This window comes from Streptomyces litchfieldiae (assembly GCF_031845365.1).
In the GTDB taxonomy this organism is placed as follows: domain Bacteria; phylum Actinomycetota; class Actinomycetes; order Streptomycetales; family Streptomycetaceae; genus Streptomyces; species Streptomyces litchfieldiae.
Window position 1 is genome coordinate 1 of sequence record NZ_JAVREL010000005.1, and the last position, 54,368, is coordinate 54,368.

At 71.6% G+C, this 54,368-nt stretch carries 59 protein-coding genes, 1 tRNA gene and 4 pseudogenes (1 of these 64 running past the window's edge); 27 read left to right on the forward strand and 37 right to left on the reverse strand.

Going from position 1 to position 54,368, the window contains the following annotated elements; genetic code table 11:
• Nucleotides 1-64: 64 nt before the first annotated feature.
• From RM590_RS10535 to RM590_RS10555, 5 genes are all read right to left on the reverse strand, one after another.
• The gene (locus tag RM590_RS10535) at nt 65-274 is read right to left on the reverse strand and encodes an FxLD family lanthipeptide (protein ID WP_311704195.1); all 210 of its coding nucleotides are present in this window, start codon (nt 272-274) and stop codon (nt 65-67) included.
• An 18-nt stretch (nt 275-292) separates the two neighbouring features.
• The gene (gene fxlM, locus RM590_RS10540) at nt 293-1,561 is read right to left on the reverse strand and encodes a methyltransferase, FxLD system (RefSeq protein ID WP_311704196.1); all 1,269 of its coding nucleotides are present in this window, start codon (nt 1,559-1,561) and stop codon (nt 293-295) included.
• A gap of 397 nt (nt 1,562-1,958) precedes the next feature.
• On the reverse strand, nt 1,959-2,123 hold the full coding sequence (locus RM590_RS10545) for a hypothetical protein (RefSeq protein ID WP_311704197.1): 165 nt from the start codon (nt 2,121-2,123) through the stop codon (nt 1,959-1,961).
• A gap of 95 nt (nt 2,124-2,218) precedes the next feature.
• Complete coding sequence (locus RM590_RS10550) at nt 2,219-2,380, reverse strand: hypothetical protein (protein WP_311704198.1); 162 nt, start codon at nt 2,378-2,380, stop codon at nt 2,219-2,221.
• A gap of 51 nt (nt 2,381-2,431) precedes the next feature.
• Nucleotides 2,432-2,590, reverse strand: a complete 159-nt coding sequence (locus tag RM590_RS10555) for a hypothetical protein (RefSeq protein ID WP_311704199.1) — start codon at nt 2,588-2,590, stop codon at nt 2,432-2,434.
• Between the two features lie 159 nt (nt 2,591-2,749).
• Between RM590_RS10555 and RM590_RS10560 the strand changes: the two genes are divergently transcribed.
• The 3 genes and pseudogenes from RM590_RS10560 to RM590_RS36225 form a co-directional block, all read left to right on the forward strand.
• The gene (locus tag RM590_RS10560) at nt 2,750-3,574 is read left to right on the forward strand and encodes a helix-turn-helix domain-containing protein (RefSeq protein WP_311704200.1); all 825 of its coding nucleotides are present in this window, start codon (nt 2,750-2,752) and stop codon (nt 3,572-3,574) included.
• On the forward strand, nt 3,571-3,795 hold the full coding sequence (locus RM590_RS10565) for a DUF397 domain-containing protein (RefSeq protein WP_311704201.1): 225 nt from the start codon (nt 3,571-3,573) through the stop codon (nt 3,793-3,795). Before RM590_RS10560 ends, RM590_RS10565 begins: the two co-directional genes overlap by 4 nt.
• Nucleotides 3,796-3,971: 176 nt before the next feature.
• Nucleotides 3,972-4,145: pseudogene (locus tag RM590_RS36225) on the forward strand (helix-turn-helix domain-containing protein); the annotation flags it as partial.
• 11 nt (nt 4,146-4,156) lie between these two features.
• On the opposite strand, the pseudogene RM590_RS10575 reads toward RM590_RS36225, so the two are convergent.
• Nucleotides 4,157-5,353: pseudogene (locus tag RM590_RS10575) on the reverse strand (APC family permease); the annotation flags it as partial.
• Nucleotides 5,354-5,424: 71 nt separating this feature from the next.
• Between RM590_RS10575 and RM590_RS10580 the strand changes: the two are divergent.
• The 4 genes from RM590_RS10580 to RM590_RS10595 all read left to right on the forward strand — a co-directional run bounded on the left by RM590_RS10580 (nt 5,425) and on the right by RM590_RS10595 (nt 10,267).
• On the forward strand, nt 5,425-6,408 hold the full coding sequence (locus RM590_RS10580) for a GlxA family transcriptional regulator (protein WP_311704204.1): 984 nt from the start codon (nt 5,425-5,427) through the stop codon (nt 6,406-6,408).
• Nucleotides 6,409-6,495: 87 nt separating this feature from the next.
• Entirely contained in the window at nt 6,496-8,493 is a 1,998-nt protein-coding gene (locus tag RM590_RS10585) for a PEP/pyruvate-binding domain-containing protein (RefSeq protein WP_311704205.1), read from the forward strand.
• Nucleotides 8,494-8,497: 4 nt separating this feature from the next.
• Nucleotides 8,498-9,415: a hypothetical protein gene (locus RM590_RS10590; protein WP_311704206.1), complete on the forward strand. Its 918-nt coding sequence runs from the start codon at nt 8,498-8,500 to the stop codon at nt 9,413-9,415.
• 204 nt (nt 9,416-9,619) lie between these two features.
• Nucleotides 9,620-10,267, forward strand: a complete 648-nt coding sequence (locus RM590_RS10595) for a fused DSP-PTPase phosphatase/NAD kinase-like protein (protein WP_311704207.1) — start codon at nt 9,620-9,622, stop codon at nt 10,265-10,267.
• A gap of 18 nt (nt 10,268-10,285) precedes the next feature.
• On the opposite strand, the gene RM590_RS10600 is transcribed toward RM590_RS10595, so the two are convergent.
• Nucleotides 10,286-10,696, reverse strand: a complete 411-nt coding sequence (locus RM590_RS10600; protein ID WP_311704208.1) for an organic hydroperoxide resistance protein — start codon at nt 10,694-10,696, stop codon at nt 10,286-10,288.
• A gap of 110 nt (nt 10,697-10,806) precedes the next feature.
• Here RM590_RS10600 and RM590_RS10605 point away from each other — a divergent pair, with 110 nt between their 5' ends.
• Complete coding sequence (locus RM590_RS10605; RefSeq protein WP_311704209.1) at nt 10,807-11,250, forward strand: MarR family winged helix-turn-helix transcriptional regulator; 444 nt, start codon at nt 10,807-10,809, stop codon at nt 11,248-11,250.
• A gap of 205 nt (nt 11,251-11,455) precedes the next feature.
• Nucleotides 11,456-11,881: a hypothetical protein gene (locus RM590_RS10610; protein WP_311704210.1), complete on the forward strand. Its 426-nt coding sequence runs from the start codon at nt 11,456-11,458 to the stop codon at nt 11,879-11,881.
• Between the two features lie 44 nt (nt 11,882-11,925).
• Here the strand turns inward: RM590_RS10610 and RM590_RS10615 are convergent, their stop codons facing one another.
• Together RM590_RS10615 and RM590_RS10620 are read right to left on the reverse strand one after the other, a co-directional pair.
• A complete protein-coding gene (locus RM590_RS10615; RefSeq protein ID WP_311704211.1) occupies nt 11,926-12,756 on the reverse strand; it encodes an NAD(P)-dependent oxidoreductase in 831 nt (276 codons plus the stop codon).
• A complete protein-coding gene (locus RM590_RS10620; RefSeq protein ID WP_311704212.1) occupies nt 12,753-14,090 on the reverse strand; it encodes a hypothetical protein in 1,338 nt (445 codons plus the stop codon). The genes RM590_RS10615 and RM590_RS10620 overlap by 4 nt, the downstream gene beginning before the upstream one ends.
• Nucleotides 14,091-14,468: 378 nt before the next feature.
• Between RM590_RS10620 and RM590_RS10625 the strand changes: the two genes are divergently transcribed.
• Genes RM590_RS10625 through RM590_RS10635 form a run of 3 tightly spaced genes read left to right on the forward strand, consistent with a single transcriptional unit; the run spans nt 14,469 to nt 15,296 of the window.
• Entirely contained in the window at nt 14,469-14,744 is a 276-nt protein-coding gene (locus RM590_RS10625) for a hypothetical protein (protein WP_311704213.1), read from the forward strand.
• Complete coding sequence (locus tag RM590_RS10630; RefSeq protein ID WP_311704214.1) at nt 14,737-15,015, forward strand: hypothetical protein; 279 nt, start codon at nt 14,737-14,739, stop codon at nt 15,013-15,015. Before RM590_RS10625 ends, RM590_RS10630 begins: the two co-directional genes overlap by 8 nt.
• A gap of 17 nt (nt 15,016-15,032) precedes the next feature.
• Nucleotides 15,033-15,296, forward strand: a complete 264-nt coding sequence (locus tag RM590_RS10635) for a hypothetical protein (RefSeq protein ID WP_311704215.1) — start codon at nt 15,033-15,035, stop codon at nt 15,294-15,296.
• A 10-nt stretch (nt 15,297-15,306) separates the two neighbouring features.
• On the opposite strand, the gene RM590_RS10640 is transcribed toward RM590_RS10635, so the two are convergent.
• Both RM590_RS10640 and RM590_RS10645 read right to left on the reverse strand, forming a co-directional pair.
• Nucleotides 15,307-16,572 (reverse strand): MFS transporter, encoded by a 1,266-nt coding sequence (locus RM590_RS10640; protein WP_311704216.1) that lies wholly within the window; start codon nt 16,570-16,572, stop codon nt 15,307-15,309.
• A 19-nt stretch (nt 16,573-16,591) separates the two neighbouring features.
• A complete protein-coding gene (locus RM590_RS10645; RefSeq protein ID WP_311704217.1) occupies nt 16,592-18,169 on the reverse strand; it encodes an MFS transporter in 1,578 nt (525 codons plus the stop codon).
• A gap of 138 nt (nt 18,170-18,307) precedes the next feature.
• Between RM590_RS10645 and RM590_RS10650 the strand changes: the two genes are divergently transcribed.
• Complete coding sequence (locus RM590_RS10650; RefSeq protein WP_311704218.1) at nt 18,308-19,243, forward strand: lysylphosphatidylglycerol synthase transmembrane domain-containing protein; 936 nt, start codon at nt 18,308-18,310, stop codon at nt 19,241-19,243.
• Between the two features lie 241 nt (nt 19,244-19,484).
• Here RM590_RS10650 and RM590_RS10655 read toward each other — a convergent pair whose 3' ends face one another.
• The 3 genes from RM590_RS10655 to RM590_RS10665 all read right to left on the reverse strand — a co-directional run bounded on the left by RM590_RS10655 (nt 19,485) and on the right by RM590_RS10665 (nt 21,735).
• Nucleotides 19,485-21,050, reverse strand: coding sequence for an alkaline phosphatase D family protein (locus RM590_RS10655; protein WP_311704219.1), 1,566 nt, complete (start codon nt 21,048-21,050; stop codon nt 19,485-19,487).
• A gap of 216 nt (nt 21,051-21,266) precedes the next feature.
• A complete protein-coding gene (locus tag RM590_RS10660) occupies nt 21,267-21,395 on the reverse strand; it encodes an LPFR motif small protein (protein ID WP_311704220.1) in 129 nt (42 codons plus the stop codon).
• A 76-nt stretch (nt 21,396-21,471) separates the two neighbouring features.
• On the reverse strand, nt 21,472-21,735 hold the full coding sequence (locus RM590_RS10665; RefSeq protein WP_311704221.1) for a GlsB/YeaQ/YmgE family stress response membrane protein: 264 nt from the start codon (nt 21,733-21,735) through the stop codon (nt 21,472-21,474).
• A gap of 312 nt (nt 21,736-22,047) precedes the next feature.
• On the opposite strand from RM590_RS10665, the gene RM590_RS10670 reads away from it, so the two are divergent.
• The 7 genes from RM590_RS10670 to RM590_RS10700 all read left to right on the forward strand — a co-directional run bounded on the left by RM590_RS10670 (nt 22,048) and on the right by RM590_RS10700 (nt 27,783).
• Entirely contained in the window at nt 22,048-22,920 is an 873-nt protein-coding gene (locus tag RM590_RS10670; RefSeq protein WP_311704222.1) for a lysozyme, read from the forward strand.
• A 116-nt stretch (nt 22,921-23,036) separates the two neighbouring features.
• Entirely contained in the window at nt 23,037-23,660 is a 624-nt protein-coding gene (locus RM590_RS10675; protein WP_311704567.1) for a peptidoglycan recognition protein family protein, read from the forward strand.
• A gap of 55 nt (nt 23,661-23,715) precedes the next feature.
• Nucleotides 23,716-23,994 carry a CopG family transcriptional regulator gene (locus tag RM590_RS10680; protein ID WP_311704223.1) on the forward strand — a complete coding sequence of 93 codons (279 nt, stop codon included), beginning with the start codon at nt 23,716-23,718 and terminating at the stop codon, nt 23,992-23,994.
• Nucleotides 23,991-24,143 carry a hypothetical protein gene (locus RM590_RS10685; protein WP_311704224.1) on the forward strand — a complete coding sequence of 51 codons (153 nt, stop codon included), beginning with the start codon at nt 23,991-23,993 and terminating at the stop codon, nt 24,141-24,143. Before RM590_RS10680 ends, RM590_RS10685 begins: the two co-directional genes overlap by 4 nt.
• A 391-nt stretch (nt 24,144-24,534) precedes the next feature.
• A complete protein-coding gene (locus RM590_RS10690; protein WP_311704225.1) occupies nt 24,535-25,716 on the forward strand; it encodes a DUF262 domain-containing protein in 1,182 nt (393 codons plus the stop codon).
• The gene (locus tag RM590_RS10695) at nt 25,713-26,825 is read left to right on the forward strand and encodes an AAA family ATPase (protein ID WP_311704226.1); all 1,113 of its coding nucleotides are present in this window, start codon (nt 25,713-25,715) and stop codon (nt 26,823-26,825) included. The genes RM590_RS10690 and RM590_RS10695 overlap by 4 nt, the downstream gene beginning before the upstream one ends.
• Nucleotides 26,803-27,783, forward strand: coding sequence for a hypothetical protein (locus RM590_RS10700; RefSeq protein ID WP_311704227.1), 981 nt, complete (start codon nt 26,803-26,805; stop codon nt 27,781-27,783). Before RM590_RS10695 ends, RM590_RS10700 begins: the two co-directional genes overlap by 23 nt.
• 189 nt (nt 27,784-27,972) lie before the next feature.
• On the opposite strand, the gene RM590_RS10705 is transcribed toward RM590_RS10700, so the two are convergent.
• From RM590_RS10705 to RM590_RS10755, 11 genes and pseudogenes are all read right to left on the reverse strand, one after another.
• Nucleotides 27,973-28,632 (reverse strand): DDE-type integrase/transposase/recombinase, encoded by a 660-nt coding sequence (locus RM590_RS10705; protein WP_311704228.1) that lies wholly within the window; start codon nt 28,630-28,632, stop codon nt 27,973-27,975.
• A 55-nt stretch (nt 28,633-28,687) separates the two neighbouring features.
• Entirely contained in the window at nt 28,688-28,957 is a 270-nt protein-coding gene (locus RM590_RS10710; RefSeq protein WP_311704229.1) for a hypothetical protein, read from the reverse strand.
• A gap of 4 nt (nt 28,958-28,961) precedes the next feature.
• Complete coding sequence (locus RM590_RS10715) at nt 28,962-29,381, reverse strand: hypothetical protein (RefSeq protein ID WP_311704230.1); 420 nt, start codon at nt 29,379-29,381, stop codon at nt 28,962-28,964.
• Nucleotides 29,382-29,521: 140 nt separating this feature from the next.
• Nucleotides 29,522-30,685, reverse strand: a complete 1,164-nt coding sequence (gene tgmC / locus RM590_RS10720; RefSeq protein WP_311704231.1) for an ATP-grasp peptide maturase system methyltransferase — start codon at nt 30,683-30,685, stop codon at nt 29,522-29,524.
• Nucleotides 30,682-31,641 carry an ATP-grasp ribosomal peptide maturase gene (tgmB, locus tag RM590_RS10725; RefSeq protein WP_311704232.1) on the reverse strand — a complete coding sequence of 320 codons (960 nt, stop codon included), beginning with the start codon at nt 31,639-31,641 and terminating at the stop codon, nt 30,682-30,684. The genes tgmC and tgmB overlap by 4 nt, the downstream gene beginning before the upstream one ends.
• A 4-nt stretch (nt 31,642-31,645) precedes the next feature.
• A pseudogene (gene tgmA / locus RM590_RS10730) lies at nt 31,646-31,929 on the reverse strand (putative ATP-grasp-modified RiPP).
• 215 nt (nt 31,930-32,144) lie between these two features.
• Nucleotides 32,145-32,993: a helix-turn-helix domain-containing protein gene (locus tag RM590_RS10735; RefSeq protein ID WP_311704233.1), complete on the reverse strand. Its 849-nt coding sequence runs from the start codon at nt 32,991-32,993 to the stop codon at nt 32,145-32,147.
• Nucleotides 32,994-33,011: 18 nt separating this feature from the next.
• Nucleotides 33,012-33,545, reverse strand: a complete 534-nt coding sequence (locus RM590_RS10740) for a DUF6879 family protein (RefSeq protein WP_311704234.1) — start codon at nt 33,543-33,545, stop codon at nt 33,012-33,014.
• Nucleotides 33,514-33,780: a hypothetical protein gene (locus tag RM590_RS10745; protein ID WP_311704568.1), complete on the reverse strand. Its 267-nt coding sequence runs from the start codon at nt 33,778-33,780 to the stop codon at nt 33,514-33,516. The genes RM590_RS10740 and RM590_RS10745 overlap by 32 nt, the downstream gene beginning before the upstream one ends.
• Nucleotides 33,781-34,134: 354 nt before the next feature.
• Entirely contained in the window at nt 34,135-34,326 is a 192-nt protein-coding gene (locus tag RM590_RS10750) for a hypothetical protein (RefSeq protein WP_311704235.1), read from the reverse strand.
• Nucleotides 34,327-34,336: 10 nt separating this feature from the next.
• Entirely contained in the window at nt 34,337-35,185 is an 849-nt protein-coding gene (locus tag RM590_RS10755; RefSeq protein ID WP_311704236.1) for a helix-turn-helix domain-containing protein, read from the reverse strand.
• Nucleotides 35,186-35,435: 250 nt separating this feature from the next.
• On the opposite strand from RM590_RS10755, the gene RM590_RS10760 reads away from it, so the two are divergent.
• Nucleotides 35,436-35,855, forward strand: coding sequence for an ATP-binding protein (locus RM590_RS10760; protein WP_311704237.1), 420 nt, complete (start codon nt 35,436-35,438; stop codon nt 35,853-35,855).
• Between the two features lie 22 nt (nt 35,856-35,877).
• On the opposite strand, the pseudogene RM590_RS10765 reads toward RM590_RS10760, so the two are convergent.
• The 12 genes and pseudogenes from RM590_RS10765 to RM590_RS10820 all read right to left on the reverse strand — a co-directional run.
• Nucleotides 35,878-36,096, reverse strand: a pseudogene (locus RM590_RS10765) (hypothetical protein); the annotation flags it as partial.
• 129 nt (nt 36,097-36,225) lie between these two features.
• A tRNA-Arg gene (locus tag RM590_RS10770) sits at nt 36,226-36,298 on the reverse strand.
• Nucleotides 36,299-36,325: 27 nt separating this feature from the next.
• Nucleotides 36,326-36,982 carry a hypothetical protein gene (locus RM590_RS10775; RefSeq protein WP_311704238.1) on the reverse strand — a complete coding sequence of 219 codons (657 nt, stop codon included), beginning with the start codon at nt 36,980-36,982 and terminating at the stop codon, nt 36,326-36,328.
• A 9-nt stretch (nt 36,983-36,991) separates the two neighbouring features.
• Nucleotides 36,992-37,756 carry a hypothetical protein gene (locus RM590_RS10780; protein WP_311704239.1) on the reverse strand — a complete coding sequence of 255 codons (765 nt, stop codon included), beginning with the start codon at nt 37,754-37,756 and terminating at the stop codon, nt 36,992-36,994.
• 40 nt (nt 37,757-37,796) lie between these two features.
• The gene (locus RM590_RS10785) at nt 37,797-39,014 is read right to left on the reverse strand and encodes a coiled-coil domain-containing protein (protein ID WP_311704240.1); all 1,218 of its coding nucleotides are present in this window, start codon (nt 39,012-39,014) and stop codon (nt 37,797-37,799) included.
• A gap of 26 nt (nt 39,015-39,040) precedes the next feature.
• On the reverse strand, nt 39,041-39,349 hold the full coding sequence (locus tag RM590_RS10790) for a hypothetical protein (protein WP_311704241.1): 309 nt from the start codon (nt 39,347-39,349) through the stop codon (nt 39,041-39,043).
• Between the two features lie 122 nt (nt 39,350-39,471).
• Nucleotides 39,472-40,440 (reverse strand): L-histidine N(alpha)-methyltransferase, encoded by a 969-nt coding sequence (egtD, locus tag RM590_RS10795; protein ID WP_311704242.1) that lies wholly within the window; start codon nt 40,438-40,440, stop codon nt 39,472-39,474.
• A gap of 23 nt (nt 40,441-40,463) precedes the next feature.
• Nucleotides 40,464-41,186, reverse strand: a complete 723-nt coding sequence (egtC, locus tag RM590_RS10800; RefSeq protein ID WP_311704243.1) for an ergothioneine biosynthesis protein EgtC — start codon at nt 41,184-41,186, stop codon at nt 40,464-40,466.
• Nucleotides 41,186-42,502: an ergothioneine biosynthesis protein EgtB gene (gene egtB / locus RM590_RS10805; RefSeq protein ID WP_311704244.1), complete on the reverse strand. Its 1,317-nt coding sequence runs from the start codon at nt 42,500-42,502 to the stop codon at nt 41,186-41,188. The genes egtC and egtB overlap by 1 nt, the downstream gene beginning before the upstream one ends.
• Nucleotides 42,499-43,743, reverse strand: coding sequence for an ergothioneine biosynthesis glutamate--cysteine ligase EgtA (gene egtA, locus RM590_RS10810; RefSeq protein ID WP_311704245.1), 1,245 nt, complete (start codon nt 43,741-43,743; stop codon nt 42,499-42,501). Before egtA ends, egtB begins: the two co-directional genes overlap by 4 nt.
• A gap of 94 nt (nt 43,744-43,837) precedes the next feature.
• The gene (locus RM590_RS10815) at nt 43,838-45,025 is read right to left on the reverse strand and encodes a M20 metallopeptidase family protein (protein ID WP_311704246.1); all 1,188 of its coding nucleotides are present in this window, start codon (nt 45,023-45,025) and stop codon (nt 43,838-43,840) included.
• A 45-nt stretch (nt 45,026-45,070) separates the two neighbouring features.
• The gene (locus RM590_RS10820; RefSeq protein ID WP_311704247.1) at nt 45,071-46,519 is read right to left on the reverse strand and encodes an FtsW/RodA/SpoVE family cell cycle protein; all 1,449 of its coding nucleotides are present in this window, start codon (nt 46,517-46,519) and stop codon (nt 45,071-45,073) included.
• A gap of 431 nt (nt 46,520-46,950) precedes the next feature.
• Here RM590_RS10820 and RM590_RS10825 point away from each other — a divergent pair, with 431 nt between their 5' ends.
• From RM590_RS10825 to RM590_RS10850, 6 genes are all read left to right on the forward strand, one after another.
• Nucleotides 46,951-47,964, forward strand: a complete 1,014-nt coding sequence (locus RM590_RS10825; protein WP_311704248.1) for a sigma-70 family RNA polymerase sigma factor — start codon at nt 46,951-46,953, stop codon at nt 47,962-47,964.
• Between the two features lie 267 nt (nt 47,965-48,231).
• Nucleotides 48,232-48,879 (forward strand): TetR/AcrR family transcriptional regulator, encoded by a 648-nt coding sequence (locus RM590_RS10830; protein WP_311704249.1) that lies wholly within the window; start codon nt 48,232-48,234, stop codon nt 48,877-48,879.
• 111 nt (nt 48,880-48,990) lie between these two features.
• Complete coding sequence (locus RM590_RS10835; RefSeq protein ID WP_311704250.1) at nt 48,991-50,511, forward strand: MFS transporter; 1,521 nt, start codon at nt 48,991-48,993, stop codon at nt 50,509-50,511.
• Between the two features lie 177 nt (nt 50,512-50,688).
• On the forward strand, nt 50,689-51,450 hold the full coding sequence (locus RM590_RS10840) for a DeoR/GlpR family DNA-binding transcription regulator (protein ID WP_311704251.1): 762 nt from the start codon (nt 50,689-50,691) through the stop codon (nt 51,448-51,450).
• Nucleotides 51,447-52,397, forward strand: a complete 951-nt coding sequence (pfkB, locus tag RM590_RS10845) for a 1-phosphofructokinase (RefSeq protein ID WP_311704252.1) — start codon at nt 51,447-51,449, stop codon at nt 52,395-52,397. Before RM590_RS10840 ends, pfkB begins: the two co-directional genes overlap by 4 nt.
• Nucleotides 52,397-54,368 carry the 5' portion of a PTS fructose transporter subunit IIABC gene (locus RM590_RS10850; protein WP_311704253.1) on the forward strand. The gene runs 44 nt beyond the window's last position, so only the first 1,972 of its 2,016 coding nucleotides appear in the window; the start codon lies at nt 52,397-52,399; the stop codon falls past the right edge of the window. Before pfkB ends, RM590_RS10850 begins: the two co-directional genes overlap by 1 nt.

The window sequence follows — 54,368 nt, forward strand, 5'->3', positions numbered from 1 at the left end:
TTGCGGGGGGCGGGGTGGTGTGGCGGGGGGGCCGCCCGCCACACCACCAGCGGGAGTCATCCGGTCAGGCCGGGTCCTCGGTGTAGGAGTTGCAGGCGCTGGAGTTCTGGCAGGTGGATCCGCAGTTGTCGTCCGTGTTGCACTGGAGCTTGCCGTTGGGGTGGGCCGCTACGACGACCCGCACATCCAGCGTGTATTCGTCGTCGAAAAAGCCGTCGGTCTCCGGGGGTTCGGCCAGCGCGGTCGCGCTGCCCAGGAGGCGGATGTCCGGCATCTCGATCACTCTCCATACCTACTCGGTGGGGTGGTGCAGGACGACCTGGTCCTCGGCGGCTGTAGCGGCCGTGGGCCAGGAGAATGTGACCCGGCAGTGAATCTTGGAGATCACCCGCTCGCCGGGCAGCTGATCATCCGGGGTGTCGGCCGGGTAGACGGCGATCCGCGGCCCGGGCCCGCCGCGCTGTTCCCGGTCCCAGGCACGTACATGGCTGGCCACCGTCTCGGCGAACGCGGGGCCGTCGGGTCCGAAGGCGTGGACCCCGAATTCAACGGACTTGTCGTCGGGCGTCCGGCGCGTGGCGACATAGGCGAAATTGGCCCCGCCGACGGCGGCCATGGAGAAGTACTTGTTGCTCGGGGCGACCAGGCCGGTGTCGAGTTCGGGATCGACGGCCATGATGCAGAACCCGTTCAGCATTGTGGCCAGATACAGTTGGAGCAATTCGAACGACTCCCAGCGCCCGACCGTCACCCCCGTCCAAGTCTCCGCCCGCGGTGTACGCGCCGCGTTGTCCAGCAGGCTCGGTTCAGAGGGCAGCCCGTCATCGAACCGCAGGCCGATCTCATCGGTGCCGTTGACCAGCAGCAGATCCTCCCGGTGAGCACCGCTGCCCTGCATGGGCACGAAGCCGCAGACCTCGGAATCGCGGGAGATCAGATGCCCGCTCTCGCGCTGGAAGGCGATCGAGCGCGTCAGGCCCCGCATCCTCAGCGGCACCACCAGCCGCCCGTCGTCGGCGAGCTGTTCCACCCAGGCCGGCGGGATATCCCACGCGCCGACGGTGACCAGGATTCTGTCGAACGGGGCGTGCTCGGGGATTCCGTTCTCCGCATCGGCGAGCACCACCCGCACCTGCGAATAGCCGTTCCCGGTGAGCAGCCGCTCGGCACGCGCCGTGACGTCCGGATCGATATCGACCGTCACCACCTCGCCTGAGACACCGACCAGCTCCGCGAGATACGCAGCGTTCAGCCCTCCGGAGCCGATCTCCAACACCCGCATCCCCGGCTGGACGTCGGCCTGTTCCAGCATGAACGTCTGGATACGTGCCGCACTCACCGAGCTGATCGCGACCCCGTGCTCATCCCGCTTGGTCACCAGGGAGCGTTCGGCGGCGTAGGCGTCCTCGGCCGTCTCCTCAGGCACAAAGAGGTGCCGGGGAACAGCACGGACGGCCCGTTCGACCGCTTCGGTACGGAGCGCCTTGAGCTCGTGCAGCTTGCCGATCAACTGCTCTCGTAGCTCATCGACATGGTCCGACTCGATGGTCACTTCGGCCATAGGGGCGATTCCCTTCCTACTGCGCCTAAAGCTGGATCACTGCACGGGTGCGCGTCGCGCTCGCCGGTCCGTAGGGCGCGGAGCCACGTGGCCAAGGGGCTGCCATAGCCGCGAGCGTCCGGGGATGGGATGTCTCCGGTCCCGGTCTGCTCGCTGGCCTCGTGCCGGTAATGGCCACGTTGGCCAACTCCTTGCCGCTCTCGTCGTGGCAGAGCAGTCTCGTGCGCCAAACGAGCACTCACCGGGCGAAGTGTAGTCATTCGGTAACGTCCTGCAACGATTTCTGGCCGCCTTCGCCGTCGCCTCCGTGGCCGCTGCCGAGGGGAGGGGAGCGCTTAAAAGCGCACGGTGGGTGCCCGTCTGCTGGTGCGGCGCCAGCGCTCCAGGCCGGTGCTGGTCACCTGAACCTCCGGCGCGACAGCCGGGGATCGAACCGGCGGGCGGCCCACAGGACGGTCGTGGGCCGCATGGTGAATGTCTCGCCGGAGGCGAAGGCCAGTCGCTTGGCACCCCCGGCCAGGGTCGTCATGTCCAGAACGGTGAACGGCTGGCCGCCAATCATGACTTGGTCACCGCGTCTGACCGTCCCGGAATCAACCTCTATCGCAACGAGAACGCCCGGCCTCACCATGCGGCCACCGCTTCGGTCGTGCGACGTCATTCCTCGCCCTCCCCCTCGTCAGCGTCGGTCAGTTGCTCAAGGCAGACATGGGTGGGGACATGCACGATCCGCTCACAGCTCTCGCAGCGCTGCATCTCCGACACCGGCACCCGGATGTGAATCGGCGTCCCCCGCGGCCACTTGATCGGCTCAGGCACGGCGGCTCACCTTGCCGGCGGCGAGTGCGGGCCATGGCTGGATCACGTATGTCATGCCTGTCGCTCACCCAGGTGTTCGCGCACCGCCGCGGCGAGTTGCTCGGCCTGCTGGAGCAGGTGGGCGGTGATCCCGGTCTCGGGTGTCGTCTCAGTCGTGTCGGTCGCCGTGGCGCGCGGGTCCGCGACGGCGGAGTGGGGCGGTGTGCTCATGGATGTCACCTGTCGCTCAGCGGGTCTGCTCGGGACGCACTCGCACTGTGACGGGATCAGCACGCGACGTGTAGGGTGGAGTGGCACTTTAGTCGCCGAAGTAAATTCGTGAGGCCGCAAGGTGACCAGCGGAGTGCTTCATAACAGGAGGTCAGCACCGTGGAGGCGGACGGCCCCTCAGGAAACTTGACCCCGCTCCAGGGGTTCGGGTTCGAGGTCCGGGAGGTACGCAAGGGACGGAAGCTGACCCAGAAACACCTGGCGCGAGGGGCGGGCTACTCCGAGGCGTACGTCAGCCGAGTGGAGAAGGGGCAGTTGGTACCGAGCGAGCGGTTCGCGCGGGGCTGTGACGTCGTGTTCGGTACGCACGGCATGTTCCAGCGGCTACGGCGGCGCATGGAAGAGAGCGATCACCCGTCGTGGTTCGTGCCCTACGTGCAGCTCGAACAGAAGGCCACGCGGATACTGGACTACTCGACGGGGCTCGTCATGGGCCTGTTTCAGACGGAGGACTACGCGCGGGCGATCTTCCGGGCCGCTCACCCCCGTGCCACCGACGACGTTGTCGAGGGCAAGGTTGCGGCTCGCCTGCGCCGCCGCGCAGTTCTCGACCGGGAAGAGCCTCCCGCGATCTGGCTCATCACCCACGAGTCGGCCCTGAGAACCAGGGTGGGCGGCCCGGCGGTCATGGCCGGACAACTTGAATACTTGTTGCATGCGGCCGAGTTGCCGCACGTCGACATGCAGGTGATGCCCTTCTCGGCCGGCGCGCCCGACGGACAGATGCGGCCCTTCACCCTGCTGGGAATGGAGGACTCCCCGACGGCGCTTTACGTTGACGGACCGCAGGGCGGACGGGTATACGAGGCCGCGAAGATGGTGGGTCAAGCGGCAGATACCTATGATCGGCTCAGGGCACATGCGTCGTCCCCGGATGACTCGGCGGCCTTTGTAAAGTCCCTGCTGAAGGAGCACAGACCATGAACGCTGGCCACGGGCCGGACCTCACTGCCGCCGAGTGGACCAAGTCATCCTTCAGCGGCGGCGATGGCGGGCAGTGCGTCGAGTTCTCCCGTACTTTCGCACGGGCTGGTGTGGTGCCCGTGCGGGACTCAAAAATTCCCGCTGACGGCGTCCTCGTCTTCGGACTGGACGGCTGGTCCGGTTTCGTAGCCGCGGTCAAGCGGGGCGAACTGCCCGGCTGACACGTTCCCACGGCGGCCAGATGCCCGTGCCGGGGCGCCCGTGGCCTCGGCTCCTCGACGGATCGCCCTCAGTGGCTGAGCGTGGGCAGGCCGTTGTTCTGCCACACGACCGCCCCGGACGCCGGCCAGGCGAGCTGCTGGCCAAACCGTCATGCCGCGTTACGCGCGCCTGGTCACGATCCGTGCTCGCCGCCCGGCTGCTGCGCGACTCCGAGGCGCCGGTCCGGTCGGTGGCCGAACGCGTCGGCTACTCCTCGGAGTTCGCCTTCGCCAAGGCGTTCAAGCGGGAGTTCGGGCTGGCGCCGGGCCGGTACCGGCGCTCCTGCACACTCCGCGACCACCGCAGATAGAGCAGCGCCGCGCCGGACAGCGCCAGCGGCCACAGCAGATACCGGCCGGACAGCGCCAACAGCGCGAGCACGGCCACCAGCGCGCCGAACGCCGCCCGCCGCCCCGCGCTGCGCCGGGGCAGCAGCCGGACGGCGGCGGCCACGCCGATCGCGTAGACCGTGACGAAGCAGCCGGTGCTGAGCAGCACCAGCGGCGCGGGGCCGACGCCGGCGAGCACCGTGCCGCCCAGCGCCAGGAACGCCAGCGTGGAGACGACCGCGAGGCTGCGTCCGCGCGTGAGCCGGCCGGGCAGCGCGCCGTCCCGGCACAGGGCGGCGCCCAGGTTGGCGGCGCCCGCGTAGTAGGCGTTCATCGCGCCGAAGGTCAGCAGCGCCGCCGCCCCGGCGGCGAGCACCCGCGCGCTGCCGCCCAGCCCGGTGGCCATCAACTCGCCCAGCGGCGCGTCGGATTCGGCCGCCGCCGGGCCGAGGACGGCCGTCACTGCGAAGGCCACGGACAGATAGATCAGGCCAACCAGCACCACGGCCGCCGCCGTCGCGCGCGGCAGGTCCCGCTCCGGCCGGCGGAAGTCCCCGGCCAGATGCGTGATGGCCTCCCAGCCGGCGAAGGCCCACACCAGCAGCGTCGCCGCCGAGCCGACGGCCGCGAGGCCGTGCGGGGCGAACGGTTCGAGGTTCGCCGTCCGCGCGTGTGGCAGCGACAGCAGCACCGCGCCCAGGATGAGCACCACGAGCAGGACGGCCAGGCCGAGTTGGAGCCGGCCGGTGAGCCGCAGACCGACCGCGTTCGCCGCGGTGACGGCCGCCATCAGCACGGCGGCGGCCACGGCCGTGCCGGTGGGCGTGGCCTCCCCGAACGCCGCCGCCACATACCCGCCGCCGAACAGCGCGGCCGCCGCCGCGCCGGGCGGCACCGCGAAGTAGAAGCACCAGCCGACCACGGCGGCGGCACGGTCCCCGAACGCCAGCCGGGCGTACGTCGACACGCCCCCGCCGTCGGGGTGGCGCGCGCCCAGCGCCGCGAACGCCCCGGCCAGCGGCGCCGACAGCAGGACCAGGGCCAGCCAGGCGAGCAGGGACGCCGGCCCGGCGGCCTCGGCGGCCAGCGCGGGCAGCGAGATGACCCCGGTGCCCAGCACCGCCCCCACATACATGGCGGTGCCCTGCGCGGCGGTGAGCCGCCCGGTGTGTTCGGTGCCTGTCGTCATGATCAGCAGCCTCGCCGCCCGGCCGGCCGCCGACCAGCGGCAGAAACGGCGAGGTGCGATACATTCCCGCCATGACCGGCCGCCCGCACGTCGTCGCCCTCGTGGTGACCGACGCCACCGCCACGTTCGAACTCGCCGTGCCCTGCGAGGTGTTCGGCCTGGACCGCAGCGACCTGGCCGACCCCTGGTACGAGCTGCGGATGTGCGCGGCCGAGCCGGGGCCGCTGCGCACCGCCTCCGGGCTGGTCGTGCCCACGACCCATGGCCTGGACGGCCTCCTCGACGCGGACACGGTGATGGTCGCCGCGTGCCGCCCGGCCATCCAGCGCGACCCGCCCGGGGACCTGCTGGCGGCGCTGCGCGCGGCGCACGCGCGGGGCCGCCGCGTCGTCTCGCTGTGCAGCGGCGCTTATGTGCTGGCCGCCGCCGGGCTGCTGGCCGGGCGGCGGGCGACCACCCACTGGATGAACGGCGCGGACTTCGCGCGCCGCTTCCCGGACGTCGCGTTCGACCCGGCGCCGCTCTACACCGACGACGGCGACATCCTCACCTCGGCGGGCACCGGCTCGGTCATCGACCTCTGCCTGCACCTGGTGCGCCGCGACCACGGCGCGGGCGTGGCCAACGAGGTGGCGCGCCGCATGGTGGTGCCGCCGCACCGGGAGGGCGGGCAGACGCAGTTCGCCAAGCCGCTGACCGCGCGCCGGGAGGAGGTCGGGCTGGCGCCCGTTCTGGCGTGGGCCCGCGACCGACTGCACGAGCCGCTGACCGTGGCAGGGCTGGCGCGGCAGGCGCATCTGAGCGAGCGGACGTTCGCGCGCCGGTTCCGCGACACGCTGGGGGTCACGCCGTTGCAGTGGCTGCTGCAGGAACGGGTGCGGCTGGCCCAGGAGTTGCTGGAGACGACGGACGACCCGGTGGAGGCGATCGCCCACCGCACGGGCTTCGGCACCGCCCCCAACCTGCGCCGCCACTTCCGCCGGATCACCAGCGTCTCCCCCGCGACCTACCGCCATGCCTTCCGCGCGGACCGGGTGCCGGTGGCGGCCCCGTAGCGGCCCGGCGCCCGGTCACCCGAACGCCCCGATCGGTGGCGCCCGGGAGCCGGGGCGCGAACGCTGGGCGTTACGAGGAGGTGCGTCTTGGGGATCGACGCGGACCGGCTCGCGGTGGTGCCGCTGACGGCGGAGCGCGCCGCGGACGCGACGCTGACCGGTGCCAAGGCGGCGGCGCTGGCGCGGGCGCGGGCGGCGGGGCTGCCGGTGCTGCCCGGCTTCGCGCTGGTGCCGGGGCAGGGGTCGGGGACGGCGCTGCGGGAGGCGTGGGAGGGGCTGACCGAGCCGCTGGTGGTCCGTTCGTCCTCGGTGCTGGAGGACACCGCGCATGCCTCGATGGCCGGCCGGTTCGCCACGGTGCTGGAGGTGCGGGGGTGGGAGGGCTTCACCCGGGCGGTGCGGACGGTGCTCGACTCGGCCCCGGGCGACGGCTCGGTGATGGCCGTGCTGGTGCAGCCGATGGTGCGGTCAACGGTGGGCGGGGTGATGTTCGGCGCGGATCCGGTGGCCGGGCGGCGGGACCGGATCCTGATCAGCGCGGTGCGCGGCGGCCCCGACCAACTGGTCGGCGGATCGGCGCAGGGCGTGCGGTACCAGGTGACCAGGCTCGGCAGGCTGGTGCGCACCGAGCCGCCGGAGCGGCGCGGCCACCGGGTGCTGGGACGGCGGAAGCTGGCGCGGCTGGTGCAGTTGGCGCGCCGGGCCGAGCGGGCGCTGGGCGGGCCGCAGGACGTGGAGTTCGGCTTCGACACAAGGGACCGGCTGTGGCTGTTCCAGGCCCGGCCGATCACGGCGATGGCGGCGCGGGCGGTGCGCGGGGCGCGGCTGCTGGGGCCCGGGCCGGTGGCCGAGACGTTCCCCGGGGTGCTCCAGCCGCTGGAGGAGGACCTGTGGGTGGAGCCGATGTCGCACGGCCTGACGCTGGCCCTGGACGTCGCGGGCACCGCGCCGCGCCGCCTGCTGCGCGGGGCGCCGGTGGTACTGACGGTGGGCGGCCGGGCGGCGGCCGATCTGCGGCTGCTGGGCGCGGTACCGTCCGCGCACCCGGTGCTCGACTTCGTGAACCCCGTCCCCGGCGCGCGGCGCGCCTCGGCCGCCTGGCGCGTGGGGCGGCTGCGGTCCGCGCTGCCGCTGCTGGCGCTGGACCTGATGGCGGAGGTGGACCAGGAGCTGGCCGAACTGCCGCCGCCCGGCTCGATGCTCAGCGGCGAGTTGCTGGCCGCGCTGTCCTGGGGGCGCGCGGTGCTGTCCGCGCTGCACGCGCAGGAGTCGCTGGCCGGGGCGCTGCTCGACGGCGGGGCCGGGCCCACCGCGACCGGGGAGGCGCTGGCGGTGCTGGCGGAACGGCGCGCGGCGGGCGACGGCGACGGCGACGGCGACGGCGAGCTGATCGCGCGCCACCCGGTGCTGCTGGCGCTGCTGCCGCCCGCGGTGCGCGGCACGGCGCGGCTGCCCGAGCACACCGGCTGGACGGGCGCGCCGCACGGCGTGGGCGCGCTGCCGCCGCGCGAGGGCCTGCGGCTGCGGATCCGCTGGGTGCAGGAGATGCAGGCCCGGCTGGTGCGGGAGTGCGCGGCGCGGCGCCGGGCGGCGAAGGGCGGCGGCGACGCGCTGGGCGAGCTGCTGTCGCTGCGCTGGCCGGAGCTGACGGCGCTGCTGGAGGAGGGCCGGGAGCCGCCGGACCTCGCCGAGCGCCGGCCCCGGCCGGCGGTGCCCGAGCTGCCCACCGCGTTCCGGCTGGCCGCGGACGGCCAGCCGGTGCCGGAACGGCTCGGGCACCGGAAGTCGGCGCCCGGCGGCGGGCAGGGCGCGGGCGGCGGCCGGGGCACGGGCACGGCGTGGCACGGCACCGGCCCGCGGCCGGACCGGGCGGTGCTGGTGGTCCGTTCGCTGGACCCGGCGCTCGCCCCGCGGCTGCCGGGCCTGGCTGGGCTCGTGTCGGAGACCGGGAGCGTGCTGTCGCATCTGGCGGTGCTGGCCCGGGAGCACCGGGTGCCCACGGTGGTCGGCGTGCCGGGCGCGCTGGAACGCTGCCCGCCGGGGTCGGAGGTCACGGTGGACGGGACCACGGGCGCGGTGACGTAAAGCCATGCGGGCAGCGCGCTGTCTGGGCTTCCTGCTGGGCGCGGCGTCGGCCGGCGGCGCCGGGCTGTATCTGGTCGTGTACCTCTACCGCTGGGAGTGGCAGCGCGCGCTGATCAGCGGCGTGCTGCTGCTGGTGATCGAGGTGCTGCTGGTCGGCGCGGTACTGCTGGGACGGATGGGGCGGCTGCACCAGCGGCTGGCCGAGTCGGACGCCCGCTCCGAGGCGGTGCTGCGGCGGCTGGAGGAGTCGCGGGAGGAGGCCCCGGGGCGGTTCCGCTGGCTGGACGGCGGGCCACCGGGCGGCGCTCACGTCTTCGTGCCGGTGCTGATGGCGACGGGCGCGGCGCTGTCGGGGCTGGCCCTGTTCGTGCAGAAGCTGGCCTCGACCACGGCCCGGCCGGGCGCGGAACGGCGGCTGGCCGGGCGCCTGGCGAAGCTGGCCGCGCCGCCGGGCGGAGTGCGCGGGAACGGGCCGGGGCTGACCGGTCACCCGGCCGTGCCGCCGCCCCGGCCGCGCCGGGTGGCGACGCTGGTCACCGTGGCACTGGCGGGAGCGGCGGGCGTGGCGCTGCTGGTGAACGTGCTGTCGGACGCGACCCAGACCCGGCCGGCGGCGCCGCCGGACTCGGCGGCCAGCACGATCGTGTTCCGCGTCGCGGTGCGCAACACCGACGCGGACCGGGCGGGCCGGCAGGCGGCGCGCGCCCTGTGGGAGGGCTGCCGGCGTTCCACGTCGGTGCTGCGCGAGCACGCGCCGCTGGTGAACCTGGAGGGCGACGTCTACGTGGGCGTGCTGCGGCCCGCGCTGCCGGAGCACGATCTGCGGCGGCTGCGGGGCTGTCTGTCGGATCTGGGCGCGGACCGGACGCGGGCGGAGGTGCTGGGCGAGGGGCAGGCGCTGACCGGCGACGACGACTCCTGAACCCGCGGTCCGCCCGGCCCTGGGACCAGTGGGATTGGACACACGGCCGACATCGTGCTGCGCTCCCGGGTTACCTTGCCCATTCGTCCCCTTCTCTCCCCTGGTGGTGATCTTGTGACCTTTACGCCTGCCCCGTCCGTCTCGTCCGGCTCCCCCGCCCCGTCCGTCCCGCCGCGCCCGGCCGAGGGGGGACGCGCCCGGCGCGTGGCCATCCGGACGGGCAAGGTGATCGGCTTCTGCGCGCTGGGTTACGCGGCGCTGTGGCTGGCCACCGTGCTGGGCACGCTGGGCGTGGGGTTCCTGGCCCGGGAGAACCACACCTCCGGCGAGAACCTCGCCGGGATCAACCACTTCACCCAGGTCGACGACGTGGTGTGGCGCGGCTCGGCCCCCGGGCCCGACGGCTACGAGGCGCTGGCCGACCGGGGCATCCACACCGTGGTGGACCTGCGGGCGGAGGACCTGTCCGAGGCGCAGCTCGCGCTGCCCGAGGAGGACGGCCTGAACCTGGTCCGCATGCCGATCCGGGACGGCCAGACGCCGACCGAGGAGCAGGTGGACGAGTTCCTGGCGACGGTCGAGAACGCCGATGGCCCGGTCTTCGTGCACTGCGGCGCCGGGGTGGGCCGGACCGGCGCGATCGCCGCCGCCTACCTGGTGCGCACCGACCAGGCGTCGTCCACCGAGGCGGCCGCGCGGAATCTGGCCGTGGGCCCGCCGTCGGTCGAGCAGGTGTACTACGCGCTGACCACGGATTCCGACAAGTCGGAGCAGCCGCCGGTGGCGGTCCAGGCCGTCAGCCGCGTCCTGGACGCGCCGCGCCGGATCAACGCCTCGCTGGACCTGTTCTGACGGTGACCCCGACCGGGGTCACTCGACGACGAGGCTGACCGGCACGTTCCCCCGGGTGGCCTTGGAGTACGGGCACAGTTGGTGGGCCTCCTCCACCAGCTTCCGCCCGGTCTCGCTCTCCAAGTGCGGGGGCAGCTCGGCGCGCAGCGTCACGGTGAGCGCGAAGCCGGTGTCGTCCTTGCCGATGCCGACCTCGGCGGTGATCGATATCTCGCCCGTGTCGATCTTGGCGCTCCGGCCGACGGCCGCGAGGGCGCTGGAGAAACAGGCGGCGTAGCCGGCGGCGAAGAGCTGCTCGGGGTTGGTGCCCTTGCCGTCGCCACCGAGGGCGGGCGGCAGGGCGAGCGACACGTCGAGCAGCCCGTCGGAGGTGACGGCGCGCCCCTCGCGCCCGTTCGCGGTGGCCACGGCGGTGTACAGCGCTTCCATGAGGACCTTCCGTTTCCGTTTCCGATCGTTGTCCGATCGCCGGACTCCATAAGAGCACACAACTAAGTTGTGCACAACTGAATTGCCCGCTCCTCGGTTACCCTGGAGCCATGACCACGGAGACCTACCGCCTCGACGAGATGATCTGCTTCGCGCTGCACTCGGCCTCCCGGGCGTTCGACGCCGTGTACCGCTCCGTGCTCAAGGACCTCGGGCTGACCTATCCGCAGTACCTGGTGATGCTCGTCCTGTGGGAGCACGGCGAGCTGCCCGTGAAGCGGATCGCCGAGCAGATGCGGCTGGACACCGGAACGATCTCGCCGCTGCTCAAGCGCCTGGAGGCGGCCGGCCTCGTCCGCCGCGACCGCAGCGCCGAGGACGAACGCTCGGTCACCGTCCGCCCGACCGAGGCGGGCCTGGACCTGCGCGAACGAGCCGTCGCGGTCCCTCACCGCATCGCCGAGGCCACCGGCCTGGAACTGGCGGACGTCACAGAGCTCCGCGAACGCCTCCAGCGCCTGACCGCGATCCTCTCGGCGGCCGACCTCCCCTGAGCGCAGCCCCGCCCACCCCCCTTTCTCTCCCGCCCACCCACCCCCTTGAAAAGGGGCGGGCGGGGAAAACCCCGGCGCGAAGCGCCGTTCGGGGGGCGCCCCGGCCCGCACCTTCGCGGGTCACGCGCGGCTCAGGCCCGCCCGGCCAGGGCATCTCACCGGCCTGGCCGTTCAGCCACGCCCGCCCGGCGACGAACCACTGTGCATGCCCCCCGCGCACTTCCACGCCTACCACTGGCAGGGCGAGCGGCGCGTCTTCGACCAGGAGGCCGACCGCCGCCCGGGCGGTCGGCCGCCCGCGCCCGGGTTTCTGGCCAACCCCTGCACCCCGCTGGTCATCCGCCACTGGCTGCTGCGGCCGGCCACCGCGATCACCCGCACCTGTGGGACCTCCGACGAGGCGGCGGCGTGGTTCCGCCACGAGACGGAACGCGCCGCCCCCGCGTTCGCCTCCGACCACGAACGGTCACGGGCGGACGCGACCGCCGCCCACGCCGCCGCGGTCCTGCGCCGGGGCGGCGACGTCCACGCCGGCTGGTACCTGCGCGGCACCGGCTTCCTCACCCTCGACGTCATCGGCTGCTCCCCCAACGGCACCGACCCGCGCCTGCCCTGCCCGTTGGACCACTGACGCGCCCTGCCGTGCGCCCCCGCGCAGCTCCGGTGGCAGATGGACTACTCGCGGTGCAGAAACGCGAGAGCGTCGCTGAGGGAGTCGGTCGTCACATCTTTCAGCGGTTCCCAGCGGGACATCAGGTCGGCTGTGGCTTCCGCGATGCCGGGCGGCAGGCCGGCACCGTGCAGCGCCTGCGCCACCTCTCGCATCTCGTGCTGCCACCGCCATCCGCGGGCGGCGAGCGTGGGAATGAAGCCGGGGTCGGTGAGATCCGCCCGGGGCATGTCATGTGCCTCGATCAGGGCCTCGGCGGCAACACCGTGGTGTTCGGCGAGGGCGTAGGCCAGAGCGACCAGCGCTCGCGCCCCTCGCTGGTAGGTGCTGAATGCCAGCTTCAGCGCCGAGGCGCTGCCAAGCCCTCCCGTCACCGGCCGGACGTCGACCCGGGTACCGTCGAAAACCGACTGGAGGAGGCGGAGGGTGTCCTGCTGGTCGGCCACGTAGATCCGGGCCACCCGCTGGCGCCCGGCGTCGGGACCGAAGACGCAGGCGTCGACGACCGGTTGGGGTGCCAGCAGAGTCGTGATGCGGTCCAGGCGGTTGGGCGCGGTCGGGTTGGCGTCGATATAGGTGCCGTCGAACGAGTGGCGAGCCACCTGCTCTGCCACGTCGTCGGCGACGTGGGCCGGGCACACCGACAGCACCGCCTCGCTCGCTGCCAGGGCCTCCCCCAGGGAGTCAACCGCTTCGAGCCCGGCCTGCTCGGCACGACGGCACGTCACGTCGCTGCGGCCGTGCCGCACCCACAGCATGCGCGTGCCGGCACGCGCGGCCTCCGCCCCGATGGCAGCGCCCATACTGCCCGGGTGCAGCAGCGTCATCGTCGTCATTGGTGACCTCCGGGAAGCATGCGCGGTGCGCGGCGGCGGTGGGCTTCGATCGCTTCCTGGACGCCGAGAGCAACACGCGAAGCTCCCGCCGGGGCACCGGCCAGGTCGCGGGCGAACCGGTCGAGGCAGCGGGTCACGCTCTCGGTGCGCCGCCGTGTCGCGATACCGAGAACGGTGTGGACCTGGTCGGCTGCCCCCTCGACATCGCTGGACATGAGCCGGGAACGGGCCAAGTCCAGTCGCGCAAGGCTCAGTTCTCCTACCCTGCGCTCACCGGGCTGTGCACTCTCATAGAGCCGGACGGCGTCTTCGGCATGCCCCTCGGCCTGCTGGACGGCCTGGGCATCGCCCTGCCAGAGCAACGTCGTGCTGGCATAGAGCAACTGCTTCTCGTGCGGAAACTCCATCATCCCGCCGAGATCGCCGTCCTCGGTCACCCGCTCACGGAGTTCTTCTGCCAGCCGCAGCGCGTTCTGCGCCTCGGCGTGCATGCCGAGCTGGCCGTAGGCACGGGCCGCGATGCTGGCCAGTCGGACGCCCGCGGTGCCTCCCTCGGGTGGGAAGTCCAGGCCGGTCTCGGCCAGGCGCACGGCGTCTTCGCCCCTGCCGTCCCAGTACGCCATCAGGGCCTGGAGGCCACGCAGCCATGCGCGCAGCCCGTTGTGGCCGGCGAGTTCAGCACAGAGAAAACCGGCACGGGCCTGCGTCTCGGCGGCAACGAGGCGGCCGAGGTCGAAGCTGGCATTGGCCAGAATGCCGCACAGCACGCCAGCGGCCAGATAGAGGTCCCTCGTGTACGCCGGGGGCTGACGCCCTTCCAGCAGTTCGAAGGTCCGGTCCCGGATCTCTTTGACCTCCCAGAACAGCGGCTCGACGGGGCGGTTGGGATAGGTGGCCAGTATCCGCACGATATCGGCCCGGATCTGGTCGAGCGTGTGGGGACCGACATTGCTCCGCTCCGCACGAGCCGCAAAGCGGGCTGAATCACGGGCCGCCGATGTCACCGCGTCCTCCTGCATCCTGGCATCGAACACCGAACTTGCGATCGCTGTCTCGGCCACATCTTTACCCGGGGGTGCAGTGCCCAGCAGCTGCTCGACGGGCATCTCGAACAAGTGCTCAAGAATCAGGCGCGCGTCGTTACGCGGTGCCGATTCCACGTCGCCTCTCAGCCAGCGCGCGAACTGCCTGGCACTGATGGTCGCGGTGCGCATCTCCGGCCGCCGGAGCCGATCAGCCAGAGTGCGAGCGGCGTCCTCGTAGCGCCTTCGGAAGACGCTGAATCGTTGCCACCCACGTTCGGCGACCAGCGTCTCGAATGGAGTTCTGCCCACGTCGATCTCCTGTCCTGACCAATCGTTTCATGGCCTTTGTACCCGGCCCGGACTGGAAGGAGGCGCCCTTCGCCGGAATGGCAGTGAGACGGCAGCACATGGCGGCAACCGGCATTAAACGCCGGTGGTTACGTCCTGGTGGAACCGTGAATGCTGGCTCCTCACCACTTGGAGACAGCCGACCGATTCACCGCGAGTAGCTCCGGGTGGATGCACCGAGCCATTCTCGACGAAGATCATCACGGGAGCCGACTCATGGCGACAAGAGACGCACAACCCGCGTGGATGCCCGTAGAGGGCGTGGAGTTGCTGCCGTGCGGCCGGTGGTGGGCCGCAGTGCAGCTCCCTGCATTCGTGGGGTCTCGTGTCATTTCCCGAATGGAGGGCCGGTCCGGGCCGGTGGTGCAGGACCAGGTGGCCGAGACGCTGTCCTGGCTGGTGAACCCCGGGGCGGCGGACGGCTGGGAGGAACGGGTGCCCGGGGTCGCGGTCCTCGGCGAGGGCCGGTCGCTGGCCGTGCCGCCCGCATCCTGGCGTTGCGGGCCGTCCACGCGGTGGCTGAGCCCCGCACACGGCGACTGCCTCACCGACCCCGGCGCGTTGTACGACGCCCTGCGGCACGTTCTCCACCCCGGCAGGGCGGGCCGTGCCTGAACGTCTCCCGCCCGCCCGGCCGTTGCTCACCTGTGCCACCTGCCGCAACCTCTACCCGCAGGGCGCATCGCACCAGTGCCCCACACCACCACAGGATCCTCTTCCGCTGGCGCTGATAGGGCTGGACCTCGACGAACACCTCACCGCCCGCCAGTGGAACGGCATCGCATGCGCGCTGTGCGCCCGCCGCCTCGGCACCCGCGCCCGGGTCCTGGCCACCGTCCGCGACCACGAACTCCGCGCCTGCGCACCCGCCTGCCCACCCCGATGACAAAGGAGAAGCCCGCCATGGCCTACCGCCCCGCACCCCGCATAGCCACCCCACCCGCCCCGGTCCTGGTCTCCGTCGAGGTCAACGCCCGCACCGTCCTGCGCGGCGACCAACTGATGGTCGGGGGCCAAGCGTTCACCATCCACGACATGACCGCACTGGGCCCCGACCGCAAACGCCTCGCGTTCGCCACCGGGGAGACCCTGACGATGACCCCCACCACCGTGCTGTGGGCCGCCCGCCACCTCGACCCACGCCTCCACCGATGGACACCACGATGACCACGGGGAATCAAGCGGCGGACTGATCCTCCCGTTCCGCCGCTCGGGTGAGGCCGCGTATCGGTGGGACGGCCAGCAGCGCCGCGCTCGCCGCGATCGAGACCGCGCCGCCGGCCAGCAGCACCTCGCGTGGGCCGAAGAGGCCGGCGGCCGGGCCCGCCAGGGCCTGGCCGACCGGCATCATCACCACCGAACCGGCCACCTCGTAGGCGTGGATGCGGTTGAGGACCGCGCCCGGCACCTGGGTCTGGATGCTGGTCGCCCACATGACGCCCCAGAACGCCAGCGCCGCGCCCGCCACCACGAACCCGGCGGTGATCGCCGCCACGCCGAGCCCCGCGCCGACCGTGATGGGCTGGAGGCAGAAGCCGAACAGGGCGATGGCCCCGGCCCGCAGCGGACGCCGGGGCCGGATGCGCATGGCCAGCAGGCCGCCGACGGCCATGCCCGCGCCCAGCGCCGAGTTGACGACGCCGTACGCGCCCTCCCCGTACGCGTCGATGATCTCCGTGGCGACCAGCGGCACCGCGGGCCCCCCGGCCGCGGCCATGAACACCATCCAGATGACGATGACGCCCCACATCCAGGGCCGGGCCAGGAACTCCCGCCATCCCTCAACGAGATCGGCCCGGAACGTGCCCGCGCGCCGGCGGGCCGGCCGCCGGGGCAGCCGCAGCAGGATCAGGCACCCGCAGCTCACCGCGTAGGTGGCCGCGTGGACGGCGAACACGCCGCCGGCCGAGGTCAGGCCGACCAGCATCCCGGCCGCCGCCGGGCCGAGGACGGCCATGCACGACTCGGCGGTGCGGATGGCGGCGTTCGCGCCCTGCACATCGCGCGCGATCCGCGGCACGGTGCTCGCGACCCCGGGCTGGAACATGGCCGCGCAGACGCCGTTCACCGCGCCCAGCGCGCAGATCTGCCAGAGCACGACATGGCCCGTGAAGAAGAGCACGGCGGTCAGCGCCTCCGTGCCCACCCGGACGGCGTCGGCGCCGATCATCAGCGCCCGGGGGTCCAGCCGGTCGGCTATGACGCCGCCGAAGATCACAAAGCCCGCGAAGCAGGCGGTGAACGAGGCCATCGCGAGCCCCACCGCCCCCGCGCCGCCGCCGTGCTCCACCAGCCCGGCGGCCAGCGCGACGGGCAGCATCATGTCGCCGAGCTTGGCGACCGCGCGGGCCGTGAAGAAGAGCCGGAAGTCGCGCGACCACAGCCCCGCCGGCCCCCCGGCCGACTCCCGCACCCCCCGTACCCCTCGCACCGCGGACGTCATGGGTCAACTATGGCCGGGTTCAACGCCCGCCGCTCCCCCGTTTCCCCCGCCAGGACCCGGACCGGGACCGGGAGCCGCGCCCGCCCTGCCGCCCGCGCTCCCCCGGCTCCAGCGGTGGCGCGCCCACCGCGCAGTGATGCGTGCAGCGCGGCCGGGCGGCCCGGGGCGCCAGCGCGCCCGGCACGGTGAACCAGGAGATCACCGCGCCCACCGTCATCAGCGCCGCGCACAGCAGCACCGCCTCGCCGAACGCCCGGTCCACCGCGTCGGCCGAGCGGTACTCGTCGGCGGTCAGGTCGACGGTCAGCGGCAGGGCCGCCACCGCGACGAGCTGCGCCACGCGCGCCGCCGCGTTGTTCACGCCGCTGGCCACCCCGGCGCGGCGCACGTCGACCGACGCCAGCACGGTCGCTGTCAGCGGCGCCACGAACAGGCTCAGCCCCAGCCCCAGCACCACCACCCCCGGGAACACATCCGCCCAGTACGAGCCGCCCGGGTGCACGCGGCGCAGCAGGACCAGCCCGGCCCCGGCGACCAGCGGGCCCAGCGTCATCGGCAGCCGGGGCCCGATCCGCTGGGACAGCGCCCCGGCCGGGCCGGAGAGCGCGGTCAGCAGCACCGTCACCGGCAGCGAGGCGACCCCGGCGGCCAGCGCGTCGTAGCCCAGGCCGTTCTGGAGCTGGGTGGGCAGCAGGAAGAAGACGCCGCCGATCGCCGCGTAGAGGCACAGCGTCACCACGTTGGTCGCGCTGAACAGCCGCGAGCGGAACACCTCCAGCGGCAGCATCGGTCGCGGCGCGCGCCTCTCCCACCAGACGAAGACGACGCCCAGCAGCGCGCCCCCGGCCAGCCCCCCGTAGGCGGGCGCGTTGATCAGCCCATAGGTGATGCCGCCCAGCGACAGCGCGGCCAGGACGGCGCCGGTGATGTCGAAACGGCCCGACGCGCCCCAGTCGCGGCTCTCCGGCACGCCGCGCGTCAGATACAGCACGGCCGCCGCCAGCGGCACGTTGATGAAGAAGATCCACCGCCAGCCCGGCCCGTCCACCAGCCAGCCGCCCAGCAGCGGGCCGAACGCCGTGGCCACCCCGCCGAGCCCCGACCACAGGCCGACGGCCTTGGCGCGCTGGTCCGGGTCGAAGGAGGACTGGATGAGCGCCAGCGAGCCGGGCGTCAGCAGCGCGCCGCCCACGCCCTGGAGCGCGCGGGCGGCGATGAGCGCCGGCCCGTTGGGGGCCAGGCCGCACAGCAGCGACGCCACGGTGAACCACACCACGCCCCAGACGAAGACCCGGCGCCGCCCGTAGCGGTCGCCCAGGCCCCCGCCCAGCAGGATCAGCCCGGCGAGCGTGAGCATGTAGGCGTTGAGGATCCACTGGAGGCCGGCGATCGGCTCGTCGAAGTCGGCGCCGATGCGCGGCAGCGCTACCGTGACGATCGTGCCGTCCAGCATCGCCATGCCGGAGCCGAGAACGGCGCTGGCCAGGACCCGCCGCCCGGCGGGCGAGTCGGTGCCCAGCCGTCCCGCGCCGCCCAGCGGCTCCCCCGAAGGCGCGCCGGGTGGCGGGTCCGCCGGGGGCCGCTGCTCAGGTGCCATGGGCCCATGATCCGGCGCGGAACCGGCGGGCGCGCGCCGGAGGAGCCCCGGGCCCCGGGATCGCGCGTTTCCTGCCCGCCACCGGCCGGTCCCCCGCGGGACGCCGCTGCGTCGCATCGCTCGGCCATCCTGTGCGCCATGCGACGGCTTCCACTGCGTCAGATCCTGTGCGCCCTGCCGCTCGTCGCCGTCGCCGTCTGGGTCTCCCAGCACTGGTCGCTGATCGAAACGGGCGGCCGCGAGGTGCTCGCCGCGGACCGCTTCTGGCTGCTCATGGCGGTGGTGACCACCCTGCTGGGCTGGGTCGCGGTGTCCTTCGCGCGCCAGGGAACGGTCCTGGAACGGCTGCCCGCGAAGCGGCTGGTGGTCACGCAGTTCGCGGCCGGGGCCGCCAACCACCTGCTGCCCTCCGGCATCGGCGCGGGCGCGGTCAACATCCGGTTCATGGCCCGCTGCGGCGTTCCCCCGGCCCGTTACTCCGCCGCGCTCGCGCTGTACTTCCTGGCCGAGGGCGTTTCCCGGGTGGCGCTGCTGCTGCTCCTGCTGCTGGCGTTCCCCGAGGCGCTGCGGCTCCAGACGCTGCTGCCCGAGCAGATCGGGCTGCCGCTGGTCGCCACGGCCGGGGTGGCGCTGCTGGCCGTGCTGGTGGCCGTGGTCCTCGCCGTCGGGCGGCTGCGCCGGCTGGTGGGCACGTTCCTGCGCACCGCGCTGACCGATGTCCGTTCGCTGCACGCCCGGCCCGGCCGGGTGCTGGCGCTGTGGGGCGGGTCGCTGGCGTTTCCGCTGCTCCAGGCGGCCGGCCTGGTCGCGGTGGCGCTCTCCCTCGAACTGCCGGTGCCCGTCGCGCACATCGTGCTCGCCTATATGGCGGCGTCGGTGGTGGCCGCCGCGGTGCCCTCGCCGGGCGGCATCGGCTCGGTGGACGCCTCGCTGGTGGTGGCGCTGGTCGCCATCGGCGCCTCGGTCGGCGCCGCCACCTCGACCGTGCTGGCCTACCGCCTCATCACCATCTGGCTCCCGCTGCTGCCGGGCGCGCTGGTGCTGGGGGCGCTGGTGCGCCGCAAGGTGATCTAGGGCCCGTCTTCAAAGAGGCCGCCCTGCCCGCGACGCCTGGCACGCACACTCGCTGCTCCCCCAGCTAACGCTGGGAGGTGCCCCCAGCCGAATCGCCCAAGTACGGCCAAGTACGAGTGGCGATCCGGCGCCTTGCGATCGCACGCACCAGACGCCGCGGGCGGACGGACGCCCCCTTTGAAGACGGACCCTACGCCGCCCGGCCCTCGCCCTCGGGGGAGACCCGGGCGGCGCCCACCGCCTACTGGCCGACCAGGCCCGGCCGCAGCAACTTGGTGAACAGCACGCCGCCGCCCACCTCGCGCAGCCGCACGGTCAGCTCGGCGCTGTCGCCGTCGATCTCGACCTCGCCGTAGAACTGGTAGCCCTCGGCCGGCGAGACGTTGGCCCGCTCCGGCGCCTTCAGGAACACGCGCTCCGGGCCGAACGTGCCGTCCAGGGCGTTCGCCGGGAACGCGCCCGCGTTCAGCGGCCCGCTGACGAACTCCCAGAACGGCTCGAAGTCCTTGAACACCGCGCGCGACGGCTGATAGTGCTGCGCGGAGGTGTAGTGCACGTCGGCCGTCAGCCACACGGTGCCGGTGATGCGGCGGTGCTTGATGAACCGCAGCAGCTCGGCGATCTGGAGCTCCCGGCCCAGCGGCGCGCCGGGGTCGGCGTTCGCGATGGCCTCGATGTTCGTGGTGCCGTCCGGCACGACCAGGCCCAGCGGCATGTCGGCGGCGATCACCTTCCACACCGCGCGCGAGCGGCGCAACTGGCCCTTGAGCCAGTCCAGTTGCTCCCGGCCCAGGATGCCCTGCGGGTCGTCCTGCTGCCGGCCGGGAGAGTTGGCGTTGCGGTGGGTGCGCATGTCCAGCACGAACACATCCAGCAGCGGCCCGTAGCGCACCACCCGGTGCACGCGGCCCTCGCGCGCGCCGGGGCGCAGCGTGGAGAGCGGGAAGTACTCGGCGAACGCCTGCCGGGCCCGGCCGGCCAGCACGTCCACCGACTTCTCGGTGTAGCGGGCGTCGTCCAGGATCTCGCCGGGGTACCAGTTGTTGGTCACCTCGTGGTCGTCCCACTGCACGATCGACGGGACCTGGGCGTTGAACCGCCGCAGGTTCTCGTCGAGCAGGTTGTAGCGGAAGTTGCCCCGGTACTCGGCCAGCGTCTCGGCCACCTTCGCCTTCTCCGGCGTGGTGACGTTGCGGTAGACGCTGCCGTCGGGCAGGGCCACGCTCTCGGCGATCGGCCCGTCGGCGTAGACCGTGTCGCCGCTGAAGAGGAAGAAGTCCGGGTCGCGGCGGCGCATCTCCTCGAACGAACGGAAGCCGCCCAGCTCGGGGTTGATGCCCCAGCCCTGCCCGGCGAGGTCGCCCGACCACACGAACCGCACCCCGTCGCGGCGCCGCGCGGGGGCCGTGCGGAACGTGCCCGCCACCGGCTCGCCGGTGCGCCGGTAGTCGTCCGGGTCTACGAGCAGCACGCGGTAGTGCACCTGCTCGCCGGGCGGCAGGCCGCGCAGCGCGGTGGTGCCGGTGAAGTCGCTGTCCGCGCCCAGCAGCGGGCCCTCCCAGCGCCGCGCGTCGCGGAACGACTCGGTGGCCGCGGTCTCGACGATCATCCGCGCCGGCCGGTCGGACCGCACCCACACCAGCCCGGAGGAGCCGGTCACGTCACCGACCTGCACGCCCCACCGCGCGGCGGGCCGCCCCGACAGCGCGAGCGCCGGCGCGGCCCCCGCCAGCACTCCCGGCACCGCCAGCCCGGCCGCGGCGCCGACACCGCCCGCCAGCACCGCCCGCCGTCCCGTGTTCCGCATCGCCCTCATGACGAACCTCCGCGTTCCGTTCGCTCCGATCGGCCCGCAGTATGGTCCGCCCCCACCGCGCGGCGGACGCCCCGCACCGGAACACTCGAAGAACTCCAGGCCAACGGCGCGTCCGGGACATCCCCACGGGGGAGAGCGACGACGCGGGCCGGGCACTCGTCGGCCCGGCCCGCGTCGCGGGTGAAACGTTCGGCGCCAGCGGCCGGTTCAGTGCCGGCCGCGGACGGTGTCGGACACGCCGCCGAAGAGCCGGGCCAGCAGACGGAACGGCAGCGAGACGATCATCGCGACCGCGCCGCCGACCGTGCGCAGCACGTCGGCGATTGCCCTCAACATGGCGGTACCTCCGTACAGTTCACTCGATGGTGCGCGTGCACGTGCCGGGTAGCCGGGCGAAGCGCGCGGGAAACCCTCAGGGCCGCACCTTGACCCGGTCCACGGCCGCCACCCCCACCGCGGCCAGGCCGATCTGGATCAGCCACTCGATCCAGTCGACGCCATCGGTGTCGGCGACGTCCAGCCCGTCCGCGATGGCCGTGCCGATGAGCGCCGCGACGATGCCGACGGCAATCGTCCACAGCAGGCCGATGCGCTGCCGCCCGGGCAGGACCAGCCGGGCCAGCACTCCGATCACAAGGCCGATCACTATCGCGCTGATAATGCCGGAGATTTCCATTTTCGTCCCCTTTGGGCTCAGATTGCGCCCCTCCGGGTGCCCAGCCGGACGCCGCCCACTCCTGCCCGGCGCGGACGCCGCCCCGCACGCTCCGGTGGGTGATCCGGCGCTTTCGCGACGTGAAAGTTTCGCCGTGTGACGCGCGTAGCCGCCGGTCCCCGCACCCTCCACTGGTCTCGACCACAGAGGGGTCCCGAAACGGCTTTACGCACCGGCCCCGGACATGCGTCACTAATGACGCGCTCACGTCAATATTTCGTCATTCTCAGTCCCCACACTGAACCCCCACTGACGTGCCAGGAGGCAACCCCCATGCCATCACTCAGAGCCCTCACCCCCCGCTTCCGCCGGCGCACCGCCGCCGCGGCCGGCGCGCTCGGCGCGGTGCTCGCGCTGCTGCTCGCGCCGACGAGCCCGGCCGCCGCCGCGGACGACGCCCCCACGATCCGGCCCGGCCAGGCGTACATGGGTGTGGGAACGGAGATCCACGAAGGCACCGGCCCGTCCGGTGAGCGGTCGCTGACCCCGTTCGACACCTCCGGCGTCCAGGGCGTCGATGTCTCGCACTGGCAGGGCACCATCAACTGGACCTCGGTGCGCAGCTCCGGCATTCAGTTCGCCTGGATGAAGGCCACCGAGGGCACCACCTACACGGACCCGAGCTTCGACCGGAACTACCCGGCGGCCCACGCGGCCGGAGTGATCCGCGGCGCCTACCACTTCGCCCGCCCCAACGTCTCAGGCGGCGCCACCCAGGCCAACTTCTTCGCCTCCAACGGCGGCGCGTGGTCGCGCGACAACCTGACCCTGCCCGGCGTCCTGGACATCGAGCACAACCCGTACGGGGCCTCCTGCTACGGCCTGTCCACCACGCAGATGCGGACGTGGATCAACGACTTCTACAACACCTACAAGGCGCGCACCGGCCGCGACGTCGTCATCTACACGACGGCCAGTTGGTGGAACTCCTGCACCGGAAGCTGGACCGGCATGGCCAGCAAGAGCCCGCTGTGGGTGGCGCACTGGGGTGTCTCCAGCCCCAACATCCCGGCCGGCTTCCCCACCTGGACGGTCTGGCAGTACACCAGCACCGGCTCGGTGAGCGGCATCTCGGGCAACGTCGACCGCAACAAGTTCAACGGATCGCGGGACCGTCTGCTCGCGCTGGCGAACAACACCGCGTAGCCACCGAGGCGTTCGCGCATCTCCCACCGGTGGGCCGGCGGCGGCCGGCCCACCGGTGTTCCCCCCACAGCCCTCAAGGAGTCATCGTGATCCGCGACCATTCCCTCCGGCGTCGCATGCTGCTCACAGGCGCGGCGGGCCTCGCCGCCGCCACCGCGCTGCCGGCCACGGCGCGGGCGGCGGACGTCATCGAGCCCGACATCGACGGCACTACGGCCTGGGGCGCACGCCCCCCGAGCGGCAACATCACCATCCTCCGCAACCGGCCGAACAAGATCATCATCCACCACACGGTGAGCACGAACACCTCCAACTTCTCCCGCGCCCAGGCCCACTCCCACGCGCGCTGGGTGCAGGCCCTGCACATGGACGACAACGGCTGGATCGACACGGGCTACCTGTTCGTGAACAGCCGCGGCGGCTGGCTCACCGAGGGCCGCCACCGCAGCCTGGAAACCCTCCTCGGCGGCACCAGCTTCGTACTCGGCGCCCACACCTCCGGCCAGAACTACGAGGGCATCGGCATCGCCAACGAGGGCGCCTACCACGACGGCGCGCTCCCGCCCCAGGCCCAGTGGGACGTCCTGGTGCAGCTCTGCGCCTTCATCTGCCAGCAGTACGGCATCCGCCCGACCGAGATCTACGGCCACAAGGACTTCGGCAACACGCTCTGCCCCGGGGTGCTGCACGACATGCTCCCGGACCTCCGCAGCGAGGTCTCCCAGGCCCTGGGCCGCTGACCGGCCGCCCGCTCCGCCAACCCGGCGGAGCGGGACGGCGGGCATGCTGGCATACATGCGGAGGACGACCATCAAGCTGGACGACAGCCTGGACGCTCGGATGCGTCACGAGGCCGCCCGGCGCGGCATGACCATCTCCGAGTGGGCCCGGGAGGCCATCACGGCCCACCTCCCGGGTGTCGGAAAGCCGGGACAGGCGCGGCGGCGCTTCCGCTCGGCCGGCGCCGGTGACAGTGGGCGTTCGGACATCGCCGAGCGTATGGAGGAGATCCTCGCCGGCCTGGCAGAAGAACGCGACGTACTCACAGAGGAGGAGGGCCGGCACCGCGCATGACGGCACTCCTCGTCGACGCCGGCCCCCTGCACGCCCTGCTCGATCGCCGTGCTGCCTGGCACGCACGCTCGGTGCGTCTGCTGGAAAGCCATCCCGGCCCGCTGACCGTGCCCACGCCGCCGGACTCGATCTCCTCAATCAGCTCGTAGCGACCCTGTTCGCCGATTCCGCGCGGGCGTCACGCGTTGTGCCCCCGCTATCCCGTCGCCCGTTGGGTTGTCGTTCACCATGATGGCGGAGTCGCCGTCGGTTGCGGGGCTACAGCAGGTGATCGGCCTTGCCCACCTTGATGTGGGCGATCAGGGTGCGAAGCACGTCGATGGTGTCGGTGGCCACGCACTCAACCACGCCTCCCGAACCCCGGCTGCCCTGCCACTTCGCCAGTCCCGACGAGCCTGACCCATCCCGGAACCGTGGACCGGCGCCACCCGACGCGCCAGCAGGACCCCATCCCCACCCATTCGTCAGCTCAAAGAGACGAAACGGTCCGCCCGCCAATCCGACGGACCGTCACGAAGGGCCGAGGCTAGGATCTCCTGCATGACGAGCCTGACGCCCCCGGAGCCCACCGAGCCGCCTGAGGTCCGTGAAGAGTACTTCAACAACGAGCCAATGGGCATCGAGGTCGAGAAGGAAGCCGACGACGAGAATCCGGACATCGCGCGCCCCTGGAACCCGGAGCAGATCAGGGTCAATACCAAGCAATTCTCCCTGCGCAACATCCTGGACCTGATCGACGATGATGCTTCTCTCGAACTCGCCCCGGATTTCCAGCGGAATCAGGTCTGGAACCACGGACAGAAATCTCGGCTGATCGAGTCTGTGCTGCTCCAGATTCCGCTACCGGCCTTCTACTTCGCGGAAGATGCTGACGGCAGGATGCGCGTGGTGGACGGCCTCCAACGGCTTTCCACCATCCACGATTTCGTACGCGGTGGAACGACGTCAGGCTTCCATCTCAAAGGGCTGGAGTACCTCGGTGAAGCCGTGGAGGGGAAGCGTTTCGAAGACCTGCCGGCTCCCTGGAAACGCCGGCTTCACAACACCCAGATCATCGCCCACGTAATCGACCCGACGACTCCGCCGGATGTGATGTACGACATCTTCAAGCGCATCAACACCGGCGGGACACCGCTCAACGCCCAAGAGATCCGACACTGCATGAGCAGGGACCGCAGTCGCCGCATTCTGAAGGAGATGACTTCGACAGCCGCCTTCAACGAGGCGACCAACAATTTGGGTGGCCACCGACGCATGAACGACCGGGAAATGGCTCTCCGCTTTGCCGCCTTCTGGCTGGACGGCCCCGAGGGGTACCGCAGAGTCGCCGCCATGGACCCCTTCCTCCAAAAGGCCACGGCAAAGCTCGATTCCCCAGAGGAGGTTGACGACGCGCAGGTGGCGGCCCTCCAGGATGATTTCGCCAAAGCCATGCGCAACGCCCGTCTCGTTTTCGGCGATCACGCTTTCCGTAAGTGGTCTCTGGGCGCGGACTGGCGGCTGCCCATCAACCGGGCACTGTTCGAGGTTTGGGCAATCACCCTGGCCCGCTACGAGCAGGCCGATCTCCAGCGCCGCAAGCAGGCCATCGTCGACACGGCAAGAAAGCTGATGACGGAGGACTACATCTACCTGGACGCCATCACCACCTCCACTGGCGGCATCACCAAGGTGTTCTACCGGTTCGAGAAGACGGCCCATGCGGCGGAGGCCGGACGTTGATCACCTCGCTCGGCATCCGCCACTTCAAGCGGTTCGCGGAGGCGGACTTCCCCCTGCGCAGGCTCACTGTCCTCACGGGGCTGAACGGCACCGGCAAGAGCACCACCATCCAGACTTTGCTGCTCACCCGGCAACTCGCCGACTCACCGGATACCCGCTCGGTGCAGCTCAACGGGCCCTACGGGCTCGCCCTCGGCGAGGCTCACGAAGTGCTGCATCCGGACGCCCCCGACTCGTCCATCACTGTGGAAGTGGGCAGCGACCGTGCGTCCGCACCCTGCTTCGTCCGATTCACCGTCCCCGACGAACAGGCCCTCTACCTGGAAGTCGGCGAACAGCAGGGACACCCGCTGCCGGAACTCTCTGGCCGAGGCTGTTCCTTCACCTATCTCTGTGCCGAGCGCCTCGGCCCCCGGGACCAGCTCGGCGTCTCGGCCGAACACCCCGACCTCATTGGGGTGGGCGTGCGCGGCGAATACACGGCGCAGCTCCTCGCCCTGCACGAGAGCCGACAAGTACGGCCGGAACTGCGTCACCCTGCCACTGCCTCGACGCACGGCGTCACCGTCCTGCGCACCCAGGTCGAGATGTGGGCGTCGGATATCATCCGGCCCGTCGAGATCCAGGCGCAGTGGCCGCCGGGCATCACGGCCAGCACCATCCGCTTTCGCGAACCGGGGCTGCTCAGCGAGGCCATCCGCCCGGGCAACATGGGCTTCGGCTTCTCCTACGCCCTGCCGGTGATCGTGGCCGGGCTGCTCACCCGCCCCGGGGACCTGCTGATCGTGGAGAACCCCGAAGCCCACCTTCACCCCGGCGGGCAGTCCCGGCTCGCCCGCTTCTTGGCGCGGGTCGCCGGCGCGGGAGCACAGGTCGTCGTCGAGACCCACAGCGACCATGTGCTCAACGGCGCACGCCTGGCGGTGGCGGAGGACGGCGTGCTGGATCCGGAGTCCGTACTCGTCCACTACTACGGCGCCGAACAGGTCGGTGCGATACCGATCGAGCTGTCCGCAACCGGTGAACTCTCCGGGTGGCCGGAGGGCTTCTTCGACCAGATCGAACGGGACTTGGGGAGGCTGGCGCGTGCCAGGCGCAGGAGGCGGTGATCGGCCGCGTTTCGTCGTCGACGAGTCGTCTTTCGACTTCCGCGGTCTTGGCGAGGAACGCCTGACGGATCTGCTGGACGACTTCTGCGACGTGCTGGAGGAGTTAGGCGGACGCTGGACGGTCATGGTCTCTCCATGGTGGACCGAGACCGAGTGCGCCGACGGCCAGCCGCTCTTCGAGGTGCTCTACGAGAACGGAGTACCCAGGCCCGGCCGGGACGCGCGGTTGCGGATGGTGCGGCTGATGGACCGTTGCCCCGCATGGAGCCCCGACCTTTCCGGCCTGCCCGACCGGGTGGAAGTGGCAGGCATCGTCCGGGACATGGCCTGGTCCATCGGCTACGCCTGGCGCCAGGCCCGGGACGGCCACCACACCTGTTGCCTCGTCTTCCCGGGCCCCGGCCCGCGTGGCTGGCAGCCGGTCACGGCAACGACCGGGCCGCCCCCCGCACCGGCCACCGCCGCAGTGCATTTCCTGGCCGCCCTTTCGGCCCACGGCGAATTCTGGCGCTCCCTCTTCACCCGCGAGGACGTGACCGAACAGGACTTCCTGCACCGTGTGCGGGAGGCGTTCCCCGGCTTGGCCTTCGCCGACTCTCTTACCTTCCGCAAGTTTGACGGCACCTATCGAGAACTCCGCGACTGGGTCGTCCACGCTCTGTCCGTGATCCACGACCACTTCGCCGACGCCCTGCACGGGCACGCGGGCATCCCGCATCAGGTGCAGGCCGCGCTCGGACGGCACGGAATAGACGTCTCCCCCGAAAGCCCGAAGACCCGCGCCAGCAGGAAGCTCATGAAGCAGCGCGAGGTCACCCACGAGGGAGAGGTCTACGAGTGCGAGTGGCACGCGAAGAAGGACCGCCACCGCAACCGGGTGCACTTCAGCCTGCCGGACCCGCGTCTGGAAGGCCGCCTGCTGATTGGCATCTTCACCGACCACCTTCCCACCGAATGACCTCCAGCGGACCCCATGGAGACAGTTGTCGCTGGCTGGCTGGCTGGCGTGGCGGGGGTAGTCCCGTTCTTCGTTGTCGGCGAGGAGCAAACGGCTGTGCTACCCAGCTCGGTGTTGGGTCAAGGTGGCAGGCGGTCAACCATCAACTGGGACTCGCAACCTGTCAAGTCAAATGAAACGCTTGTGCTGCTATGAACTGTGTTGTTCGAGTTGGCTGCGCTTGGCCGGGTCGTTGATCCATGCCTGGCGGGGGATGCGTGGCGGCTTTGGCCATCGGTTGAACCGTTCGGGGTGTCGCGCGTAGGCGGCGGCCAGGGTGGCGGCGCGCTGCTCGCGGACCAGTTCTGCGGTCCCGAAGTGTACGGAGGCGGGGGTGTGGTAGCCGATCCCGGAGTGGCGGTGGGTGTGGTTGCAGTAGCCGATGAACCCCTCCGTCCACTCCCGCGCATGCGCCAGCGAGTCAAACCTTTCCGGATAATCCGGGGCGTACTTGGTGGTTTTGAAGTGGGCCTCGCTGTAGGGGTTGTCGTTGCTCACCCTGGGGCGGGAGTGACTGCGGGTGACGCCGAGGTCGATCAGCAGCTGCGATACCTTCCTGGACGTCATCGACGTGCCGCGGTCCGCGTGCACCGTCTCCGGGACGATGCCGTTGCGCTCGATGGTCTCGCGGATCAACTCCTCAGCCCGCTCGGCCGATTCGGCCCGCTCCACCGTCCATCCGACGATGTACCGGCTGAAGATGTCGATGATCACATACGCGTGGTACCAGATCCCCTTCTGAGGCCCGGCGAGCCTGGTGATGTCCCACGTGAACACTTGCGAGGGCCCGTCAGCCACCAGCTCCGGCACGGTCCTGGCCGGATGGGCCGCCTGACGGCGGCGTTCGCCCGTCTGCCCAGCAGCCTCAAGGATTGCGGTACATGGTTCGCTCGGAACAGTGGTAGCGGCCCTCGTCCAGCTCCCGGGCGTAGATCTGGGCCGGGGGCAGCTCGGCGTACTCGCCGGTGTTCATCAGCTCGAGCACCGCCTGGCGCTCGGCGGCCGACAGGGCGGTGACCGGGGCCGGGCGCGGCGTCCTCTCCCTGGGTGGCCTCGGGCGAAGGCGCCGGTGGTGGGTGGCACGCGAGCGGCCGGTGATCCGGCAGGCGTCCACGATGCCGAGGTGAGCCCTCAACTCCTCAACACAGGCGTGCAGATGGCCGCCCAGGACATCGTTCAGTCCGCGCTGCCGGAGAACCGCTCCAACAGCGCGTGTGTTTTCCCAGCACCTCCAGCGCTGCGTCCTTCCTGGCCACCTCCTTGCGCAGCCGCTCGTTCTCCCGCCGCAACCTCTCGTTGTCGAACTCGGCGGCGGATTTCTTCGGGCGGGCGGGCGTGGCGCGGTGGTCGGTCAACGCGGTCAAAGCGCCGGCATCGCGGGCCTGACGCCACTCGATGACGTGGGAAGAGTACAGGCGCTCGCGACGCAGGATCGCGCCCTTCTCCCCGGCCGGGGCAGCGTCGTACTCGGCAACGATCCGCAGCTTGTACTCAGCCGAGAAGGTACGGCGCTTCGGTTTCGGCGCGGGATCGGCGCCGGGGCCGGTGGTGCTGGTCATGCGGGTGGGACTCCGTTCGTGCCCTCACAGGCTAACTGATCATTTCGGGACGTCTCACACGACAATGACAGAGAGGGTACGGAGGGGGTGGCTGCCTACCCGGGAGGGCGGCAGGCGCCCGGAGCAGGCTTCGCCGCCGCTCAGGCGAGGCGATGCTCCCACCGCAGCGCCGGGTCGTCCCCGATCCAGTAGGAGTGATGCGTGTTGGTAACGCGGAGTCGTACGGCGGTGATGTCCGGACTGCCGGCGCCCTCCCACGCGACGAGAGCCCGCTCGATGGCGTCCCAGATGGCCACCGGGCCACCTTGGCGGACGGTCCAGTCGCCTTTGGCGGCGATGAACTCGGCAAAGGATTCGTGCTCTGGATCGAACAGGTACAGCAGCGGGGTGCCGTCGCTCCGAGTGGCGCGAACGAACTGCGTGCCCGGTGCGGCGAGCTGGGCAAGGAAGGCAGGCATCCACTGCTCCAGCGCGAGGGGTGACACCGTTGAGCCCCGCGCGCTGTCCATGTAGGCGGTACGGGCGGACAGGTCGCCGGTTACGGGGACAATGGCCTGGGCTCGCGCCTGCATGAAGGAGGAGCGGCCGATGATTCCGCCCTCGGCGGTGCCGTCGTTGCCAACGGTGACCTTTGCGAGGCCAGTTCCGTAGGGCCAGGAGCCGAGGGTCGTCAAGATGACACCGCCTGGCTTGGTCTGCCGGACCCAGGTGTGAGGGATGCGGCGGACCGCACAGGTAGCGATCACCCTGTCGTACGGGGCACGGCGCGGATGTCCGAGGAGCCCATCGCCCGTCACGGTCCAGGTGGAGAACCCGGCCATCTCCAGCGCGGTGTCCGCGCGGTTGGCCACCTCCGGGTCCACTTCGACCGTCGTCACGTTGTCCTCACCGAGGTAGTGACACATCAGGGCCGTGGAGTAGCCGGTGCCCGTGCCGATCTCCAGCACGTGATGTCCAGCCTCCACGTCCAGACTCTCGATCATGCCGACCACGGTGGCCGGGGTGGTGGAAGACGAAGTGGGCACGCCAGGTAGGGGATGGCTAGCCCGATCGGCGGTGAGGTGTCCATCGAGCTGGGTGGTGAGAGTGTCGTAGCTGTACGCGATCTTCAGCCACGTGGCCGGTTCGGTACCGACCGCGGTGACGGGTCGCCAGACGCCGCCCTCGTCGAGGAACACCCCGGGGTGAAGAAACAGCTCACGCGGCACGGCCTCGACGGCAGCTCGCAGCCAAGGCGAAGTGAGGATGCCGTTGTGCGCGAGCAGAGCGGCGAGCCGACGCCGTTCGGGTGCGGAGTCGTTCATGATCCACATCCTTGTGAGAGTAGATCGGCGAAGGCAGCGGACATCTTCAGGCCGGTTTCCGTCTCCAGCCACCCCCATTGGCCATTCGGATTCAGCTCCAGCCACCAGTGGTTCCCCGCCCGGTCCACGGCGAGATCGAAACTCCCGGACACCAGTCCGAGGCGCTCCAGATAGGTGAGCAGCGCCTTGTTCACCTGGTCGGGCAGGTATTCCACGGTGTAGGAGAGGGCGCTGTAGTCCTTGCGCCAGTCCAGAAGATCGGAGTCGATGCGCACGGCGAACGTGCGCCGACCGACCACCAGCACCCGAAGGTCGGCGACCTTGTCCACGCGGGCCTGAAACAGGTGAGGCGTGACGCGGACACTCTCGTCGATCTCGGCAGCGGTGACCGGCTCCGCCCATCCCGTCACCGGTACCCCATCCCGCTGGTACGGGGTCCACCGCAGTGTCTTGTGGATCACCTCGCCCTGGATGCTGATGAACTCCCTTGCCTCGTCCGGGTCGTTGGTCACAAGAGTCGGCGGCACGGTGAGTCCGAGGCGCTGGGCGAGGGCGAGCTGAGCGGGCTTGTAGTCGGCTGCGGCGATGCGGAGGGGGTGATTGACCCACAGTGGGCCGTCGAGGGCGTAGAGGCTTCCGCCGAGTCCGTAGCGGACCTGTGCGGCAGCGAACCGCGCATCGTCGCCGCCCAAGTGAGGGAAGGCGGGCCACTCCGGGCGGCGCCAGTACACCGCCCGGACACGCGGCAGGTCAGCGGTTCTCGATGGGGTACGCACCTGCCCGGCCACGGAGGCCGGGCAGGTGCCGAACCGAGCCGAGATCGTCAGGTCGGCGCCGATGTCGGCGGGGTTGAACCTGACTACCGGCACTCTCCGCCGGTTGAGCTCGGTGATCACCATGTCGGCAGTAAGGTCGTCCGCCTCGGTGGCCACCAGCACCAGCCTCTCTTCGGTCACCTCGTCAGTCCTGTTCGGAGTCCTGGTCGTGGCCCTGGTCGTTCTTGGAGTCCGAGTTCGTGGTCGTCGAGGTCTCGGTGCCCTTGCTGGTCCCGTGCTTGCCCATCTCGACCACCAGGCCGGAACGGTCGCGGAAGACGCCGAGCTGCGTGTCGGGGTCGACGGTGACCGTCGCGTGCGGACGGCGCATGGGGTCGGGTACGGCGCGAGTCGGCCAGCACCCCACGGACGAACGGCAGTCAGGCGCACCACGGACGTGGCGCTCTCGATCTCAGCGGTCGCGGCCATGCCGCGCCCCCTTGCTCTCGGTGTTCCGGCCCGGTTGGGCGCGGGTGAGGCCCGTCCGTCGCCACAGATCGGGCTCCGTCCCCCCGCGTTGGGCCGCACGAGTCGATGGACTGGAGAGAACCTCCTACGGATGCCATGCGCCCGGCGGGGTCGACTTCCACGACGTTACGGATCACCGAGGAGCCGCCTCCAGGAAGTTGCGCGAAGTTGCGCGGCTACCTCAGGGCGTTGACCGCGTTGTCGATCAACGCGCGGGCTCGGTCGCCGTAAACGGCCATCCTCGTCAGCGTGGCGAAGGCCCGGCGATAGTCGGCGAGTTCACGAGGCTGGACGATGTTGATCTCAGCCGTCAGCGTTTCGACGACATTACGTGCGCCGTCGTGAAGGTAGAAGGCTTCCAAAGGCCAGAGAACGCGCTCGGCGGTGAACGGGATGATTCCGAGGGAGACCGAAGGCAACGGCAGGGCCGCGAGCAGGTGTTGGAGCTGCCCGGTCATCGTCTCGGCATCGCCGATGCGGTAGCGCAGAACGCACTCCTCCATGAGGACAACGAAGCGGTGGGTCCCTTCGTAAAGGAAACGTGAGCGGGCTACACGGGCGGCGACAGCCTGGGAGATGTCGTTCGGAGTGCCGTGGAAGTCGGTGAAGCGGCTCATGAGGGCTGTGGCGTAGGCGGGGGTCTGGAAGAAGCCAGGAACGACGTTGGAGACGTATGCGCGGGTCACCGCGGTCTGTTCGTACAGCGCGTAGAGGTCTTCCTGTTCCTTGCGCATGCCGTTCCGGTGGATCCTGCGCCACTCCACGTACATGGAGTCAACCGCACGTGCGGTGGCGATCAGGTCCTCAGCCTGATCCTCCGCCCCGCAGGCGCAGCACCAGGCCCGGATGTCGGTATCCGATGGCGCGGCTTCGCCCTTCTGAATGCGCGTGGTCTTCGCCGGATGCCAGCCGCACCGGGCAGACAGCTCTTTCCCGGTGAGGCCGGCGTCCTTGCGGAGATGAGTCAGGCGCACGGCGAGCGCTTCACGGGCCGCCTGGGCGCTGGACGAGGGGGAAACGGGCATGGACGTGCGTGCGCCGGGTCAGACGGCGAACTTCTCGTGGTCAATGGCGCGCTGCCACACCGCTTCGAACGCAGACGCACACAGCTGAACCACGACGGGGTCCTCGCTGAACTCCTTCGGTGGATCGGCCCAGTCGCCGTCACCCGTAAAGACGTTGAACTGCACGATATGGTCGTCGAACAACCAGAAATCGGCTCCAGGCAGCGCGATGTCCACGGACTGACGCCTCGGCAACCAGCGGACCAGCTCACCAGCGTCGAGGTTCAGTGGAGTGGCGGCGTGCTCCCACCGGATGTAGTCGGTCACGGGCTCGGACACGATCCTGGCACGGCGCATCACCACACCCCGGCCGACTGCTTTCCGCACCATGCCCAGCCACTGAGGCCACCAGCGCGCCGTTGGGTCGAGGTCAATTGTTCCAGTGAGCTTGAACCGCTCGAACTCTTCCGTCTCGTCGCCGACGGCGTAGACGTCACGCATCTCCAAATGCACCGCGCTGCGGCGGGCATTGGCCAAAAGATCAGCGAAGCTTGGCACGTTGCTCTGCGACATCACACGCTTTCCTCAGGATCGGGACCATGCGAGCCGGAACGCGGATCACCGTCTCGTGGCCGGGGATCCCCGTCTCGTGCCCGGCGACCCACTCCGTCCCGCCGATCAGCGCTTCCAATGCCTCCTCGGCCTTGATCCCCTGAAGGACGAGGTCGGCGGTCTCCTCCTCCACCCACACCGTCGGCGATCCCTCGCCCCCGGTGTTGGGGTCGATCCCAATGAACTGTAGATCCACTGTCCCCTCCCACGCCACGTCAGTTGCGCATCCTTGCGGTCGACGTTGGCCGGGCGGTTGCGCTGTGTCAAGGCGCAAGCGATCTCCCGCATCCACATTGGCTTGTTGACGCGGATCGGCAGTCCGCCGGTGGGCGGTGAGCTTCCGTGCCCGCGCCACGCGTTGCGCAACCGTCGTCGCGCCATCCGCCACTGCACGCCCGCCCGCCCGGCCGGCTGGCTGGCTGGCTGGCTGGCTGGCTGGCCGACGCAAGCCTGCGGCCGCACCGACCATGATGGCTGAGCCACCCTGGGCTGCGGGTGAAGTTCCAGTCACGGCACACCGCTTCACCCAGCGGCGGGCTCCGGTCATCGGCTACAGCAGGTGGTCGGCCTTGCCCGCCTTGATGTCGGTGATCAGGGTACGCAGAGCCTCGATGGAGTCGGTGAGGTAATGGTCCTCCTGGCCGCTGACGGCTATGTAGCCGTTGCCCTCGGCGTCGGTTCCGAGGCGGAAGCAGGAACTGCCTTCCGCGCAGAAGGGGTCTTCCCAGGTGATGCCGGTCATCGGCTTCTCCTCACATGTGGCGAGCGATCTCGCGGATGAAGTCGCGGGACCGCTCCGGGGACAGTGCCAAGTCTTCCAACAGGTCGAGCTGCGCCCGGTATTTCGTGAGTTGCCCTTCCGCGTGCAGGAAGGCGGGTCCGTGGGAGCTGTCCACCTGCACTGTGTCGAGTTGCGGGACGGGCCCCTCGGTGTATACGACCGTCTGTCCGGCTCCGGGGAAGGCGCCGTGGGCGAAAGGGAGGACGAGCACGGTGATGTTGTCCCCGTGGGAGACCTCCAGCAGGTGCTCCAACTGGGCGCGGGCAACGTCCCGTCCGCCGAACTGCATTCGCAGAGCCGCCTCGTGGATCACAGCGACGTAGCCGACCGGATCGTCGCCGCCGATCACTTGCTGGCGTTCCGATCTGAGCGCCAGCCGGAGCGCGACTTCGTGTTCGGGCAAGGCCGGGACCGCAGCGCGGAAGATGGCCATGGCGTGCTCCGATGTCTGGAGCAGGCCCGGTACATGCACGGTGTTCGCACCCCGCAGGCGTGCTGCGCGGGCCTCCGTTTCGCAGATGTCCAGCAGCCCTTGGGGGAGGCTTCCCCGATAGCGTTCCCACCAGCCCGCACGAGGCAGGGCCATCTCAACCAGCGCTTCTACGTACTTGATGTCGGTGACATCGCAGTTGACAGCCAGCGTCCGAAGCCTCTCTTCGCTGATCCCGCGGACTCCGGACTCCATGTTGGAAATCTTGCCGCGGTCGACTCCGAGGAGACCCGCCGCGTACTCGGCGGACATTCCCGCTGCGGTACGCATCCTCCGCAACTCACTTCCGAGACGTTTCTGACGCTCAGTCAGGAAAACTCTCGACGGCATGTCGCCCCCTCCGTGTCGCTGGCCACTCAGGCGCCTGATGGGCCCGGCTCATCAGTGCGCGGTTAATCCTCCAAAGAGGATGGCAAATTTACCACGCCATGCTCTACTGTACGTGTTGCGCAAGCTACGCACCGCAGCGCCGGAAGTGCACCGCGCGAGCGTGCCCGTCTGCCCTGGGGCGGGTGTGCCCGCGACCAGGGCGGCAAGCCACCGGCGAACCAAACCCCTCATTAACGCATCGGAGTTGGCCATGCCTGAAATCCCCCTCGTGCCTGCCCTGTGGCGCCTCCCGGCCCACCCCGCCTCGGTTCCGCGGGCACGGCGCGCCGTCGCCGAAGCCCTCCCGCACCGGCTGCGGCCCCATCTCGGCAACCACCTCGCGCTGTTGGCCACCGAACTCGTGACCAACGCCATCCGCCACGGTGCCTGTCCCGAAGACGACGAGCTCGTCGAACTCGTCTTGTGGCCCGCGGACGGCCACTACTGGCTTGCCGTCTCCGACCCGGGGACCGGCAACCGCAGGCCCGCCGTCGCGTGCCCGGACGCAGACTCCGAGAACGGCCGAGGGCTGCTCCTCGTCGACCACCTCGCCACCGCCTGGAACGTCCGGCCCCGCCCGGTCTCCGGCACGTCCGTCATCGCCGGCGTCCCCCTCCACCGCGGCGGATGACCGGGCGGCGGCCCGAGCTGCTTCAGGCCGCGTCGTCGATGTTCTCCTCTCTGCGGCTCATCCGCCAAGCCGCCCGGCGCGCACCCTGGTTGAGCGACTGCTTGAAGCTGTCGTCGTGGCTGAAGTACCGCCGCCCGAGGTCGGCGACGGTGTCGATGTGCTCGGCCATCTTCTTCTCGAAGGCTTCGTCGAAGACCAGGCCGAAGTTCTCCTCGTCGTTGACGGCGGCCGCGCGGACCTTCCGCGCAGAAGCCCGGCCCGGAGTCCGTGCCGGGTGATGCTGATCCGTTGGGAGACATTCGGAGATCGACTCCCCGTCCGTTCACGCAAACGGCCCCGGACAGGGAGTCCGAGGCCGAACAGCGCTGTGTGCCCCAGGCAGGATTCGAACCTGCGACACCCGCTTTAGGAGAGCGGTGCTCTATCCCCTGAGCTACTGGGGCGGGGCTCGGCTCAGTGTAGCGGGCGGATCAGCCGTCGTAATTCTTGATGGCCCGCAGGACGGGGACCCGGGCCTGTTCCAGGGTGGCGACCAGCTCCGTTTTGTCCGTGACGCGGATCTCCGTCCAGGCGCCCTGGTGGGTCAGCACGTCGATACCGGGGAAGCCCCACATCCCCTTCGGGGGCAACTCCTCGACCAGGTGGATCGAGGCGAACGGGATGGCCACGGCCTGGCCCTGCGGCGTGAGCACACGCAGGCAGCCGTCGTGATACGTGACCAGGCCCCGGCTCTCGCCCGCCTGGCCGGGGCGGGCGCCAGGGCCGTTCGACTGGGGCGGCAGGGCCTCGACCGCCCGGCGCAGCAGGCGCCTCCGGCGGGCGCCGGCGATGCCGTGCGGCAGGACCAGGGGCAGACCGACCAGCGCCGTCCAGGCGATGGCCGCACTGAGGACCGGCAGCCAAAACGCCACGTCCTCGCCGCGCGCCGCGAAGCCGATGAGCACGCCGAGGCCCAGGAAGAGGCCCAGCGTCACGCCGATGCTCGTCGCGGGCTCCCACCGCGCGTAGGAGAGGGGGTGCCGGGACAGTCCCTGAAGGCCCACCTGCCGGACGTGCTCCAGCGTGCGCTGCCTGCGGAACTCCGGCGGGTACTCGTGGCGTTGAGTGTACGGAAGCGGCCGTCGCATCCGGCTACCTCACCCCTTCCCGATCGCGGTCTCGGCGCCGGTCCCGGTGCCGGTGGGCGCCGGGGTGTCCTCGGGCTCCTCGGTCACCAGCTTGGACTTCCCGGCGATCAGCGCGATCAGCATGGCCAGCAGTTGGTCCTGCTCGGGGTTGACGCTGACGCCGACCGCCAGGATGCCGTACTCGGCGCCGGGCGCGAAGGACAAGGCCGCGGCCATGCCTACCTTGGGCACTTCCTTGCCCGCCGTGCCGGGGACCTCGGCGCCGCCCGGCAGGGTCATCGGGGGGCGCCCGATGACGCCGATGCCCAGACCCATCTCCGTCTCATAGGTCTCGACATGGGTGGTGAAGGACAGCTCGGACTGCGGGATCAACCGCCTCAGCAGCGCGGTCGGGTCCAGCTCCGGGTGGGTGGCCGGGAGCTTCATCGTGGTGACCAGGACCTGCCACATCGCCGCCGGATACTCCTCGGAGTCCGGAACGGTGATGATGCCGTGGGCCAGGAAGCCGTTGGACCACAAACGCTCGCGCCACAGCATCAAGCCGTCGACGATCTCCTGGTGGCCCTGCGGCGGCATGTTGGGGAACAGCCGCGCCATCAGCTCCGCGTAGCGCCGGGCCGCGGCGGCCGGGTCGTCGCCGTCCTCCAGGAAGTTGAACCAGTCGGTGGGCAGATAGAGCCAGGCCGGCGGCCCGCCGCCGAACACCGCCTCGTCTTCCTCCCCGGCGCGCTGGGTGGGCAGAGTGGGCCCGGGCGGGCCCGTTCCGTCCGTCATGGTGATTCCTTACGGGTGCGAGGTGCGCGGAAAGGGGAGGTCAGCCGGTTCGTACAGGTGAGGTGTTCCGCGACCAGCCGGTGAACAGACTGCCCGGGTCCATCACCGTGCCCGCGTTGCCGAAGCCGTCCATGAAGCGCAGGCCCGCGGTGTTCGCGTTGGTGGCGTAGGTGAGCGCCATCACTCCTGGCAGCCCGGCGGCGCTGCTGCCGTTGCGCATGGCCCAGCCGAAGACGTGCGGGACTCCCCGGAACGACTGGGTCGCGCCCATGGCACTCAGCTTGGCCAGGCCGACGAACGAGCCGACGCCGAACGCCAGGCTGGCCGCCGACAGCAGGAACGCGGGGTCGGCGAGCGCGGCCGTGAAGCTGCCCGTCTCCCCCACCGCCGCACCGTAGTTGGCGAGGGTCGACACCCCCGCGAGGACCAGCGAGACCACGCCCAGGAACTGAAGGCCGGGGATCGGCAGCAGGGCCAGCAGACCGGTGATCGTGCTGAGCAGACCGGCGACGGCGCCGATCTTGGACAGGATCGGCGCCCACTCCGCGAGCACGTCGATCAGCGCGGCGCCCAGGTCGTCGACGAGGTCGGCGATGCCCTGCGCGAAGTCGCCGATGGCGTCGCCCAGGGACTCCCAGAGGCCGGGCTCGTTGGGGGCCAGGTCGATCGCGTTCGCCAAGCGGCCCGCGGTGCTCCGGCCGGAGTCGTTGAACTCGTCCTGGAGCGCGCGCGCCCGGTCGCGGAACTCCTGGAGCGCGGCGTCCGCGATCCGCAGCGCCGACTCCTGCTCGCCCCGGGCCTGTTCGTTCCGCTCCTGCTCGCGGCGCTCCTCGTCGGTCTCCGGTTCGGGGTCGAACGGCCCCGGCTCGTCGGGCAGCGCTTCCAGACCCGCGAGCGCGGCGTCCCGCGCCCGCTGCGCCTCCGCGGCGTGGGTCTCGATCACCTCGGCGCGCCGTTGGTAGTCGCCCATGGTCACGACCCAGTCGGTGATGGCGCGACGCGCCTGCTCGAACGACTGGAGCGCGTCCTCGACCTTCGGCTGGAAGTCCTCCCGCAGCATGCGGCGGAACTCGCGCGCGGTCCGGCCGCGCCACTCGCCCTCCTCGGCGCCCGTCAGCACGGCGTTGACCTCGGCGAGCACCTCGGTGGTGCGACCGAAGGTATCGGCCACGGAGTCCATGGAGGTCTGGTCCCCGGGGCACGGCACGAAGCCGAGGGCCGGGAAGTCGTCGATGTGCGGCTCTCTCGGATAGGACACGTTCTCCCCCTGGTGATGCGGTGGCCTCAGGAGCCCTCGGCGGCTGCCTGAAGGGCCTCCGCCAGGCTCAGGTCCATGTCGGCGAACTCCTGGTCGATCATGCGCAGCGTCTCGGCGGCGCCACGCGCGAACTCGCCGATCTGCCCGATGCCATAGCTCCATTCGTCACCGAACTCGCCCAGGCGGTCCGACAGCGCCTGGACGCCGGCCCGGCTGGTCCCGACGGACTCGATGGTCTGGGCCGGGTCGTCCAGGATGTCGGTGATCCGTGTCAGGTTGCTCTGGACGTTGGCGAGCACCTCGCCGTCAATGTAGAGATCGCTGTCCCCACCCATGTGTCCCCCTGTGTTCTCCGGGCTGCCGTCCGGTGACCGATCCGCCCATGCTAGGGGGTTCACTCCGGCCGGAGGCAGGGTCCAAATGTCACAAGGATGTACAGAGTTGAGGACGGTCCGGGTCAGGACGGGGTGGCCAGGAGGAGTGCGAAGCGGTTCTGGGGGTCGGTCCACCAGTGGGTGGTGGCCAGGCCGGCGCGGGTCAGTTCCTCGGTCAGGGGGTCTCGGCGGAACTTCGTCGAGATCTCCGTGCGCAGGTCCTCGCCTCGGGTGAAGTCCGTGGCCAGGTCGAGGGCGGGGACGTGGACCGTGTGGCTCACGCGGGCGCGCAGGCGCATCTCCATGCGCTCCTCCTCGGCGTTCCACACCGCCTTGTGGTCGAACGCGCCGGGGTCGAAGTCGGCGTCGAGTTCGCGGTTGAGCATCCGCAGCACGTTCTTGTTGAACGCCGCCGTCACGCCCTGGTCGTCGTCGTAGGCGCGGATCATGGTGGCCGGTTCCTTGACGAGGTCGGCGCCGAGCAGCAGGGCGTCGCCCTCGCCGGTGAGGCCGGCGCGGACGCGGGCGAGGAAGGCGGCGCGCTGTTCGGTGTCGAGGTTGCCGATCGTGGAGCCGAGGAACGCGATCAGGCGGGGGCTCGCGCCGGGCAGCGGGAGGTCCGTTTCGAAGTCGGTGACGGTGCCGGAGACGCGCAGGTCGGGGTAGTCGCGGCAGAGCGTCTCGGCGGCGTCGTCGAGGGCGGTGTCGCTGACGTCCACGGGCGCGTAGAGCTTGAGGGTGCCCGCGGCGGTCAGGGCGTCGAGGAGGAGGCGGGTCTTCCGGGAGGAGCCGGAGCCGAGTTCGACGAGGGTATGGGCGCCGGTGGCCTCGGCTATCTCGTCGGCGTGGGCGCGCAGAATCATGAGTTCGGCCCGGGTCAGGTAGTACTCGGGCAGCCGCGTGATGCGGTCGAAGAGCACGCTGCCGTGCTCGTCGTAGAACCACTTGGGCGGCAGGATCCGGGGGCGTTCGGTGAGCGCCGTCGCGGCGTCCTCGCGCAGGGCGCGGGTGAAGTGGTCGGCGGGCAGGCGGTGTTCGATGGTGAGACGCATGGGGGGCTTCCTTCCGTGGAGGGTCACAGGGGGGCTATCTCGGCGGTGTGGCGGGTGGCCAGGAGCAGGGAGTGGTCGGGGACCTCCTGCCAGCCGGGCTCGTCGGTGTCGGGGCTGGAGGCGACGGTCACCTCGCGGCCGGCCGGGCGGTACCAGAGGGTGTCGCCGTGGCGGGTGGCGGCGATGGAGTTGCCGTCGGTGAGCAGGAAGTTGAGGCGGGCGGCGGGCCGGGCGGCCAGGGTGCGGCGGGCGACGTCGGCCAGCGCCTCGCCGGGGGAACGGCCGGCGGTCAGTCGGCGGCCGGCCATGATCCACAGGAGGGCGGAGTCGCTGTGGGCCTCCATGCCGAGGAGTTCGGCGGCGGTCAGCGGCTCGCCGGTGTCGGCGGGCAGCAGGTCCCAGCGGTCGACGGCCCCGTTGTGGCTGAACAGCCAGCGCCCCAGGGCGAACGGCGCGGCGGCGGACTCGTCGTGGCTGGTGCCGGGGGTGGCGGAGCGGACGGCGGCGAGGACGGCGCCGCTGGAGATGACGGCGGCCAGGCCCGGCAGGTTGGCGTCGGCCCAGATCGGCACGGCGCGGCGGTAACGGACCGGGCCGGCGCCGTCGTCGGGCGGGTACCAGCCGATGCCGAAGCCGTCGGCGTTGACCGTCGGGGTGTAGGACTGCTCGTAGAGGCTGTGCGGCGGCGCGGTGAGCAGCTCGGCCAGCGGGCGGGGCGGGCCGAGGTAGGCGAGGTGGCGGCACATCAGGCGGGCTCCGCGCCGCGGCAGGTGCGGAAGCCGGCGAAGATCTGGCGCCGGACGGGGAAGTCCCAGTTGCGGAAGGTGGCGCGGCAGGCGACGGCGTCGGTGGCGAACGAGCCGCCGCGCAGCACCTTGTAGAGGTCGCCGAAGAACACCTCGCTGTACTCGCGGTAGGGGTGGGCGGTGAAGCCCGGGTAGCCGGCGAAGTCGGTGGCGGTCCACTCCCAGACGTCGCCGAGCAGTTGGCGCGCGCCGCAGGGCGCCGCGCCGTCCGGGTAGGAGCCGGCGGGGGCGGGCTGGAGGTGGTGCTGGCCAAGGTTGGCGTGGCCGGGGCCGGGCGGGGCGTCGCCCCAGGGGTGGCGCAGGGACCGGCCGCTGGCCGGGTCGTGCCGGGCGGCCTTCTCCCACTCGGCCTCGGTGGGCAGCCGCCGGTCGGCCCAGCGGGCGTAGGCGTCGGCCTCGTACCAGCTCACGTGCACGACGGGTTCGGCGGGCGGCAGCGGCTCGGTGCGGCCGAACCGGCGGCGCAGCCACGTGCGGCCGTCGCGCCGCCAGAACGCGGGCGCGGTGTGGCCGCAGCGCTTGCGGTGCAGCCAGCCCTCGGGCTGCCACCAGCGCGGGTCCTCGTAGCCGCCGTCGGCGATGAAGTCCTGGTAGGCGGCGTTGGTGACCGGCGTGGTGTCCAGCCAGAACGCGGGGACGTCGACGGTGTGCGCGGGCCGTTCGTTGTCCAGCGCCCAGGGGTCAGTGTCGGTGCCCATGGTGAACGGGCCGCCGGGGACGAGGACTTCGGGGGGCAGCGGGTCGCCGGGGGCGGGCGGCGGGGTGGGGGCGTCCAGCACGGCGGGGCCGCGCCGCAACTGGTGGGTGGCGAGCATCGTCTCGTCGTGCTGCTGCTCGTGCTGGGCGACCATGCCGAAGAGGAAGCCGTCGCCAGGGTGCGGGATGGCGGCGAGGACGTCGAGGGCCTGGTCGCGGACGTCGGCGAGGTAGCGGCGGGCCTCGTCGGGGGCGAGCAGCGGCAGCGCGGTGCGGTCGGCGCGCGGGTGGCGGAACGCGTCGTAGAGCGCGTCGAGTTGGGGGCGCAGCGCGGGCCGGCCGCCGGCGCGGCGGATCAGCCAGATCTCCTCCTGGTTGCCGATGTGGGCCATGTCCCAGACGAGGGGCGACATCAACGGGGAGTGCTGGGCGGTCAGTTCGGCGTCGGGCAGACAGTCGGTGAGCGCGAGGGTGCGGCGGCGGGCGGTGGACAGGGCCACCCGGGCGCGTTCCCGGACGGGGACGGTGGTGGCTTCCGGGGCGAGCGTGTTCTCACTCATCGCCTGACTCCTTCGAGCTGGTCGTCGGCGGGGCACCGGCCGCGTTCCGCGTAGCGGCCGGCGAAGTCGGCAACGGCGCGCCGCAGCCCGGCGCAGGCGGGGTCGCGGGCGAGGGCGGATTCGGCGGCGGCGAAACAGGCGCGGGCGGCGGCGGCCAGGGCCGGGTCGGCGGGGCCGAGGCGGGCGGCGCGCAGCCAGAGGTCGGCGCGGGGCAGCGGCCGGCCGCCGGTCAGGGGCTCGGTGGCGGCGAACGCGGCGTCGGCGGCGGCCGGGTCGTCCAGCAGGGTGCGGACGAGGGCGACGGGAACGGCCCAGTCGTCGCCGGGCTGGGCGTCGATCATGCGCAGTTCCAGCCAGCCCCGGGGCCGGATGGGCGGGAAGAGGGTGCCGAGGTGGTAGTCGAGGTCGGCGAGCCGGGGCGGGCGTTCGCCGAACGGGCCGCGCAGCCAGCCGCGGAACGTCCGGCCGGGGGGCGCGGACCAGGTGGCGGGCGGCGTGCGGCGCACGCACAGCAGGGGCGCGTCGAGCGCGTACCGGGCCCAGGCGGTCCGAGGGTCGGCGGTGCCGTCGGCCTCCGGCGGGCGGGTGCGGCCGGGGTCGATGCGGGCCCACAGCGCCTGCCGGGTGGAGACCCAGCCGGTGGGTCTGCCGCGCCACAGCGGGGAGTTGGCGAACGCGGCGACGAGGACGGGGCCGAGGCGGTGGGCGAGGAGCCAGCGGCGGCGGTAGCCGGTGATGCCGTCGGTCTCGTCGCCGGCGTCGACGCTGATCTGGACCGAGGCGGTGGCGCGCATCATGACGCGGCCGGCGGGCCCGAAGCGGTCGAAGTAGGACTCCATGGCCCGGTAGCGCGGGTGGTCCACCATCCGGGGCGGCGCGTGGTGCGGGTCCAGGCCGAGGCCGACGGCGGCCAGGCCCGCGTCGGCCAGCGCCGCGCGGAGCCGGGCCAGGTCGGCGCCGGCGGCGGCCACGCAGGCGGCCAGCGAGGGGGCGGGGCTGCTGCTCAGCTCGACCTGGCCGCCGGGTTCGCGGGTGATGCGCCCGCCGCCGGGCAGGGCGCCGGGCTCGGCGAGCGGGGCGAGGGCGGCGTCCAGCGCCCCGGGCGTGGGCAGCCGCCCGGGGTCGCGGGCGTCGCGGACGAGCCACTCCAGTTCGACGCCGGTGCGCACGGGCGGTCCGGTGGCGAAGCAGGCGGCGCCGACGTGGGCCTCGGCCTCCCGTTCTCCGAGTTCCGGCGCCATACCGCCGCCCTCCTTCACCGATGCGTCCGATGGGCCCGGAATGTCCGGGTGGCATCGGATTCACGGTAAGGCGGCCGGTGGCGGCGCGCTCCGGCTATGCCGCCAGTCGGCGCACAGCCAGCTCCGCGTAGAGGGCGGCGCCGTCGGCGAGAACGGCCTCGTCGAAGGCGGCCAGCGGCGAGTGGTTGGCCGGAGCCGTCTCCGGGTCGGCACCCGGAGGAGTGGCCCCGAGGAAGATCATCGCGCCCGGCACCTCGTCGACCACGCGCGAGAAGTCCTCCGAGCCGAGGATCGGGTTCTCCATGCCCTCGTACCGCTCCTCGCCGTGCACCTCGCGCACGGTGTCGGCGGCGAACGCGACCTCCGCCGCGTCGTTGACGGTGACCGGGTACTGCTCGGTGAACCGCGCGTCCACGCTCAGCCCGTGCGCCGCCGCGATGCCCTCGCAGACGGCGACCGTGCCCTCGCGCAGCCGGTCGCGGGCCTCGTCGGAGAAGCTGCGGACGGTCGCGGTGAACGTCGCGGAGTCGGGGATGATGTTCGACTGCGTGCCCGCGTGGAAGGCGCCGACCGTCAGGATGACCGGGTCGAAGACGTCGAAGCTGCGGGTGACCCAGGTCTGGAGCGCGGTCACCATCTCGCAGGCCGCGGGTATCGGGTCCTTGGCGCGGTGCGGCGCGGAGCCGTGCCCGCCCGCGCCGTTGACCGTGACGTCCAGCACGCTGGAGGCGGCCATCGCCGGGCCGCCGCGCGCCGTGAAGACGCCCGACCGCCAGGTGTGGCAGACCACGTGGAGGGCGTACGCCGCGACCGGGCGCTCCTCCGTGGCGTCGAGCAGGCCCTCGGCGAGCATGTGCCCGGCGCCGTTGAAGCCCTCCTCGCCGGGCTGGAACATGAACAGCACGTTCCCCGCCAGTGCCTCCCGCCGCCCGGCCAGCAGTTGCGCGGCGCCGGCCAGCATGGCGGTGTGCAGGTCGTGGCCGCAGGCGTGCATCCGGCCGTCGGCGGCGGCGAACGGCAGCCCGGTGCGTTCGGCGACGGGCAGCGCGTCCATGTCTCCGCGCAGCAGCACGGTCGGGCCGGGGCGCGCGCCGCGCAGGACGGCGGTCACGGAGGTCAGGCTCCGCCCGGTGGTGATCTCCAGGGGCAGCCCGTCGAGGGCGGCGAGGACCTTCTCCTGGGTGCGGGGAAGCTGGAGCCCCACCTCGGGAACGGCGTGCAGGTCGCGGCGGAGCCGGACGAGGTCGTCGGACAAGGATGTGGCGTCGTCGAGGAGATTCATGGTGCGCGAGTCCTTCCGCGGTCATGCCGGTGTGACTTCGGTGCGTTACGGCGTGCGGGGCGGGCCATCGGCGGTGATGACGGGGGTGAGGATCGTGGCGTTGCCCTCGGGCTGGGTGGCGGCCTTGCCGGCGCTGTCGCTGACCCTGATCAGCAGGGCCACCAGCAGCCAGTTGGCCACGGTGGAGGAGCCGCCCTGGGCGAGGAACGGCAGCGCCTTGCCGGTGAGCGGGATGAGACCGGTGACGCCGCCGGAGACGATGAAGACCTGGAGCGCGACAACGACCGACAGGCCCGCGGCCAGCAGCTTGCCGAACGGGTCGGTGACGGACAGGGCGGCGCTCAGCCCGCGCTGGATGAGCAGCCCGTAGAGCAGGAGAACGAGCGTCACCCCGGCCAGGCCCAGCTCCTCGCCGACGGTGGCGAGGATGAAGTCGCTGCGGCCGGCGAACCCGACCAGGTAGGAGTGGCCCTCGCCCAGCCCGGTGCCGGTGAGGTCGCCGGCGCCGAAGCTGAACAGCGCCTGCGCGGACTGGTCGGAGATCAGGCCGGGGGGCCGCTGCTCCGGGGGCAGGAAGATCGCCATCGGGTCCAGCCACGCCTGGACGCGGCCCTTGACGTGCTGCTGGGTGGCGGCGACGACCACGGTGCCCAGGACGGCCATCAGCCCGCCGAGCAGGACCCAGCTCGTGCGTTGGGTGGCGATGTAGAGCATGAAGATGAACACGCCGAAGAAGATCAGCGAGGTGCCCAGGTCGCGTTCGTAGAAGAGGACGACGAGGCTGACGGCCCACACCAGCAGCACCGGGCCGGCGTTGCGGCCGCGGGGCAGGGCCAGGCCGAGGACACGGCGGCCGGCGAGGGCGAGGGCGTCGCGGTTGGCCATGAGATAGCTGGCGAAGAACACCACGATCATGACCTTGACGAACTCGCCCGGCTGGACGGAGAGCGGCCCGACGTTGATCCAGCGCTTGGCGCCGAACTGGTCGGCGCCGAAGAACGCTGGGGCCATCAGCAGCAGCATCGCCACGGCCATGCCGAGATAGGTGTAGCGCTGGAGGACGCGGTGGTGGCGCAGGAGGACGAGGGTGGCGATGAGCAGCCCGACGCCGACCAGCGTCCAGGTGACCTGGTCGGGGGCGGCGGGCGCGGACTGGTAGTTGTCCGGCGGGTAGTGCTCGGCGTAGGCGTGGTCCAGCCGGTCGAGCAGGACCAGGCCGAGCCCGCTGAGCAGGACCGTGATGGGCAGGATCAACGGGTCGGCGTGCCGGGCGAAGCGGCGGACCGCGAGGTGGGCGGCCAGGGCGAGCGCGCCGAGGCCCGCGGTGTGGCCGAGGAACCCGGACGGCACCTTCTCGTACATGGCCAGGCCCGCGGCGGCGTGACCGAAGGCGACGACGGCGATCGCGAAGACGACGAGGGCCAGCTCGGTGTTCCGGCGGTGCGCGATCCAGTCGGCGACGACCGACCGGTCCCGCCCCCTGTCCCTGGCCATGTGCGCTCCGCCCCCTGCCCCGTCCCTGCCCCCGTGGACGGGGGTCCCCCGCCCGCGGGGGAGGCTGCTGCCACGGGAAACCTACCCGCGACAGGGCGTGCCCGTCATCAGGGAAGTCCCGGTATCGCCGCAGGCGCGGGGCGGGCGGAGCGGGCACCGGGCGGGCACTGGGCATGGCCGCGGGAGGGCGCGGGTACCCGGACGCAACTAACGAAGCGTCCCGTTCGTCTTCAGGGATGTGGGGAGAGATGTCCCGCATGATCCCGCGCGAGCGCATGTGGCCGTGCAGGGTACTGCATCGCCGGGAAAAAGATGCACGGCTTGGGAATTCTGTCCGGATTCCCGTCGTTGATTCGTTACGGATGTGGGAGCAAGGGGGCGCCCGATCCGGTTCGCAAGGACCACGTTGATCACTTCGCAAGGGAGCACGTATGGCAACCCGTGCCGTCGCCCGGCGTCCGGACACCGATGACAGTGTCGAAACGGCGGGCAGTGTCCGGTCCAGCGCAGGCAGCGATGCCACGGAGCGCGACCTCGTCGGCATGTATCTGGACGAGATAGCCCGCACGCCGCTGCTGGACGCGGCCAAGGAGGTCGAGCTGTCGCTCACCATCGAGGCCGGCCTGTACGCGGAGCGCATCCTGGCGGGCGAGGAGGAGCCGGCGCCCGGTGGCGCCGCGGCCGCGGCCTCGCGGGAGGAGCTTCAGGCACTGGTGGAGGCCGGTGAGCGCGCCAAGGACGCGTTCATCCGGGCCAACCTGCGCCTTGTCGTCGCCGTGGCCCGCCGCTATCCGCGCAGTGGACTCCCGCTGCTCGACCTGATCCAGGAGGGCAACGCCGGCCTGGTCCGGGCCGTGGAGAAGTTCGACTACAGCAAGGGGTTCAAGTTCTCGACGTACGCGACCTGGTGGATCCGGCAGGCCATCACACGGTCCATCGCCGACCAGTCGCGCACGATCCGGCTGCCCGTCCACCTGGTCGAGGAGCTGGGCCGGATCCGGCGCGTGCAGCGCGAGTTCAACCGCGAGCACGGCCGTGACCCGGAGCCCGCCGAGATGGCCGCGGAGCTCGGCTCGTCGCCCGAGCGGATCCAGGACGTGCTGGACTGGGCGCGCGACCCGGTCAGTCTGAACATGGCGGTCGACGACGAGGGCGAGACCCAGTTCGGCGACCTCCTGGAGGACACCTCGGCGGCCTCGCCGGAGCAGTCGGTGATGGTGATGATGCGCCGGGAGGGCCTGGAGGACCTGATCGGCCGGCTCGACGATCGCACCGCGGCCATCATCCGGGCGCGGTACGGCATCGAGGACGGGCGTGAGCGCACGCTCACCGAGGTGGGCAAGCAGCACGGTCTCACCCGGGAGCGGATCCGGCAGATCGAGAAGCACGCCCTGCTGGAGCTGAAGCGCATGGCCAGCGACTCGGGCTTCGACGCGGCGGCCTGACCGCGCGCCGCCCGAGGCGGCACCACCGCTCACACCGACGACCACCACACAGCTGAATACGCCGGGCCCCGGCCGCCGTTGGCGGCACCGGGGCCCTCGGCTGTCCGGATCCGGACGGCTCGCGTCGAATGTGACGCGGAACACAACGCGTCGCGAAATATCCGGGGACGCCTTCTCCGTTTTGAAGGGGTGTCCAGCCAAGCGGGGAGCCAATCCCCGGTTGTTCATCCCGGCGCCGCCAGGCGTTCAGACCCTCGGAGCCCCACCGTGAGCACCACGTCCCCGGCCCCCCGGACCCGGTTGCGCGCCGACGCCGTCCGCAACCGCGAACGGATCCTGGCCGCCGCCCGTGAAGCGATCGTCGAGCACGGGCCGCTGGCCCCGCTCGATGAAATCGCTCGACGGGCGGGGGTGGGAAATGCCACGCTGTACCGGCATTTTCCCGACCGGGAGTCCCTGCTGTTCCACGTGCTGCTCTACGTGAACCAGCGCATCATCGAACGGGCCCAAGCGGCCCTGGAGGCCGAGCATGATCCCTTCGAGGCCCTGCGCCGCATGGTCCTCGACTCCTCGGAGGAACGGATCGGCGGCCTCTGCCCCATGCTGGGGTTCGGCATCGACCCGGAGGACCCACGTCTCGTGGCCAGCCGGGAGCGCATGCACCAGGTGACCCAGCAACTGATCGACCGGGCGCACGAGTCCGGCCAGTTGCGCCGGGATATCGGGTCGGGCGACCTCCTCGTCGCCGTGGCACTCCTGACCCTTCCGGTACCGGGGACCCGCTCCGGCGGAGCGGGCACGACGGCCCGGCGCAATCTCCAGATCTTTCTGGACGGCCTGCGCACTCCCGCCCGCAGTGAGCTCCCCGGCAAGGCGACCAGTTTGGAAGACCTCAAGGACGAGTTCTGCTCATGACTGCCTGATCGGCGCCGCCCGCGGCGCTGAGTTTGTCCCTTCTGTCGAGTCCTCCCTCTCGAACAGTCTTCGCCCATCCAAGGCACAACCCGACGTGAGGTATTAGCACCCATGCCACCGGAAACCGCCGTGAGCACGTCTCACAGCGCTCTCGACCCCAAGCGCTGGCAAGCGCTGGTCTTCATCTCTCTGGCGCAGCTGATGGTGGTGGTCGACGCCACCATCGTGAACATCGCCCTGCCCTCGGCCCAGGCCGACCTCGACATATCCGACGGCAACCGGCAGTGGGTCATCACGGCCTACGCCCTCGCCTTCGGTGGGTTGCTGCTGTTCGGTGGCCGGGTGGCGGACCTGTGGGGCCGCCGCCGCGCCTTCATCATCGGCCTGGTCGGCTTCGCCCTCGCCTCCGCGATCGGCGGCGCCGCGCAGAACGAGGCCATGCTCTACGCCTCCCGCGCCCTCCAGGGCGTCTTCGGCGCACTCCTCGCGCCCGCCGCGCTCTCGCTGCTGACGGTGCTCTTCACCGACGTCAAGGAGCGCGCCAAGGCGTTCGGCATCTTCGGTGCCATCGCCGGTGCCGGCGCCGCCGTGGGCCTGCTGCTCGGCGGCTCGCTCACCGACTACCTGGACTGGCGCTGGACCTTCTTCGTCAACATCCCGTTCGCCGGCATCGCCGCCCTCGGCGCGTGGCTGGTCATCCGGGAGCCCGCGGAGAGCCGCAACCGCTCCACCCTGGACATCCCCGGCGTGGTTCTCGGTTCACTCGGCCTGGTCGCGCTCGTCTACGGCTTCGCCCGCGCCGAGCACGAGGACTGGACCGAGTCGATCACCGTGCTGATGTTCGTCGCGGCCGCGGTGTTGCTGACGGCGTTCGTCATCGTCGAGGCCAAGGTCAAGTCCCCGCTGCTGCCGCTGCGGGTGGTCACCGACCGCAACCGTGGTGGCGCCTACGCCTCGCTGGGCCTGGCCATGATCGGAATGTTCGGTCTCTTCCTGTTCCTGACCTACTACCTCCAGATCGTGCGCGGGTACTCGCCGGTCAAGACCGGTGTGGCCTTCCTGCCGATGGTGGCGGGCATGATCATCGGCTCTACCATGATCGGTACCCGCCTGGTGACCCGGGTCCCGCCGCGGGTCCTGATGGTGCCCGGCTTCCTGGTCGCCGCGGTGGGCATGCTGATGCTGACCCAGCTCAGCCTGGACACCTCCTACCTCGGGATGATCGTGCCGGCGCAGGTGCTGCTGGGCCTCGGCCTGGGCACGGCCTTCATGCCGGGCATGAGCCTGGCCACCGAGCGGGTCAAGCCGACGGACGCGGGCGTCGCCTCCGCCATGGTGAACGTCTCGCAGCAGGTCGGCGGCGCGATCGGCACCGCCCTGCTGAACACCATCGCGGCCAGCGCCACCACGTCGTACTTCAACGACCACGTGGCCGGTTCGACCAACGAGCAGTTGCTGACGTTCAGCGCGATGGTCGAGGGCTACACCTCCGCGATCTGGTGGGCGTTCTTCATCCTGCTGGGCGCCGCCGCCATCGCCGCCCTGCTGATCAACAGCAAGGGCAACCAGGGTCCGGCCACCTCCGGCGAGGGCGCCGGCGACGGCCAGCCCGTCCCGGTGATGGTGCACTGAGCCACCGCACGACCGGCACCACCCGCGCCCGGCCCCTCACGGCACTTCCGCCGCGAGGGGCCGGCGCTTTTCGCATGTGTTTCCGTTTCCGTTTCCGAATGTGTTTACTTGCCGCACATCCGGGCGTAGCATCCGACCTTATCCACAGAGTCGGGCACGGAACGGACACAAACACAGATGTACGCACCGGAGCGGCAGCAGGCGATCCTCCGGCTCGCCCGGGAACGGGGACGAGTCGAGGTCCCCGCCCTGGCCGACGAGTTCGAGGTGACCGCGGAAACGGTCCGCCGGGACCTGAAGACCCTGGTCACGGCCGGCGTGCTGCGCCGCGTGCACGGCGGTGCCATACCCGTGGGCCGGCTGGATTTCGAGCCCGACCTCAGCGAGCGCGAGACCACGGCCGTGGCCGAGAAGGAACGGATCGCCCGCGCCGCTCTGGACCTGCTCCCCGACGAGGGCAGCGTCATCCTCGACGCGGGCACGACCACCGCGGCGCTGGCCGCCGCCCTCCCGCTGGACGCCGCGTTCACCGTCGTCACCCACGCCCTGCCGCTGGCCGCCCGGCTCGCCGACCACCCCGGGATCGACCTGCATGTCGTCGGCGGCCGGGTCCGCCACCGCACCCGGGCCGCGGTGGACGCCTGGGCCCTGCGCACCTACGGCGAGATCACCGCCGACGTGGTCTTCCTGGCCACCAACGGGTTCGGCCCCGACTCCGGCCTGACCACCCCCGATCTGGCCGAGGCCGCGGTCAAGCGCGCCCTGATGTCCGCCGCGCGGCGGGTCGTTCTGCTGGCCGACTCGGGCAAGTTCGGGCAGGAGCACTTCGCCCGGTTCGGCGCCCTGGGCCAGGTGGATCTGCTGATCACCGACGCGGGGCTGGCACCGGCCGACGCCCGCGCCGTCGAGGCGGCCGGACCGGAGGTGCGACGCGCGTGATCCTCACCGTCACCCCCAACCCCAGCCTGGACCGGACCTATGAGATCCCGGCGCTGACCAGGGGCGCGGTGCTGCGCGCGAGCGCCGACCGCGTGGACCCGGGCGGCAAGGGCGTCAACGTCTCGCGCGCCGTGGCCGCCGCCGGGCACCGCACCACCGCGGTGCTGCCGCTGGGCGGGCCCGAGGGCGCGCTGCTCGACCGGCTGCTGACCGGGCTGGGCATCGAGGTGGCCGCCGTGCCCGTGGCCGGCCGGACCCGGGTCAACGTCTCCGCCGCCGAGCCGGACGGGACCCTCACCAAGCTCAACGCCGCCGGGCCCGAACTGACCGCCGCCGAGGCCGAGTCGCTGCTGGACACCGCGGTGCGGCACGCCGCGACCGCCGACTGGACCGTGTGCTGCGGCAGCCTGCCGGGCGGCCTCGGCCCGGACTGGTACGCCGAGCTCGTCGCCCGCGTCCACCGGGCCGGCGCGCGGATCGCCCTGGACACCTCGGGCCCCGCGCTCACCCGCGCGCTGCCGCTCGGACCCGAGGTGATCAAGCCCAACACCGACGAACTCGCCACCGCCGTGGGCCGGGAGCTGACCACCGTCGGGGACGCCGCCAAGGCCGCCGAGGAACTGCGGGCGGCCGGCGCCCGCGCCGTGCTCGCCAGCCTGGGCGCGGCCGGGCAGTTGCTGGTGGACGACACCGGCACCCACTTCGGCACCGCGCCGGTGGCCGTCGTGCGCAGCGACGTCGGCGCGGGCGACGCCTCGCTCGCCGGGTTCCTCACCGCGGGCGGGCGGGGGCCCGGGGCGCTCGCCGCCGCCCTCGCGCACGGTGCCGCCGCCGTCCAACTGCCGGGCAGTTCCATGCCCGCACCCGCCGACCTGCGTCCGGAATCGGTGACCGTCACCGCCGATCCGCCGCTCGACCTTCCCCTGAGAACCCTGGGAGCCGTGTGATGAGCAAGCTGATCAGCGCGGACCTGGTCGACCTCGACCTGTCCGCCACCACCAAGGAAGCCGCCGCCCGAGCGCTCGCCGAGCGCATGGCCGCCGCCGGACGGGTCACCGACCTCGACGGGTTCCTCGCGGATGTCGCGGCCCGCGAGGAGCAGATGCCCACCGGCCTGGAGGGCGGCATCGGCATCCCGCACTGCCGCAGTGCCCATGTCACCGAGCCGACGCTGGCCTTCGGGCGCAGCGGCGGGGGGATCGACTTCGGAGCCGACGACGGGCCGGCGGACCTGATATTCCTCATCGCGGCCCCGGCCGGGGGCGACCGCGACCATCTGTCGATCCTCTCGGGCCTGGCCCGGGACCTGATGAACCCCGAGTTCACCGGGGCGCTGCGCGCCGAGACCGACCCGGCCCGGGCCGCCGCGCTGCTGGGCGGCGACGAGCCGGAGGCGAACGGCGCGGAGGCGGCCGCGTCCGACACCGCCGCGTCGGAGACGGCCTCGCCGGACGACGGCGGGGAGCCGTTCCGCATCGTGGCGGTCACCTCCTGCCCCACCGGGATCGCGCACACCTATCTGGCGGCCGAGTCGCTTCAGCGGGCGGCGCGCGAGGCGGGCGTCGAGATCGCGGTCGAACCGCAGGGGTCGGCCGGGTTCGACCGGCTGGCGCCGGACGTCATCGCCGCCGCCGACGCGGTGATCCTCGCGCACGACGTCGAGGTGCGGGAGAAGGCGCGGTTCGGCGGCAAGCCGACCGTGGACGTCGGCGTGAAGGCCGCCGTCAACCGCCCCGGCGAACTGATCGCCCAGGCCCGTGAGAAGGCCGCCCGGGGCGAGGTCACCGCTGCGGTGCCGACCGCCCCCATGGACCGGCACGGCGAGCCCGGCGACCACTTCGGCACCCGGCTGCGCAAGTGGCTGATGACCGGCGTCAGTTACATGGTGCCGTTCGTCGCCGCCGGCGGTCTGCTGATCGCGCTGGCCTTCGCCATCGGCGGCTACGAGATCAACCAGGCCCCCGCCGTGGCCGACCACTTCGGGTGGACGGAGGCCGACAGTTGGGCGGCCCTGCTCTTCCAGATCGGCGGCACCTCCTTCGGCTTCCTGGTGCCCGTGCTGGCCGGCTACATCGCGTTCGGCATGGCCGACCGGCCCGGACTCGTGCCCGGCTTCGTGGGCGGCGCGATCGCCGTCACCATCGAGGCCGGCTTCCTCGGCGGCCTGGCCGCGGGTCTGCTGGCCGGCGCGGTGGTGATGGCCATCCAGCGCGTCGACGTCCCGCCGGTGCTGCGCGGCATCATGCCGGTCGTCGTGATCCCGCTGATCTCCTCGGCCGTCGTCGGCTTCCTGATGTTCATCGTGATCGGCAAGCCCATCGCCGAGGCGCAGTCCGGACTGACCGACTGGCTGGGCGAGTTGAGCGGCACCAACGCCGTGCTGCTGGGCGTGCTCCTCGGCCTGATGATGTGCTTCGACCTGGGCGGCCCGGTCAACAAGGTGGCCTACGCCTTCGCCACCGGTGGCATCGCCGTCGCCGACCCCAGCCGGACCGCGCTGGAGATCATGGCCACGGTGATGGCCGCGGGCATGGTCCCGCCGCTGGGCATGGCCCTGGCCACGACCGTCCGCGGCCGGCTGTTCACCTCGGCGGAGAAGGAGAACGGGAAGGCCGCCTGGGTGCTGGGCGCCTCGTTCATCACCGAGGGCGCCATCCCGTTCGCCGCGGCCGACCCGCTGCGCGTCATCCCCTCGGCGATGGCGGGCGGGGCCGTCACCGGCGCACTGACGATGGCCTTCGGCAGCACACTGCGCGCCCCGCACGGCGGCATCTTCGTGGTGCCGCTGATCGGCAGCCCGATCCCCTACCTCATCGCCATCGCCGCCGGCACCGCGGTGACCGCCGCCCTGGTGGTGGTGCTCAAGGGCAGCCGCCGGCCGGGCCCGGCGGCGGACGCCGCCGCCCGCCCCACCGAGC

Excerpts from the sequence above, each read along its gene's own strand:
- RM590_RS10535 (WP_311704195.1), bottom strand. The coding sequence starts at position 274 with ATGCCGGACATCCGCCTCCTGGGCAGCGCGACCGCGCTGGCCGAACCC.
- fxlM (WP_311704196.1), bottom strand. The coding sequence starts at position 1,561 with ATGGCCGAAGTGACCATCGAGTCGGACCATGTCGATGAGCTACGAGAG.
- RM590_RS10545 (WP_311704197.1), bottom strand. The coding sequence starts at position 2,123 with ATGATTGGCGGCCAGCCGTTCACCGTTCTGGACATGACGACCCTGGCC.
- RM590_RS10555 (WP_311704199.1), bottom strand. The coding sequence starts at position 2,590 with ATGAGCACACCGCCCCACTCCGCCGTCGCGGACCCGCGCGCCACGGCG.
- RM590_RS10565 (WP_311704201.1), top strand. The coding sequence starts at position 3,571 with ATGAACGCTGGCCACGGGCCGGACCTCACTGCCGCCGAGTGGACCAAG.
- RM590_RS10580 (WP_311704204.1), top strand. The coding sequence starts at position 5,425 with ATGACCGGCCGCCCGCACGTCGTCGCCCTCGTGGTGACCGACGCCACC.
- RM590_RS10590 (WP_311704206.1), top strand. The coding sequence starts at position 8,498 with ATGCGGGCAGCGCGCTGTCTGGGCTTCCTGCTGGGCGCGGCGTCGGCC.
- RM590_RS10600 (WP_311704208.1), bottom strand. The coding sequence starts at position 10,696 with ATGGAAGCGCTGTACACCGCCGTGGCCACCGCGAACGGGCGCGAGGGG.
- RM590_RS10605 (WP_311704209.1), top strand. The coding sequence starts at position 10,807 with ATGACCACGGAGACCTACCGCCTCGACGAGATGATCTGCTTCGCGCTG.
- RM590_RS10610 (WP_311704210.1), top strand. The coding sequence starts at position 11,456 with ATGCCCCCCGCGCACTTCCACGCCTACCACTGGCAGGGCGAGCGGCGC.
- RM590_RS10615 (WP_311704211.1), bottom strand. The coding sequence starts at position 12,756 with ATGACGACGATGACGCTGCTGCACCCGGGCAGTATGGGCGCTGCCATC.
- RM590_RS10625 (WP_311704213.1), top strand. The coding sequence starts at position 14,469 with ATGGAGGGCCGGTCCGGGCCGGTGGTGCAGGACCAGGTGGCCGAGACG.
- RM590_RS10635 (WP_311704215.1), top strand. The coding sequence starts at position 15,033 with ATGGCCTACCGCCCCGCACCCCGCATAGCCACCCCACCCGCCCCGGTC.
- RM590_RS10640 (WP_311704216.1), bottom strand. The coding sequence starts at position 16,572 with ATGACGTCCGCGGTGCGAGGGGTACGGGGGGTGCGGGAGTCGGCCGGG.
- RM590_RS10645 (WP_311704217.1), bottom strand. The coding sequence starts at position 18,169 with ATGGCACCTGAGCAGCGGCCCCCGGCGGACCCGCCACCCGGCGCGCCT.
- RM590_RS10650 (WP_311704218.1), top strand. The coding sequence starts at position 18,308 with ATGCGACGGCTTCCACTGCGTCAGATCCTGTGCGCCCTGCCGCTCGTC.
- RM590_RS10655 (WP_311704219.1), bottom strand. The coding sequence starts at position 21,050 with ATGCGGAACACGGGACGGCGGGCGGTGCTGGCGGGCGGTGTCGGCGCC.
- RM590_RS10660 (WP_311704220.1), bottom strand. The coding sequence starts at position 21,395 with ATGTTGAGGGCAATCGCCGACGTGCTGCGCACGGTCGGCGGCGCGGTC.
- RM590_RS10665 (WP_311704221.1), bottom strand. The coding sequence starts at position 21,735 with ATGGAAATCTCCGGCATTATCAGCGCGATAGTGATCGGCCTTGTGATC.
- RM590_RS10670 (WP_311704222.1), top strand. The coding sequence starts at position 22,048 with ATGCCATCACTCAGAGCCCTCACCCCCCGCTTCCGCCGGCGCACCGCC.
- RM590_RS10675 (WP_311704567.1), top strand. The coding sequence starts at position 23,037 with ATGCTGCTCACAGGCGCGGCGGGCCTCGCCGCCGCCACCGCGCTGCCG.
- RM590_RS10680 (WP_311704223.1), top strand. The coding sequence starts at position 23,716 with ATGCGGAGGACGACCATCAAGCTGGACGACAGCCTGGACGCTCGGATG.
- RM590_RS10685 (WP_311704224.1), top strand. The coding sequence starts at position 23,991 with ATGACGGCACTCCTCGTCGACGCCGGCCCCCTGCACGCCCTGCTCGAT.
- RM590_RS10690 (WP_311704225.1), top strand. The coding sequence starts at position 24,535 with ATGACGAGCCTGACGCCCCCGGAGCCCACCGAGCCGCCTGAGGTCCGT.
- RM590_RS10715 (WP_311704230.1), bottom strand. The coding sequence starts at position 29,381 with ATGACCAGCACCACCGGCCCCGGCGCCGATCCCGCGCCGAAACCGAAG.
- tgmC (WP_311704231.1), bottom strand. The coding sequence starts at position 30,685 with ATGAACGACTCCGCACCCGAACGGCGTCGGCTCGCCGCTCTGCTCGCG.
- RM590_RS10735 (WP_311704233.1), bottom strand. The coding sequence starts at position 32,993 with ATGCCCGTTTCCCCCTCGTCCAGCGCCCAGGCGGCCCGTGAAGCGCTC.
- RM590_RS10740 (WP_311704234.1), bottom strand. The coding sequence starts at position 33,545 with ATGTCGCAGAGCAACGTGCCAAGCTTCGCTGATCTTTTGGCCAATGCC.
- RM590_RS10750 (WP_311704235.1), bottom strand. The coding sequence starts at position 34,326 with ATGACCGGCATCACCTGGGAAGACCCCTTCTGCGCGGAAGGCAGTTCC.
- RM590_RS10755 (WP_311704236.1), bottom strand. The coding sequence starts at position 35,185 with ATGCCGTCGAGAGTTTTCCTGACTGAGCGTCAGAAACGTCTCGGAAGT.
- RM590_RS10760 (WP_311704237.1), top strand. The coding sequence starts at position 35,436 with ATGCCTGAAATCCCCCTCGTGCCTGCCCTGTGGCGCCTCCCGGCCCAC.
- RM590_RS10775 (WP_311704238.1), bottom strand. The coding sequence starts at position 36,982 with ATGCGACGGCCGCTTCCGTACACTCAACGCCACGAGTACCCGCCGGAG.
- RM590_RS10780 (WP_311704239.1), bottom strand. The coding sequence starts at position 37,756 with ATGACGGACGGAACGGGCCCGCCCGGGCCCACTCTGCCCACCCAGCGC.
- RM590_RS10790 (WP_311704241.1), bottom strand. The coding sequence starts at position 39,349 with ATGGGTGGGGACAGCGATCTCTACATTGACGGCGAGGTGCTCGCCAAC.
- egtD (WP_311704242.1), bottom strand. The coding sequence starts at position 40,440 with ATGCGTCTCACCATCGAACACCGCCTGCCCGCCGACCACTTCACCCGC.
- egtC (WP_311704243.1), bottom strand. The coding sequence starts at position 41,186 with ATGTGCCGCCACCTCGCCTACCTCGGCCCGCCCCGCCCGCTGGCCGAG.
- egtB (WP_311704244.1), bottom strand. The coding sequence starts at position 42,502 with ATGAGTGAGAACACGCTCGCCCCGGAAGCCACCACCGTCCCCGTCCGG.
- egtA (WP_311704245.1), bottom strand. The coding sequence starts at position 43,743 with ATGGCGCCGGAACTCGGAGAACGGGAGGCCGAGGCCCACGTCGGCGCC.
- RM590_RS10815 (WP_311704246.1), bottom strand. The coding sequence starts at position 45,025 with ATGAATCTCCTCGACGACGCCACATCCTTGTCCGACGACCTCGTCCGG.
- RM590_RS10820 (WP_311704247.1), bottom strand. The coding sequence starts at position 46,519 with ATGGCCAGGGACAGGGGGCGGGACCGGTCGGTCGTCGCCGACTGGATC.
- RM590_RS10825 (WP_311704248.1), top strand. The coding sequence starts at position 46,951 with ATGGCAACCCGTGCCGTCGCCCGGCGTCCGGACACCGATGACAGTGTC.
- RM590_RS10835 (WP_311704250.1), top strand. The coding sequence starts at position 48,991 with ATGCCACCGGAAACCGCCGTGAGCACGTCTCACAGCGCTCTCGACCCC.
- RM590_RS10840 (WP_311704251.1), top strand. The coding sequence starts at position 50,689 with ATGTACGCACCGGAGCGGCAGCAGGCGATCCTCCGGCTCGCCCGGGAA.